This is a genomic window from Streptomyces sp. NPDC093600, from assembly GCF_044764755.1.
GTDB lineage: Bacteria > Actinomycetota > Actinomycetes > Streptomycetales > Streptomycetaceae > Streptomyces.
The window spans coordinates 112,602-170,272 of the sequence record NZ_JBIWIU010000013.1; the positions used below are offsets into that span (position 1 = coordinate 112,602).

General features: G+C 70.9%; 42 protein-coding genes (1 of these 42 only partly in view). 18 read left to right on the forward strand and 24 right to left on the reverse strand.

Annotated features, from left to right (window positions below):
- A protein-coding gene (hemQ, locus tag ACIRB4_RS27220; protein ID WP_403294826.1) for a hydrogen peroxide-dependent heme synthase crosses the window boundary here: on the reverse strand, nucleotides 1-566 show its 5' portion. 148 nt of this gene lie to the left of the window's left edge; the window shows 566 of its 714 coding nt (coding positions 1-566); it begins with the start codon at nucleotides 564-566; the stop codon falls past the left edge of the window.
- Nucleotides 567-583: 17 nt separating this feature from the next.
- On the reverse strand, nucleotides 584-2,167 hold the full coding sequence (hemG, locus tag ACIRB4_RS27225; protein ID WP_403294827.1) for a protoporphyrinogen oxidase: 1,584 nt from the start codon (nucleotides 2,165-2,167) through the stop codon (nucleotides 584-586).
- A gap of 138 nt (nucleotides 2,168-2,305) precedes the next feature.
- On the opposite strand from hemG, the gene ACIRB4_RS27230 reads away from it, so the two are divergent.
- From ACIRB4_RS27230 to ACIRB4_RS27240, 3 genes are all read left to right on the forward strand, one after another.
- Nucleotides 2,306-3,310: a DUF4349 domain-containing protein gene (locus ACIRB4_RS27230; RefSeq protein ID WP_403294828.1), complete on the forward strand. Its 1,005-nt coding sequence runs from the start codon at nucleotides 2,306-2,308 to the stop codon at nucleotides 3,308-3,310.
- Between the two features lie 27 nt (nucleotides 3,311-3,337).
- Nucleotides 3,338-4,711, forward strand: a complete 1,374-nt coding sequence (locus tag ACIRB4_RS27235) for an FAD-dependent oxidoreductase (RefSeq protein WP_403294829.1) — start codon at nucleotides 3,338-3,340, stop codon at nucleotides 4,709-4,711.
- 120 nt (nucleotides 4,712-4,831) lie between these two features.
- Complete coding sequence (locus tag ACIRB4_RS27240) at nucleotides 4,832-5,371, forward strand: hypothetical protein (RefSeq protein WP_403294830.1); 540 nt, start codon at nucleotides 4,832-4,834, stop codon at nucleotides 5,369-5,371.
- 62 nt (nucleotides 5,372-5,433) lie between these two features.
- Here ACIRB4_RS27240 and hemE read toward each other — a convergent pair whose 3' ends face one another.
- The gene (gene hemE / locus ACIRB4_RS27245; protein ID WP_403294831.1) at nucleotides 5,434-6,510 is read right to left on the reverse strand and encodes a uroporphyrinogen decarboxylase; all 1,077 of its coding nucleotides are present in this window, start codon (nucleotides 6,508-6,510) and stop codon (nucleotides 5,434-5,436) included.
- Nucleotides 6,511-6,601: 91 nt separating this feature from the next.
- Here hemE and ACIRB4_RS27250 point away from each other — a divergent pair, with 91 nt between their 5' ends.
- The 7 genes from ACIRB4_RS27250 (at nucleotide 6,602) to ACIRB4_RS27280 (ending at nucleotide 14,729) form a co-directional block, all read left to right on the forward strand.
- Entirely contained in the window at nucleotides 6,602-7,306 is a 705-nt protein-coding gene (locus tag ACIRB4_RS27250; protein WP_403294832.1) for a DUF3000 domain-containing protein, read from the forward strand.
- 249 nt (nucleotides 7,307-7,555) lie between these two features.
- On the forward strand, nucleotides 7,556-8,221 hold the full coding sequence (locus ACIRB4_RS27255; protein WP_015037008.1) for a response regulator transcription factor: 666 nt from the start codon (nucleotides 7,556-7,558) through the stop codon (nucleotides 8,219-8,221).
- Between the two features lie 97 nt (nucleotides 8,222-8,318).
- Nucleotides 8,319-9,602 carry a ribonuclease D gene (locus ACIRB4_RS27260; RefSeq protein WP_403294833.1) on the forward strand — a complete coding sequence of 428 codons (1,284 nt, stop codon included), beginning with the start codon at nucleotides 8,319-8,321 and terminating at the stop codon, nucleotides 9,600-9,602.
- A gap of 199 nt (nucleotides 9,603-9,801) precedes the next feature.
- Complete coding sequence (locus ACIRB4_RS27265) at nucleotides 9,802-11,028, forward strand: thiolase family protein (RefSeq protein ID WP_403294834.1); 1,227 nt, start codon at nucleotides 9,802-9,804, stop codon at nucleotides 11,026-11,028.
- Nucleotides 11,025-13,154: a 3-hydroxyacyl-CoA dehydrogenase NAD-binding domain-containing protein gene (locus ACIRB4_RS27270; protein ID WP_403294835.1), complete on the forward strand. Its 2,130-nt coding sequence runs from the start codon at nucleotides 11,025-11,027 to the stop codon at nucleotides 13,152-13,154. The genes ACIRB4_RS27265 and ACIRB4_RS27270 overlap by 4 nt, the downstream gene beginning before the upstream one ends.
- Nucleotides 13,155-13,283: 129 nt before the next feature.
- On the forward strand, nucleotides 13,284-14,354 hold the full coding sequence (locus ACIRB4_RS27275) for an LCP family protein (RefSeq protein WP_403294836.1): 1,071 nt from the start codon (nucleotides 13,284-13,286) through the stop codon (nucleotides 14,352-14,354).
- Between the two features lie 12 nt (nucleotides 14,355-14,366).
- The gene (locus ACIRB4_RS27280) at nucleotides 14,367-14,729 is read left to right on the forward strand and encodes an NTP pyrophosphohydrolase (RefSeq protein WP_403294837.1); all 363 of its coding nucleotides are present in this window, start codon (nucleotides 14,367-14,369) and stop codon (nucleotides 14,727-14,729) included.
- On the opposite strand, the gene ACIRB4_RS27285 is transcribed toward ACIRB4_RS27280, so the two are convergent.
- The 9 genes from ACIRB4_RS27285 to ngcE form a co-directional block, all read right to left on the reverse strand.
- The gene (locus ACIRB4_RS27285) at nucleotides 14,726-16,204 is read right to left on the reverse strand and encodes an amino acid permease (protein WP_403294869.1); all 1,479 of its coding nucleotides are present in this window, start codon (nucleotides 16,202-16,204) and stop codon (nucleotides 14,726-14,728) included. The genes ACIRB4_RS27280 and ACIRB4_RS27285 overlap by 4 nt on opposite strands.
- Before the next feature lie 188 nt (nucleotides 16,205-16,392).
- Complete coding sequence (dxs, locus tag ACIRB4_RS27290; protein WP_403294838.1) at nucleotides 16,393-18,312, reverse strand: 1-deoxy-D-xylulose-5-phosphate synthase; 1,920 nt, start codon at nucleotides 18,310-18,312, stop codon at nucleotides 16,393-16,395.
- Nucleotides 18,313-18,517: 205 nt separating this feature from the next.
- Nucleotides 18,518-19,825 carry a sugar ABC transporter permease gene (locus ACIRB4_RS27295; RefSeq protein WP_403294839.1) on the reverse strand — a complete coding sequence of 436 codons (1,308 nt, stop codon included), beginning with the start codon at nucleotides 19,823-19,825 and terminating at the stop codon, nucleotides 18,518-18,520.
- Entirely contained in the window at nucleotides 19,822-20,628 is an 807-nt protein-coding gene (locus ACIRB4_RS27300; protein ID WP_403294840.1) for an ATP-binding cassette domain-containing protein, read from the reverse strand. The genes ACIRB4_RS27295 and ACIRB4_RS27300 overlap by 4 nt, the downstream gene beginning before the upstream one ends.
- A 176-nt stretch (nucleotides 20,629-20,804) precedes the next feature.
- On the reverse strand, nucleotides 20,805-21,917 hold the full coding sequence (locus ACIRB4_RS27305; protein WP_403294841.1) for a substrate-binding domain-containing protein: 1,113 nt from the start codon (nucleotides 21,915-21,917) through the stop codon (nucleotides 20,805-20,807).
- Between the two features lie 122 nt (nucleotides 21,918-22,039).
- Nucleotides 22,040-23,251, reverse strand: a complete 1,212-nt coding sequence (locus tag ACIRB4_RS27310) for an ROK family protein (RefSeq protein ID WP_403294843.1) — start codon at nucleotides 23,249-23,251, stop codon at nucleotides 22,040-22,042.
- 224 nt (nucleotides 23,252-23,475) lie between these two features.
- Nucleotides 23,476-24,426 (reverse strand): carbohydrate ABC transporter permease, encoded by a 951-nt coding sequence (locus tag ACIRB4_RS27315; RefSeq protein WP_403294844.1) that lies wholly within the window; start codon nucleotides 24,424-24,426, stop codon nucleotides 23,476-23,478.
- Nucleotides 24,426-25,355, reverse strand: coding sequence for a carbohydrate ABC transporter permease (locus ACIRB4_RS27320; protein ID WP_403294845.1), 930 nt, complete (start codon nucleotides 25,353-25,355; stop codon nucleotides 24,426-24,428). Before ACIRB4_RS27320 ends, ACIRB4_RS27315 begins: the two co-directional genes overlap by 1 nt.
- Nucleotides 25,356-25,471: 116 nt before the next feature.
- Nucleotides 25,472-26,917: an N-acetylglucosamine/diacetylchitobiose ABC transporter substrate-binding protein gene (gene ngcE, locus ACIRB4_RS27325; RefSeq protein ID WP_403294846.1), complete on the reverse strand. Its 1,446-nt coding sequence runs from the start codon at nucleotides 26,915-26,917 to the stop codon at nucleotides 25,472-25,474.
- Between the two features lie 337 nt (nucleotides 26,918-27,254).
- On the opposite strand from ngcE, the gene ACIRB4_RS27330 reads away from it, so the two are divergent.
- On the forward strand, nucleotides 27,255-31,100 hold the full coding sequence (locus tag ACIRB4_RS27330) for a GH92 family glycosyl hydrolase (RefSeq protein WP_403294847.1): 3,846 nt from the start codon (nucleotides 27,255-27,257) through the stop codon (nucleotides 31,098-31,100).
- Here the strand turns inward: ACIRB4_RS27330 and ACIRB4_RS27335 are convergent.
- Nucleotides 31,097-31,414, reverse strand: a complete 318-nt coding sequence (locus ACIRB4_RS27335) for a hypothetical protein (RefSeq protein ID WP_403294848.1) — start codon at nucleotides 31,412-31,414, stop codon at nucleotides 31,097-31,099. The genes ACIRB4_RS27330 and ACIRB4_RS27335 overlap by 4 nt on opposite strands.
- A gap of 98 nt (nucleotides 31,415-31,512) precedes the next feature.
- Nucleotides 31,513-34,230 carry an aconitate hydratase AcnA gene (gene acnA, locus ACIRB4_RS27340; RefSeq protein WP_403294849.1) on the reverse strand — a complete coding sequence of 906 codons (2,718 nt, stop codon included), beginning with the start codon at nucleotides 34,228-34,230 and terminating at the stop codon, nucleotides 31,513-31,515.
- A 387-nt stretch (nucleotides 34,231-34,617) separates the two neighbouring features.
- Between acnA and ACIRB4_RS27345 the strand changes: the two genes are divergently transcribed.
- The 3 genes from ACIRB4_RS27345 to ACIRB4_RS27355 all read left to right on the forward strand — a co-directional run bounded on the left by ACIRB4_RS27345 (nucleotide 34,618) and on the right by ACIRB4_RS27355 (nucleotide 38,040).
- Complete coding sequence (locus ACIRB4_RS27345; RefSeq protein WP_403294850.1) at nucleotides 34,618-34,974, forward strand: VOC family protein; 357 nt, start codon at nucleotides 34,618-34,620, stop codon at nucleotides 34,972-34,974.
- A gap of 50 nt (nucleotides 34,975-35,024) precedes the next feature.
- Nucleotides 35,025-36,554, forward strand: a complete 1,530-nt coding sequence (locus ACIRB4_RS27350; protein ID WP_403294851.1) for a helix-turn-helix domain-containing protein — start codon at nucleotides 35,025-35,027, stop codon at nucleotides 36,552-36,554.
- 589 nt (nucleotides 36,555-37,143) lie between these two features.
- Nucleotides 37,144-38,040: a LysR family transcriptional regulator gene (locus ACIRB4_RS27355; protein ID WP_403294870.1), complete on the forward strand. Its 897-nt coding sequence runs from the start codon at nucleotides 37,144-37,146 to the stop codon at nucleotides 38,038-38,040.
- Nucleotides 38,041-38,471: 431 nt separating this feature from the next.
- Here ACIRB4_RS27355 and ACIRB4_RS27360 read toward each other — a convergent pair whose 3' ends face one another.
- The 4 genes from ACIRB4_RS27360 to ACIRB4_RS27375 form a co-directional block, all read right to left on the reverse strand.
- Nucleotides 38,472-39,518 carry a PucR family transcriptional regulator gene (locus tag ACIRB4_RS27360; RefSeq protein WP_403294871.1) on the reverse strand — a complete coding sequence of 349 codons (1,047 nt, stop codon included), beginning with the start codon at nucleotides 39,516-39,518 and terminating at the stop codon, nucleotides 38,472-38,474.
- Nucleotides 39,519-39,661: 143 nt separating this feature from the next.
- Nucleotides 39,662-41,215, reverse strand: coding sequence for an MFS transporter (locus tag ACIRB4_RS27365; protein WP_403294852.1), 1,554 nt, complete (start codon nucleotides 41,213-41,215; stop codon nucleotides 39,662-39,664).
- A 230-nt stretch (nucleotides 41,216-41,445) separates the two neighbouring features.
- A complete protein-coding gene (locus ACIRB4_RS27370) occupies nucleotides 41,446-41,847 on the reverse strand; it encodes a RidA family protein (RefSeq protein WP_403294853.1) in 402 nt (133 codons plus the stop codon).
- 37 nt (nucleotides 41,848-41,884) lie between these two features.
- Nucleotides 41,885-42,997 carry an acyl-CoA dehydrogenase family protein gene (locus ACIRB4_RS27375; RefSeq protein WP_403294854.1) on the reverse strand — a complete coding sequence of 371 codons (1,113 nt, stop codon included), beginning with the start codon at nucleotides 42,995-42,997 and terminating at the stop codon, nucleotides 41,885-41,887.
- 272 nt (nucleotides 42,998-43,269) lie between these two features.
- Between ACIRB4_RS27375 and ACIRB4_RS27380 the strand changes: the two genes are divergently transcribed.
- Both ACIRB4_RS27380 and ACIRB4_RS27385 read left to right on the forward strand, forming a co-directional pair.
- A complete protein-coding gene (locus ACIRB4_RS27380; protein WP_403294855.1) occupies nucleotides 43,270-44,955 on the forward strand; it encodes an AMP-binding protein in 1,686 nt (561 codons plus the stop codon).
- Between the two features lie 9 nt (nucleotides 44,956-44,964).
- Nucleotides 44,965-45,861, forward strand: coding sequence for a PaaX family transcriptional regulator C-terminal domain-containing protein (locus ACIRB4_RS27385; RefSeq protein ID WP_403294856.1), 897 nt, complete (start codon nucleotides 44,965-44,967; stop codon nucleotides 45,859-45,861).
- Here the strand turns inward: ACIRB4_RS27385 and ACIRB4_RS27390 are convergent.
- Both ACIRB4_RS27390 and ACIRB4_RS27395 read right to left on the reverse strand, forming a co-directional pair.
- Nucleotides 45,839-48,427, reverse strand: a complete 2,589-nt coding sequence (locus ACIRB4_RS27390) for an oxidoreductase (protein WP_403294857.1) — start codon at nucleotides 48,425-48,427, stop codon at nucleotides 45,839-45,841. The two genes, ACIRB4_RS27385 and ACIRB4_RS27390, sit on opposite strands and share 23 nt — an antisense overlap.
- Nucleotides 48,428-48,429: 2 nt before the next feature.
- Nucleotides 48,430-49,257: an enoyl-CoA hydratase family protein gene (locus ACIRB4_RS27395; protein ID WP_403294858.1), complete on the reverse strand. Its 828-nt coding sequence runs from the start codon at nucleotides 49,255-49,257 to the stop codon at nucleotides 48,430-48,432.
- Nucleotides 49,258-49,493: 236 nt separating this feature from the next.
- Between ACIRB4_RS27395 and ACIRB4_RS27400 the strand changes: the two genes are divergently transcribed.
- Nucleotides 49,494-49,955 (forward strand): ATP-binding protein, encoded by a 462-nt coding sequence (locus ACIRB4_RS27400; protein WP_403294859.1) that lies wholly within the window; start codon nucleotides 49,494-49,496, stop codon nucleotides 49,953-49,955.
- Nucleotides 49,956-50,028: 73 nt separating this feature from the next.
- On the opposite strand, the gene argF is transcribed toward ACIRB4_RS27400, so the two are convergent.
- The 4 genes from argF to ACIRB4_RS27420 form a co-directional block, all read right to left on the reverse strand.
- Nucleotides 50,029-51,039: an ornithine carbamoyltransferase gene (gene argF, locus ACIRB4_RS27405; protein WP_403294860.1), complete on the reverse strand. Its 1,011-nt coding sequence runs from the start codon at nucleotides 51,037-51,039 to the stop codon at nucleotides 50,029-50,031.
- Between the two features lie 132 nt (nucleotides 51,040-51,171).
- Nucleotides 51,172-52,404 (reverse strand): arginine deiminase, encoded by a 1,233-nt coding sequence (locus tag ACIRB4_RS27410; protein ID WP_403294861.1) that lies wholly within the window; start codon nucleotides 52,402-52,404, stop codon nucleotides 51,172-51,174.
- Nucleotides 52,405-52,558: 154 nt separating this feature from the next.
- Entirely contained in the window at nucleotides 52,559-55,099 is a 2,541-nt protein-coding gene (locus ACIRB4_RS27415; RefSeq protein ID WP_403294862.1) for a polynucleotide kinase-phosphatase, read from the reverse strand.
- The gene (locus tag ACIRB4_RS27420; RefSeq protein ID WP_403294863.1) at nucleotides 55,096-56,562 is read right to left on the reverse strand and encodes a 3' terminal RNA ribose 2'-O-methyltransferase Hen1; all 1,467 of its coding nucleotides are present in this window, start codon (nucleotides 56,560-56,562) and stop codon (nucleotides 55,096-55,098) included. The genes ACIRB4_RS27415 and ACIRB4_RS27420 overlap by 4 nt, the downstream gene beginning before the upstream one ends.
- A gap of 249 nt (nucleotides 56,563-56,811) precedes the next feature.
- On the opposite strand from ACIRB4_RS27420, the gene ACIRB4_RS27425 reads away from it, so the two are divergent.
- The gene (locus ACIRB4_RS27425; RefSeq protein ID WP_403294864.1) at nucleotides 56,812-57,555 is read left to right on the forward strand and encodes a class I SAM-dependent methyltransferase; all 744 of its coding nucleotides are present in this window, start codon (nucleotides 56,812-56,814) and stop codon (nucleotides 57,553-57,555) included.
- The last annotated feature ends 116 nt before the right edge of the window (nucleotides 57,556-57,671 follow it).

The following is a 57,671-nucleotide window of genomic DNA, read 5'->3' on the forward strand; positions in this document are numbered from 1 at the left end:
AGCAGCCATTCGTAGTCGCCGAGCGAGAACGAGGCGACCGTGTTGGCGCGGACGTCGGGGAAGCCGCGGGCCATCTTGCCGTGGTCCGCGAGCATCCGGCGGCGGTCCTCGTCCGGCAGCAGGTACCAGTCGTAGGAGCGGACGAAGGGGTAGACGCTCACGTAGTCGCGGGGCGTCTCGTCGGCCAGGAAGGCCGGGATGTGCGACTTGTTGAACTCGGCGGGGCGGTGCAGCGCCATGTTCGACCAGACCGGCTCCAGGGCGCGGCCCAGCTTGGTGCGGCGGAAGAGGTTGTACGCCTCCTGGAGCTCGTCGCTCGTCTCGGCGTGCCACCAGATCATGACGTCGGCGTCGGCGCGCAGACCGGAGAGGTCGTACGTGCCGCGGACGGTGATGTCCTTGGCGGCGAGCTGGTCGAAGAGCTCCTGGACCTCGTCCGCGTAACCGGCGCGGTTCTCGGGCAGGACGTCGCGCAGCTTGAACACGGACCACAGGGTGTAGCGGATGACCTCGTTGAGGTCCTTCGCCTTCTTACCGGCGTTCGGGATCTTTTCGGGCGCACTCATACGCCTATTCTCGCCCGTCACGGGCAGTGCCCCGCACCAGGGTCCGCCGTTTCCGACGTGGCGATGATCTCGTCGGCGGCGCGGTGGGCGGAGGCGATGCAGGCGGGGACGCCGACGCCGTCGTAAGCGGCTCCGGCCAGGCGCAGTCCGGGCAGGCCGGTGACGGCCTCGCGGACGCGGGCGACGCGGGCGAGATGACCGACGGGGTACTGGGGCAGGCCGCCGATCCAGCGGGTGACGGTGGTGGCGACGGGCCGGGCGGCGAGGCCGGTGGCGGTGGCGAGGTCCTTCGTCGACGCCGCGACGAGGTCGGTGTCGTCGCGGTGGACCTGCTCCTCCTCGCCGTAGCGGCCGACGGAGGTGCGCAGCAGGAAGAGGTCGGGCGCGGCGTCGGTGACCCACTGCCACTTCTGGCTGGAGAAGGTGGACGCCTTGATGGTGTGTCCGTCGACGGGCGGCACGAGGAATCCGGAGCCGGGCAGATCCTGGACGTCGGAACGCCGGAAGGCGAGGGTGACCAGGGCCATCGAGGCGTACTCGACGGCGTCGAGCTCCGCGGCGGCGGCCGGTGCCTCCTCGGCGAGCAGTGCGGCGGTGGTCCGGGCTGGGGTGGCGAGGACGACGCCGTCGGCGAAGAGGACGCGGCCGCCCGCGACGATCCGCCACCGGGTGCCCCGGGCGTCGGTGGCGGCGGCCAGCCGCGCGGTGGCGGAGGCGGAGGCCACGGCGGCGCCGGCCACGGTGGCGGCGGCCAGGCCCGCGGCGGTGGAGGCGTCGTACGCTCCGCCCTCCCCCGCCGGGACGCGGCGCAGCTCCGTCACCGGGGCGTGGGTCAGGATCTCGCCGCCCGCGGCGCGGATCGCGTCGGCCACCGCCCCGGGCAGGGTGCCGATGCCGCCCCGGATGCCCATGAACGCGGAACCGCCCAGGCCCGTACCGGCGCCGGCCGCGTCGGAGGGGGTGGCGGCGCCCGCCCGCTGCACGGCCCGGACGGCGGCGGTGAGGGTCGGGTGGACGCGGGCGGCGTCGAAGAGCTTGGGGACGGCGGCCCGCATCGAGATGCGGTAGGCGTCACCGGCGTAGACGCCGCCGAGGAGCGGCTCGACCAGCCGGTCGACGACCTCGTGGCCCATCCGTTCGGCGACGTACGCGCCGATGGCGATGTCGTCGCCGATCTCGGTCGCGGGCAGGTCGCGGTCCTGTCCGACCCGCCGCACGCCCTCCTCGGAGAGCAGTCCGCAGACCGACGCGCCGTCCGCCGGAACGCCCATCACATGGCCCTTGGGCATGGGGACGAGGCGGCCGCGGGACCAGACGGAGGCGGTGGTGGTGGCCGGCGCCTGGAGCCGGTCGCCGAGGCCGACGGCCCGCGCGAGGGCGACCGCCTCGGGTCGGCGCGCGAGCAGCGACTCGGCGCCGAGGTCGACGGGGGCACCGGCGATCTCCCCGGCGAGCAGCTTGCCGCCGAGCCGGTCGCCGCCTTCGAGGAGGGTGACCCGCAGGCCGGCCGTGACCAGCCGGTGGGCGGCGGCGAGTCCGGCGATACCGCCCCCCACGACGACGACGTGCCCCAGCGACCTGCCCGTGGTGTCCGCGTTCATGGGTCCACTCTCTCAAACCGGCCGCGTGCCCCGTTCCGAGGCCGGAACGTGACCGCTTCGCTATCGCGCGAGGGCAACCCGCGCCCCGTCCGGTACGTCGAACCGGCAACACTCGTCACCACCTCCGGGGGGACCCACATGCGTGGAGCACGAAGAGCGGCCGTGGCGCTGCTGACGGCTTCTCTGGCACTGGCCGGCTGCGGGGCGTCGGACGACGCCGGCGCCGAGAGGAGCCTGAGCGACGCCAAGGCGGCGCCCGAGGCCGAGGATGCCGCCGGCCGGGGCCCCGCGTCCGGCCAGGCGCGGGACCAGGACCACGCCCAGGGCCAGGGGTCGGCGGCCGAGAAGCCCGCCGCGGTGCCCCGGCAGCACATCGTCCGCACCGCCGAGCTGTCCGTGGAGGTCGGGGACGCGGAAGAGGCGCTGGCGACGGCCCGGCGGGTCACCGAGGCCGCGGGCGGCCACGTCTCCAACGAGTCGACCGAGCGGGTCGACGACACGCACGTGGCCTCACGGGTGGTCCTGCGGGTGCCGCAGGAGCGGTACGAGGCGGTCCTGCGCGACCTGGCGGGCACCGGAAGGCTGCTCTCGCGCACGGCGGACGCGAAGGACGTCACCGAGCAGGTGGTCGACGTCGAGAGCCGGATCGCCACCCAGCGGGCCAGTGTGGAGCGGGTGCGCAAGCTGATGGAGCGGGCGACCGGGCTGGGCGATGTGGTCAGCCTGGAAGGGGAGCTGAGCCGCCGTCAGGCCGATCTGGAGTCGCTGCTCGCCCAGCAGGCCTCGCTGAAGGACCGTACGACACTGGCGACGATCACCCTCGAACTCACCGAGAAGGAGACGGAACGAGCGGAGCGGGCCGACGACCGTCCGGGCTTCCTCGACGCGCTCGCCGGTGGCTGGAGCGCGTTGGTGACGGCGCTGGCCTGGGTCGGCATCGTCCTTGCGGCGCTGGCGCCGTGGCTGGCGCTGGCGGTGGCCCTGTACGCGGTGTGGCGGTGGCTGGTCAGGCCGCGGCTGCCCCGCCGTCGCCCCCGGGAGCCGTGGCAGCCGTCCCGGCAGGATCCGCCGGCCGGGGCGACGTCGGCTCGGGCGCCGGGAGCTGACGCGCCCTCGGCCTCCTCGGCGCAGCGGGAGGACTGAACGACCGCCCCGACGTAGCGTGTTCGTATGAGCGAACGACTGGTGGTCATCGGTGGAGACGCGGCGGGCATGTCCGCCGCGTCGCAGGCACGCAGGCTGCGGGGGCCCGGGGAGCTGGAGATCGTCGCCTTCGAGCGCGGCCGTTTCGCCTCCTTCTCGGCCTGCGGTATCCCGTACTGGGTCGGCGGTGACGTCGACGAGCGCGACGACCTGATCGCGCGCACGCCCGAGGAGCACCGGGCACGGGACATCGATCTGCGGATGCGGACCGAGGTGACGGAACTGGACGTGGACGGGCAGCGCGTGCGGACCCGGGACCTGGAGTCGGGCGCCGAGGCGTGGACGGGCTTCGACAAGCTGGTGATCGCGACGGGTGCCCGTCCCGTGCGGCCGCCCCTGCCGGGTATCGACGCCCAGGGCGTGCACGGGGTGCAGACCCTGGACGACGGGCAGGCCCTGCTGGACTCGCTGGAGCGCGCGAAGGGCCGGCGGGCGGTGGTCGTGGGGGCGGGCTACATCGGCGTGGAGATGGCCGAGGCGCTGCTGAAGAGGGGCTACGAGGTGACGGTCCTGAACCGGGCCGAGCAGCCGATGTCGACCCTGGATCCGGACATGGGCCGGCTGGTGCACAAGGCCATGGACGGCATGGGCATCACGACGGTCGGCTCGTCGGCCGTCACCGGGATCCTCACGGGTGGGGACGGCCGGGTCCGCGCGGTGGCGACGGAGGACGCCGAGTATCCGGCGGACGTGGTGGTCCTGGGCATGGGCGTGGAGCCGGAGACGGATCTCGCCCGGGCGGCCGGGCTGCCGCTGGGCTCGTACGGTGGGCTGCGCACCGATCTCGCGATGCGGGTGCGGGGCCACGAGAACATCTGGGCGGGCGGCGACTGCGTCGAGGTACTCGACCTGGTGTCGGGGCGCGAGCGCCACATCGCCCTGGGGACGCACGCCAACAAGCACGGTCAGGTCATCGGCTCGAACGTGGGCGGCGACTACGCCACGTTCCCGGGCGTGGTCGGCACGGCGGTGTCGAAGGTGTGCGAGCTTGAGATCGCGCGGACGGGTCTGCGGGAGAAGGACGCCCGCGAGGTCGGGCTGACGTACGTCACGGTGACGGTCGAGTCGACCAGCCGGGCGGGGTACTACCCGGGCGCGGCCCCGATGACGGTGAAGATGCTCGCCGAGCGCCGTACGGGCCGGCTGCTCGGGGTGCAGATCGTGGGCCGGGAGGGCGCCGGCAAGCGGGTGGACATCGCGGCCGTGGCGCTGACGGCCGGGATGACGGTGGAGCGGATGACGGCCCTGGACCTCGGCTACGCCCCGCCGTTCTCGCCGGTGTGGGACCCGGTCCTGGTCGCGGCGCGGAAAGCGCTGGCCGCCGTTCGAGCGGCGGGCTAGGCCGGGTCGCCCGGCGCTCACCCGCGTGGTGGAGCGGTACGAGCAGCGGGTGGCCCGAGCGGCGCAGTGACCCATGGTGACGAGTTGCGGCGCTGCTATCACCGTGGGTAACTCGATCACATGATCAGACACACCGTGCGCGCACTGTGCGCCGCCTCCCTCGTCATCGCCCCGCTCGCCCTGAGCACGCCCGCCCACGCCGCGACCGTGTGCACGGTCAACGGCCTCTCGAGCCCCGACGGAAACGTGACCGGGACGGCCGGCAACGACTACATCGAGTGCGCCTCGGTGGACTCCGGTGACACGGTCAACGGCCTCGGCGGCGCCGACATGATCGTCCTGACCGGCCCCGTCGGCGGCACGGTCTCCGCCGGCGACGGCCGGGACTATGTGCACGTCACCGAGGACGGCACGGTCAGCGGCACCGTCGGCGCCGGCGCCGACGGTGACTACGTCGAGGTGGAGGGCAGCATCGCGCCCGGCGCGAAGGTCTACGGCGACGCGGGCAACGACTATCTGCGCATCCTCGCGAACTTCGGCGTCGTCCAGGCCGGCACCGACAGTTCGCGCGTCCTCGCGAAGGGAGGCGTCGTGGACGCCGGCACCGGTTTCGACCTCTGCCGGGTCGTCGGCGACACGCCGTCCAACTGCGAGCTCTGAACCGACGCGCCGCCGCCCCCGCCCGGTGACCGGGTGGGGGCGGCGGCGCGTCGGTTCCCGGATCAGCGGGCGGTGCGCGTGTGGACGTACTCCACGAGACGCGTCAGCGCGTCCGGGTCGGTCGTCGGCAGCACGCCGTGGCCCAGGTTGAAGACGTGCCCCTCCAGGCCCTTCGCGGCGGCCAGGACCTCGTCCGTCTTGGCCTCCACCGCCTCCCGCGAGGAGAACAGCACGGCGGGGTCGAGGTTGCCCTGGAGGGCCTTGCCCGGGCCGACCCGGCGGGCGGCCTCGTCCAGCGGGACGCGCCAGTCGACGCCGACGACGTCCGCGCCCGCCTCCCCCATGAGACCGAGGAGCTCGCCCGTCCCCACACCGAAGTGGATGCGCGGCACACCGTAGGACGCCACGGAGTCGAAGACCTTGGTGGAGGCCGGCATCACCGAACGGCGGTAGTCGGCCGGGGCGAGCGCGCCCACCCAGGAGTCGAAGAGCTGGACCGCGGACGCGCCCGCCTCGATCTGGACCTTGAGGAAGGCCGAGGTGATGTCGGCGAGACGGTCGAGCAGCTCGGCCCAGAGCTCGGGATCGCCGTACATCAGCGCCTTGGTGTGCTCGTGGTTGCGGGACGGACCGCCCTCGACGAGGTAGCTCGCGAGGGTGAAAGGCGCGCCCGCGAAGCCGATGAGCGGGGTGGAGCCCAGTTCGGCGGTGAGCATGCCGATGGCCTCGGTGACGTACGAGACGTCCTCGGGCGTCAGGTCGCGCAGCCGGGCCAGGTCGGCGCGGGTGCGGATCGGTTCGGCGACGACCGGGCCGACGCCGGGCTTGATGTCGAGGTCGACGCCGATGGCCTTGAGCGGGACGACGATGTCGCTGAAGAAGATCGCCGCGTCCACCTTGTGGCGGCGCACGGGCTGCAGCGTGATCTCGGTGACCAGCTCGGGCCGCATGCAGGACTCGAGCATCGGGATGCCCTCGCGGACCTTCAGGTACTCGGGCAGCGAGCGCCCGGCCTGCCGCATGAACCAGACGGGCGTGTGGGGCACGGGCTCGCGCCGGCACGCCTTCAGGAACGGGGAGTCGTACGTCTGCGGCTGCTGCTTCGTCGGGTGGCCCGAGGGGGCGTCGTTGGCACTCACGCCCAGAATCTTCGCATGTGCGCGGAAGCCGCTCGCCCGGGCCGGGTGTCCCTCCCTGCGCGAGGGCCCCGTTCCGCCTACTCTTCCCCGCATGGCTGCGGCTCAGGGACATTTTTCCGATCATTCCGACGGCGACGAAGGGGCGGGCGAGACGGCGGGCACCGCCTCGAACGGCACGGAGGCGAACCCGGTGCCGCCCGCGTTCCGGCGGGCGGTCGAGGCACTGCGTTCGGCCCGGCCGCGGCCGGAGATCGAGATCGATCCGACCCGGCCGCCGCAGCGGCTCGCCCCGTACGCGTACGCGCTTGAGGCGGCCGTCGTCGAGGGCGAGGAGGACCTGGCCGACGGCAGACTCGTCCTGCTGCACGACCCGGCCGGGCACGACGCCTGGAAGGGCGAATTCCGGCTGGTGACGCTGGTACGGGCGGAACTGGAGCCGGAGATGGCCGCGGACCCCCTGCTTCCGGAGGTCTGCTGGTCCTGGCTGACCGGCGCCCTGGAGGCGCGCGGCCTGCCGTACGGGGAGGCGAGCGGCACCGTCACCATGGCGGGCTCCCACTACTTCGGCGGGCTCGCGGACCGTCGTCCGGCGACCCAGATCGAGATCCGGGCGTCATGGACGCCGAGAGAGGGGCTCGCCGGGGCCCCGGACACCGGGGGGCATCTGGCGGCGTGGTGCGATCTGCTCTGCCAGATCGCCGGGCTGCCCCCGGCGTCCCTCGATCCGGGAGCGGGCACCACGTCGGGCGCGGGGGTCGTCTCACTGCCCCAGCGCCGGGGGCCGCAGCAGCCCTAGGTTCCGTGCGCCCCGACCCGCCGGGCGGGCGCCTAGAACGGGTTTGCCGCGGGTCACCCGCACGGAGGCTCATTCGTAGGATGATCGATCACTCGTCTGAATTGCCCGAATTGTTACTCAGCAAATCGTGATCTTTCCCTAAAGGCGGGCGCCTCAGCTGCCGAAGAGGTCAATGACCCCTTCACCGCACGGGTCGCCCCCGGCTTCTTCCCCGAGCCGGCTCCGTCCCGCATCTCCCCAGGAGGCCGTGTGTCCGTTCTCCTCGAGCAGCCCGCAAGCCTGGTCGCCTACCGACCCAACAAGCCGACCGCCATGGTCGTCGTGGCCGACCCGCGCGTCCGCTCCACCGTCACCCGCCACCTGTGGGCCCTTGGAGTACGAGACGTCATCGAGGCGTCGTCCATCGCGGAGGCCCGCCCCCGCGTGGGCAACCCCCGCGACATCTGCGTGGCCGACGTCCACCTCCCCGACGGCAGCGGCCTCACGCTGCTGTCCGAGACCCGCGCCGCGGGCTGGCCCAACGGCCTCGCCCTCTCCGCGGCCGACGACATCGGTGCCGTACGCAACGCCCTGGCCGGTGGTGTCAAGGGCTATGTCGTCACCGGTACGCGTACGAACATCGGGCATCCCACCCGCCCCGGCGCCGCCCCGATCGGCGCCGCGGCCGCCCGCCTCGGCCACCGCCGCCCCCCGGGTGCCCCGAGCCACCCGGGTGGCTACCGCGAGCTCTCCGGCCGCGAGGTCGAGGTGCTTCGGCTGGTCGCCGAGGGCCAGTCGAACAAGGCCATCGGCGTCTCGATGGGCCTGTCCGCGCTGACCGTGAAGAGCCACCTCGCCCGGATCGCCCGCAAGCTGGGCACCGGCGACCGCGCCGGCATGGTCGCGGTGGCCCTGCGCACCGGCATCATTCACTGAACCGGGACCGCTCCCCCGAGCGGTCGAGGCAAGATCGGCGCCTGCCGACGGAACGTTCCGTCGGCAGGCGCTTGCCGTTCGCAGATACCCTTGACAGGTGACCGACGCCCAAGAGACCGCAGCAGACACAGCACTGCGAACCACCGGGGGCGCCCCTCCGGACGACGACGTCCCTGCGAACGGGCTGCCGATCCCCTTGCTGGAGCCCCGCGAGGGCATCCCGCCCGTGGTGGCGACCGACGAGGCCCTGGCCGACGTGATCGCCGCCTTCGCCGCCGGCCGCGGCCCGGTCGCCGTGGACGCCGAGCGCGCCTCCGGCTACCGCTACGGCCAGCGCGCCTACCTCGTCCAGCTGCGCCGCGAGGGCGCGGGCAGCGCGCTCATCGACCCGGTGGGCTGCCCCGACCTCTCCGGCCTCGGCGAGGCGCTCGCCGGGACCGAGTGGATCCTGCACGCCGCCACCCAGGACCTGCCCTGCCTGCGTGACATAGGCATGGTGCCCACGCGTCTCTTCGACACCGAGCTGGCCGGACGGCTCGCGGGCTTCCCCCGCGTCGGCCTCGGGGCGATGGTCGAGTCCGTCCTCGGCTACGCCCTGGAGAAGGGCCACTCCGCGGTGGACTGGTCCACCCGCCCGCTGCCCGAGCCCTGGCTTCGGTACGCCGCGCTGGACGTCGAGCTGCTCGTCGACCTGCGTGACGCGCTGGAGAAGGAGCTCGACCGGCAGGGCAAGCTGGACTGGGCCCGGCAGGAGTTCGACGCGATCGCCTCGGCCCCGCCCGCCCCGCCGCGCGTCGACCCGTGGCGGCGCACGTCCGGCATGCACAAGGTGCGACGCCGTCGCCAGATGGCGGTGGTGCGCGAGCTGTGGACGGCCCGGGACCGGATCGCCCAGCGCCGGGACGTCTCCCCCGGCAAGGTGCTGAGCGACGCGGCGATCGTGGAGGCCGCCCTGGCAGTGCCGCCGAACGTCGCGGCCCTCACGGCGCTGCCGGGCTTCGGCCACCGCATGGGCCGCCGCCAGCTGGAGCAGTGGCAGGCCGCCGTGGAGCGGGCGAAGGCTCTGCCGGACCATGAGCTTCCGCAGCCCGGCCAGCAGGTCGCCGGCCCGCCGCCGCCGCGCGCCTGGGCGGACAAGGACCCGGCTGCCGCCGCCCGGCTTTCGGCGGCGCGCGCGTCGGTCTCGGCCCTGGCGGAGGAGCTGAACCTGCCGCAGGAGAACCTGATCACCCCGGACACGGTCCGCCGCCTGTGCTGGGAACCGCCGGCGCCGGCCACCCCCGACACGGTCGCCGCCGCCCTCACCGGCTACGGCGCCCGCCACTGGCAGGTGGAGCTGGTGACCCCGCTCCTGCTGACGGCGCTGTCGGCGACCGCGTAACCGTGTTCCGCCCCGACGAGAAGCCCCTGGCGCCCCGCGCCGGGGGCTTTCGCGTACCCCCGTTCCGGTGTGACCTTCGCCGCTCCACCCCCAGGGGCTGGGCAGCATGGTTACCCGCAAGTAGCATGGGGGAGCAAGCGCGCGCTTAGGCGTGCGCGGCAGCAGTGCAGTGCCATCCCGCACCTGGAGGAGAGCCATCGTGCCTCGTACCGTCAGGGACGTCGTCTTCGTCGACGGCGTCCGCACCCCGTTCGGCAAGGCGGGCCCGAAGGGCATCTACCACGAGACCCGCGCCGACGACCTCGTCGTGAAGGCCATCCGGGAGCTGCTGCGCCGCAACCCCGGCCTCGACCCCGCGAAGATCGACGAGGTCGCGATCGCGGCGACCACGCAGATCGGTGACCAGGGTCTGACCCTCGGCCGCACCGCCGGCATCCTCGCCGGGCTGCCGCAGTCCGTCCCGGGCTACTCCATCGACCGCATGTGCGCCGGCGCGCTGACCGCCGTGACCAGCGTCGCCGGTTCGATCGCCTTCGGCGCGTACGACGCCGTCATCGCCGGTGGTGTCGAGCACATGGGCCGTCACCCCATGGGCGAGGGCGTCGACCCGAACCCGCGCTTCGTGAGCGAGAAGCTGGTCGACGAGTCCGCCCTGTTCATGGGCATGACCGCCGAGAACCTGCACGACCGCTACCCGAGCATCACCAAGCGGCGCGCCGACGAGTACGCCGTGCGCTCGCAGGAGAAGGCCGCCAAGGCGTACGCCGACGGCAAGATCCAGCAGGACCTCGTGCCCGTCTCGGTGCGCCGCACCAGCCCGGAGGCCGGCGAGACCGGCTGGGGCCTGGTCACCGCCGACGAGCCGATGCGCCCGGGCACGACCCTGGAGTCGCTGGCGAACCTGAAGACGCCGTTCCGCGTCCACGGCAACGTCACCGCCGGTAACGCGGCCGGTCTCAACGACGGCGCCACCGCCTCGATCATCGCCTCCGAGGACTTCGCCCGCGAGAACGGCCTCCCGGTCAAGATGCGCCTCGTCTCGTACGCCTTCGCCGGCGTCGAGCCGGAGGTCATGGGCTACGGCCCGATCCCCGCGACCGAGAAGGCCCTCGCCAAGGCCGGCCTCTCGATCGAGGACATCGACCTCTTCGAGATCAACGAGGCGTTCGCGGTCCAGGTCCTGGCCTTCCTGGAGCACTACGGCATCGCCGACGACGACGCCCGCGTCAACCAGTACGGCGGCGCGATCGCCTACGGTCACCCGCTGGCCTCCTCGGGTGTGCGTCTGATGACTCAGCTGGCCCGCCAGTTCGAGGAGCAGCCGGAGGTCCGCTACGGCCTCACCACGATGTGCGTCGGCTTCGGCATGGGCGCCACCGTGATCTGGGAGAACCCGAACCACAAGGACGCCGGAGGCAGCAAGTGAGCACCACCGCAGAGCTTTTGAAGGGTGCGGCCGAGCTGTTCCCGGACGAGGTCGTCACCAGTGCCCACGTACGGCACTTCGAACTGCCCGCCGGAGCGGGCCGGTTCGCGCTGATCACGCTGGACAACGGCTTCGACCACACCAAGCCGACCACCTTCGGCCCGCAGTCGCTGGCGAACCTCAACACCGCCATCGACCAGGTCGAGGCCGAGGCCGCGAACGGTGAGATCGTCGGCGTCGGCCTCACCGGCAAGCCGTTCATCTTCGCCGTCGGCGCCGACCTCAAGGGTGTCGAGCTGCTGAAGCGGCACGAGGACGCGCTCGCCATCGGCAAGGGCGGCCACGACGTCTTCAAGCGTCTGTCGTCGCTCGCCGTGCCGACCTTCGCGTACTACAACGGCGCTGCGATGGGCGGCGGTGTCGAGGTCGGTCTGCACTGCACCTACCGCACCGTCTCCAAGGCCCTGCCGGCCTTCTCGCTGCCCGAGGTCTTCCTCGGTCTGGTCCCGGGCTGGGGCGGCTGCGCGATCCTGCCGAACCTGATCGGTGCCGACAAGGCCGTCTCGGTCATCATCGAGAACTCACTGAACCAGAACCGCCAGCTCAAGGGCGCGCAGGTCTTCGAACTCGGCATCGCCGACGCCATCTTCGAGGGCGCCGACTTCCTGGAGCAGTCGCTGATCTGGACGGCCTCCGTCCTCAACGGGACCGTCACGGTCGAGCGTCCCGAGGTCGACCGCGGTGAGGGCTGGGACGCGGCCGTCGCCAAGGGCCGGTTCATCGCCGACTCCAAGGTGCACGGTGCGGCCCCGGCCGCGTACCGCGCCCTGGACATCATCGCGGCGGCCAAGGACGGCGACCTGCAGAAGGGCTTCGACGCCGAGGACCAGGCCCTCGCGGACCTGATCATGGGCGGCGAGCTGCGCTCGGGCATCTACGCCTTCAACCTGGTGCAGAAGCGGGCCAAGCGCCCGGCCGGTGCCCCGGACAAGTCCCTGGCCCGCCCGGTCACCAAGGTCGGCGTCGTCGGCGCCGGTCTGATGGCCTCGCAGCTGGCCCTGCTCTTCCTGCGCCGCCTGGAGGTGCCGGTCGTGCTGACCGACATCGACCAGGAGCGCGTCGACAAGGGTGTGGGCTACGTCCACGCCGAGATCGAGAAGCTGCTCGGCAAGGGCCGGATCAACCAGGACAAGGCCAACCGTCTCAAGGGCCTGGTCTCCGGTGTCCTGGACAAGGCCGAGGGCTTCGCGGACGCGGACTTCATCATCGAGGCCGTGTTCGAGGAGATGAGCGTCAAGCAGAAGGTGTTCGCGGAGGTCGAGGCGGTCGCCCCGGCGCACGCGATCCTCGCCACCAACACCTCCTCGCTCTCCGTCTCGGAGATGGCCTCCAAGCTCCAGCACCCGGAGCGCGTGGTCGGCTTCCACTTCTTCAACCCGGTCGCGATCCTCCCGCTCCTGGAGATCGTGCGCGGCGAGAAGACGGACGACGCCTCGCTCGCCACCGCCTTCGGCGTGGCGAAGAAGCTGAAGAAGACCGCGGTCCTCACCAAGGACGCCCCGGCGTTCGTCGTGAACCGCATCCTGACCCGCTTCATGGGCGAGATCCAGAACGTCATCGACGAGGGCACCCCGGTCGAGACGGCCGAGAAGGCCATCGAGCCGCTCGGCCTGCCGATGTCGCCGCTGGTCCTCCTGGAGCTCGTCGGCCCGGCCATCGGTCTGCACGTCTCCGAGACGCTCAACAAGGCGTTCCCGGACCGCTTCAAGGTCTCCCCGAACCTTGCCGCCGTCGTCAAGGCCGGCAAGCGCGGCTTCTACGTCTACGACTCCGGCAAGCCGGAGCTGGACCCCGAGGTCGCCGCGCTCCTGAAGCAGGGCGACGTCGTCCTGACGGAGGAGCAGGTCCGCGACCGCGTCCTGGACGCGGTGGCGCAGGAGATCGGCCTGATGCTGGAGGAGGGTGTCGTCGCCGAGGCGCAGGACGTCGACCTCTGCCTGATCACGGGCGCGGGCTGGCCCTTCCACCTGGGCGGCATCACGCCGTACCTGGACCGTGAGGGCGTCTCCGAGCGGGTGAACGGCAAGCGCTTCCTCGCCCTGGGCGTGGCGAGCGTCCCGGCGTAACCCCGGCACGGCACGCGGATCCGGCGGCCCCGGCACCTCTTCCCGGTGCCGGGGCCGCCGTCCGTCCGAGGGCGGCCCGAAGTCCCGTACCGCCGACGGGAGTCGAAAGCCTGTCTATAGTGCGAACCCATGACGGAGATACCGACCTCGTCCCGTGGGCGCGCCTCCCGGCGCGGACCCCGCACGCGCGGGCAGCGCGTCCGACGCGCTCTGCTGTGGACCCTGCTGATCGCCGTGGTGGGCGTGGGCTCCAGCGGGTACTGGAGCTACTCCCGCATCGACGGCAACATCAAGGGCGTCGATCTCGACAAGGCGCTCGGCGACGACCGTCCGCCGCGGCGGCCGACCACCGGGCAGAACCTGCTGGTGCTCGGCTCGGACTCGCGGGCGGGCGCCAACGGGGCGCTGGACGGCGGCACGGTGGCCGGGGCCCGCTCGGACACCGCGCTGGTGGTGCACATACCCGAGGGCCGGACCCGGGCCACCGCGATCAGCATCCCGCGCGACACGCTCGTCACCCGGCCGGTGTGCCGGAAGCCCGACGGCGGTACGGCCCCGTCCGCCCAGCGGGTGATGTTCAACTCGGTGTACGCGCAGTACGGTCCGGCGTGTGTCGTGAAGACGGTCGAGACGATGTCGGGTGTCCGGCTCGACCACTACATGGAGATCGACTTCGCCGGCTTCAAGGACCTGGTCGACGCGATCGGCGGGGTCACCGTCCACCTCGACGAGCCCATCGAGAACGGCCCGGGCGGGCTGGACCTCGCGGCCGGTCCGCAGCGGCTGAACGGCACGCAGTCCCTCGCGTACGTACGGACCCGGTACGGCGTCAAGGACGGCAGCGACCTCGGCCGCATCGGGAACCAGCAGAAGTTCCTGATGGCCCTGCTCACCGAGGTGAAGAAGCAGGACCTGCTCGGCAGCCCGGCCAAGACCTACAAGATCGCCGACTCGGCCACCAAGGCGCTCACCACCGACTCCGACCTGGCTTCGCTGACCGCGCTGAGCGAGTTCGCCCGCTCCATGAACGGTGTCGACCCGGCCGCCATGGAGACGATCATGCTGCCGGTGGCGTACGACAAGCAGGACCCGAACCGGGTCGTCGCCGCCGAGCCGAACGCCTCCCGGCTGTGGCAGGCGATCCGCGCGGACCTGCCCATCCCGGAGTCGGCGAAGAGGTCCCCGGCCACCGGAGGCTGACATCCTGGACGGATGGATCTGCCTCTTCTGATCGTCGACGGCGCCAATGTCGTCGGCTCCGTGCCCGACCAGTGGTGGCGCGACCGGCGCGGCGCCGCCGAGCGGCTGCGCGACCGGCTCGCGGACCGGGGCGGGCCGGAAGGCGGCCCCTTCGAGATCGTCCTCGTCGTCGAGGGACAGGCCCGGGGCGTCGCGTCGGTGCCGGGGGTACGGGTGGAGGACGCGTCCGGCAGCGGTGACGACCGGATCGTCGAACTGGCCCGGGACGCGGCCGGCCGGCCGTGCCTGGTGGTCACGGCCGACCGTGAACTGCGGCGGCGGGTGGGCGAGCACGGGGCCCGGTGCGTGGGCCCCCGCGCTCTCCCGGAGCGTTAGTACTTCGCGTTCGGGCCGGCCTTGCCGAGGCGGCTGTGGCCGCGTCCGTACAGGAAGTAGACGACGATGCCGATCGCCATCCAGACGGCGAAGCGGAACCAGGTCTCGCCGGGCAGGTTGAGCATCAGCCAGAGCGACGCGGCGATGGAGGCGATCGGGAGCACCGGCACCCACGGGGCGCGGAACGCGCGGGGCAGGTCGGGGCGGTTGCGGCGCAGCACGATCACACCGGCGGCCACGATCACGAAGGCGAAGAGCGTGCCGATGTTCACCAGGGTCGCCAGCTCGTCGATGCTGGTGAAGCCCGCGACGATCGCGATGATCACGCCGAGCAGGATGGTGGGGCGGTACGGGGTCCTGAAGCGGGGGTGCGTGACGGAGAAGAAGCGCGGCAGCAGTCCGTCACGGCTCATCGCGAAGAACACGCGCGTCTGGCCGAGCAGCAGGATGAGGCAGACGGTGGTGAGACCGACGGCCGCACCGAAGCTGATCACACCGGCGTAGAAGGGATGCCCGGTGGCCTTGAAGGCGTCCGCGAGCGGGGCGCTCACCGACAGCCGGCTGTAGTGCTGCATACCGGTCACGACCAGCGCGACGGCGACGTACAGCACGGTGCAGATGAACAGCGAGCCGAGGATGCCGCGGGGCATGTCGCGCTGCGGGAGCTTGGTCTCCTCGGCGGCGGTGGCGACCACGTCGAAGCCGATGAAGGCGAAGAAGACGACGGAGGCGGCGGTGAAGATGCCCATCACGCCGAAGTTGGTGGGCTCGTAGCCGAAGATCAGCTCGACCAGCGGGGAGTCCCAGCCGGACGCGCCGTCGGTCGGGGTCACGGCCGGGGGGATGAACGGGTCGTAGTTGTCGCCCACGATGAAGAAGAGACCCGCGATGATCACGATCATGACGACGGTGACCTTGATGGCCACGACGAGCGCGGTGATCCGGGCGGAGAGCTTCATCCCGAGGACCAGGATCACGGTCAGCACGAGGACCAGCAGGAAGGCCAGGATGTCGAAGGTGCCGTCGGGCACGTCCGGCCCTTCGAGGGCCGCGGGTAGATGCCAGCCGATGTTGTCCATCAGCGAGCGGACGTATCCGGACCAGCCGACCGCGACCACCGCCGTGCCGAGCGCGAACTCCAGGACGAGGTCCCAGCCGATGATCCAGGCGGGCAGTTCGCCCATGGAGGCGTACGCGAAGGTGTACGCCGATCCGGCGACGGGGACCGTCGAGGCGAACTCGGCGTAGCACAGGGCAGCGAGCGCGCAGACGATGCCGGCGGCGACGAAGGCGAGCGCGGTGGCGGGGCCCGCGTTCTCCTTGGCCACCTTGCCGGTGAGCACGAAGATGCCGGTGCCGATGATGACTCCGACGCCGAAGACGGTCAGGTCCCAGGCGGAGAGTGATTTCTTGAGCGCGTGCTCGGGCTCTTCCGTGTCTCGGATCGACTGCTCGACCGTCTTGGTCCGGAACATGCCGGAGCGCGCCTGTGGCGGCTGCTGGTCCGTGCTCACCGTCGTACCTCCGTGCCGTCGGTCACAGCCCCATGATCGAGAGGTGGGGGTGGCGGCGCGCGTCCAGGAGAGCGGCTTTCACACGAAAGGACCGGTCGGCCACCCCTGAGGTGGTCCGACCGGCCCAATGGCGATGCTGCGTGGCGGGGTCAGTCGCGGGCGGGCTCCACTGCCTTCGCGCTGTCCTCGTACCGGCCGTCGAGGCGCGAGACGAGTCCCGTGACCTGGCGGGCGATGTCCGGGGCGGTGAGCCCGATCTCTGCCATGACCTCCTTGCGGGAGGCGTGGTCGAGGAAGCGCGGCGGAATGCCGAAGTCGCGCAGCGGTACGTCCACGCCCGCGTCGCGCAGCGCCTGCGCAACGGCGGAGCCGACACCGCCGACCCTGCTGTTGTCCTCGACCGTGACGACGACCCGGTGCTGCTCGGCGAGCGGGGCCATCGCCTCGTCGACCGGCTTGACCCAGCGCGGGTCGACGACGGTGGTGGAGATGCCCTGCGCGTCGAGCAGGCCCGCGATCTCCAGGCACATCGGCGCCAGGGCGCCGACGGACACGAGGAGGACGTCCGGACGGTCGCTGCCGGGCTCGCGGAGCACGTCCATGCCGCCGATGCGGCGCAGGGCCGGTACGGCGGGGCCGACGGCGCCCTTGGAGAAGCGGACGACGGTCGGGGCGTCGGTGACCTCGACGGCCTCGCGCAGCTGGGCGCGGACCTGGTCGGCGTCGCGCGGGGCGGCGAGCCGCAGGCCGGGGACGACCTGGAGGATCGACATGTCCCACATGCCGTTGTGGGAGGCGCCGTCGGTGCCGGTGACACCGGCGCGGTCCAGGACGAAGGTGACGCCGCACTTGTGCAGGGCCACGTCCATCAGGACCTGGTCGAAGGCGCGATTGAGGAAGGTCGCGTAGACGGCGAAGACCGGGTGGAGCCCGCCGGTGGCGAGGCCGGCGGCGGAGACGGCGGCGTGCTGCTCGGCGATGCCGACGTCGTACACCCGCTCCGGGAAGGCCTTGGCGAACTTGTCCAGGCCGACGGGCTGGAGCATGGCCGCGGTGATCGCGACGATGTCCTCGCGCTCCTTGCCGAGCTTGACCATCTCCTCGCCGAAGACCGAGGTCCAGTCGGCGCCGGAGGAGGCGATCGGCAGCCCGGTGTCGGGGTGGATCTTGCCGACGGCGTGGAAGCGGTCGGCCTCGTCCGCCAGGGCGGGCTGGTAGCCGCGGCCCTTCTCGGTGAGGCAGTGGACGATCACGGGGCCGCCGAAGCGCTTGGCGCGCGTGAGGGCGGACTCCAGGGCCTCGATGTCGTGGCCGTCGATGGGACCGACGTACTTCAGGCCGAGGTCCTCGAACATGCCCTGCGGGGCGATGAAGTCCTTCAGGCCCTTCTTGGCGCCGTGCAGCGTCTCGTAGAGCGGCCTCCCGACGACCGGGGTGCGCTCCAGGATGTCCTTGCCGCGGGCGAGGAAGCGCTCGTAGCCGTCGGTCGTCCGGAGGGTGGCCAGGTGGTTGGCGAGCCCGCCGATGGTCGGCGCGTAGGACCGTTCGTTGTCGTTGACGACGATGACGAGCGGGCGGTCCTTGGCGGCGGCGATGTTGTTCAGCGCCTCCCAGGCCATGCCGCCCGTGAGGGCCCCGTCGCCGATGACGGCGACGACGTGGTCGTCCTTCTTGAGGACCTCGTTGGCCTTGGCCAGGCCGTCGGCCCAGCCGAGGACGGTGGAGGCGTGCGAGTTCTCGATGATGTCGTGCTCGGACTCGGCCTGCGAGGGGTAGCCGGACAGGCCGCCCTTCATCTTGAGCCGGGAGAAGTCCTGGCGGCCCGTGAGCAGCTTGTGGACGTAGCTCTGGTGGCCGGTGTCGAAGAGGACCTTGTCCTTGGGGGAGTCGAAGACGCGGTGCAGGGCGATGGTCAGCTCGACCACGCCGAGGTTGGGCCCCAGGTGACCGCCGGTCTTGGAGACGGCGTCCACGAGAAACGTCCGGATCTCCTCCGCCAGCTGCTCCAGCTGCTCCGGGGAGAGCCGGTCCAGATCGCGCGGTCCCCTGATACGGGTCAGCAATGCCACCCGTGCCTCCTTGCCATTGAGCTGGTCGAGCTTGCCGATTTGTCGAGTCTAATGTTCCGCCGGTGGCCGTCGTCATCGGGCGGCGGGTTCCGCGTCACTCGTGCGGCGGACACACCGGTGGGCGTACGGGCGGTACACAGGGCCAGACGCAGCAGTGCCCGGCGCCGGTTCTGCGGCGCCGGACACTGTGGCGAGGGTTACGCGGCTACGCGCGGCCCGCGGTCTTCTGCGTACGGCGGGAGACCGAGTCGATCACGACGGCGGCGAGGAGCACCGCGCCGGTGATCATGTACTGGATCTCGTTGGCCATGCCGATCATGTTCAGGCCCTGCTGGATCGACTGGATGACGATCATGCCCAGGAGCGCCGACCAGACCTTGCCGCGGCCGCCGAAGAGGCTGGTGCCGCCGATGACGGCGGCCGCGATGACCAGCATCAGCGTGTTGCCGCTGCCGAGGCTCTTGGTGGCGCCGCCGGAGAGGCTGGCCACGAAGAGGCCGCCGAAGGCGGCGAGCATGCCGGAGACGCCGAAGACGACGATCCGGATCCGGTCGACGTTGATACCGGCGCGGCGGGCGGCCTCGGCGTTGCCGCCGACCGCGAAGACCTTGCGGCCGAACAGGGTGCGGCGGGCGACGAAGTCGGCGATCACCAGGACGGCCAGGAAGAGGACGAGGGCCAGCGGCAGGCCGCGGGCGCCCTGGGGCTCGTTCAGGACGTAGGCGACGACGAAGCAGAGGACTGCGACGACGGCCGTGCGCAGCACGATCTCGCTGACGGGCCGGGACGGCAGGGCGGCGGCCCTGCGGCGCTTGGCGTCCAGGAGCAGCGAGCCGGCGTAGGCGAGGACCGCCACGAGGGCGAGGCCGTACGCGGCGGCCTTGTCCTCGAAGTAGTACGCGGTGAGGCTCTCCACGATGGAGCCGGAGGGGGCGTTGATCGAGCCCTCCTGGCCCATCAGCCAGATCTGCAGACCGCTCCAGCCGAGGAAGCCGGCGAGGGTGACCACGAAGGCCGGGACGCCGATCTTGGCGAAGAAGAAGCCGTGCAGCAGGCCGATGAGGAGACCGGAGGCCACGGCGAGGACGACCGACAGCAGGTCGTTCACGCCGTTGGTGACGCTGAGCACGGCCCAGACGGCCGCGCCGACGCCGGCGACGGAGCCCATCGACAGGTCGATCTCGCCCAGGATGAGGACGAAGACGATGCCGACGGCCATGATGCCGAGGCCGGAGGAGTACACCGCGATGTTGGCGACGGAGCTCGCGGAGAGGAAGTTGCCGTTCTGGACCTGGAAGACGATCGCGATGACGATCAGGCCCAGGACGACGGGCAGGGAGCCGAGTTCGCCGCCGCGGATCTTGCGGTTGAACTCGGTCCAGTAGCCCTTGAGGCCCTCCTCGCGGACCAGCAGGCGCGGGTCGACGGCGGGGACGGGGGCGGCGGAGGCGGCCGGGGCCGGAGTGGCGTCCGGAGCCGTCGTGGGCTCGGGGGTCTTGGCGAGGTCGCTCACTTCGCGTCCTCCTTCGTGGCCGTGGCCGTGGCCGTACGGGCCTGCCGACGGGTCACGGCGTTGTCCGTGGCACCGGTGATGGCGGCGATGATCGTCTCGTGGCTGGTGTCGGCGACCTTGAAGTCGCCGTTGTTGCGGCCCAGGCGCAGGACCGCGACCCGGTCCGCGACGGCGCGCACATCGGCCATGTTGTGGCTGATGAGGATGACGCCGTGGCCACGCTCGCGCAGCCGCTCCACCAGGTCGAGCACCTGTGCGGTCTGCTCGACGCCGAGGGCGGCGGTCGGCTCGTCCAGGATCACGATCTTGGGGTCGCCGATCAGGGCGCGGGCGATGGCGACGACCTGGCGCTGACCGCCGGAGAGCGCCGCGACGGGGATGCGGACGGAGGGGATGCGGATGGACAGGGTGTCCAGCAGCTCCTTGGCGCGCTTCTCCATCGCGATCTCGTCGAGGACGGACGCGGAGCCCAGCTCGTTGCCGAGGAAGAGGTTGGCGACGACGTCGAGGTTGTCGCAGAGCGCCAGGTCCTGGTAGACGGTGGCGACACCGAGGGCCTGGGCGTCGTTCGGCTTGGTGATCTGGACGGGCCGGCCGTCCCACTCGATGGTGCCCTCGTCGATCGGGTGGACACCCGAGATCGTCTTGACGAGGGTCGACTTGCCGGCGCCGTTGTCGCCCACGAGGGCGACGACCTCTCCGGCATGGATCTCCAGTTCGACATCGGTGAGCACCTGGACGGCGCCGAACCGCTTGGAGACCCCGCGCAACGCCAGCACGGGCGTAGCGGACACGTGAATCATCTCCTTCGCCGCCTGACCGGCGGGGATGGTGGTGCAGGGGAGCACATGAGGGGTGCGAGAAAGTCCGGCGCCCCGCCCCCGCTTGCGGGGCGTTGAACGGGGCGGGGTGCGCCGGACCGGACCGGGTCCCTCCGGAGGCGCTGTGCGGGCCTCCGGAGGGCGTGCCGGCGGCGGGGTTACTTGATGCCCGCCGCCTCGCAGGCGGCCTTGTACTCACCGACGCAGAGGGCCCCGGCCTCGTAGACGCCGTCGGCGATGATCGTGGACCCGATGTTCTCCTTGGTCACGACCTGCGCGTCGTACAGCTTCGCCGGGATGTCCTTGAACTCACCGGTCAGGCTGGTGACCTTGGTGGGAACCAGGTCGTCGATCTTCTCGCCCTTGAGCAGGCGGACGGCGATCTCGGCGGTGGTCTCGGCCTCCGGCTTGATCTGCTTGTAGATCGTGAAGGCCTGGTCACCCTTGAGGATGCGCTGCAGACCGGCGAGCTCGGCGTCCTGGCCGCCGACCGGGACCTTGATGCCCTGCTTGGACAGGGCGGTGATGATGCCGCCGGCCATGCCGTCGTTGGCGGAGTAGACGCCCTGGAAGCCGTTCTTGCCCAGGGAGTCGATGGCGGCGCCCATCTTCTTGTTGGCCTCGTCCGGGGACCAGTCGGGGATGTCCTGCTCGTAGACGACCTTCTTCACGCCGGTGTCGAGGACGCTGTGGGCGCCCTTCTTGAACAGCGGGGCGTTCGGGTCGGTCGGCGAGCCGTTGATCATGACGACGTTGGCTTCCTTGGCCTTGTCGCCGAGCGCCTTGACCAGGGCCTCGCCCTGCAGGCGGCCGATCTTCTCGTTGTCGTACGAGACGTAGGCGGAGATCGGGCCCTCGGCCAGGCGGTCGTACGCGACGACGGAGACGCCCTGCTCCTTGGCGTGCTGGACCCAGGACTTCGTGGCCTTGTAGTCGACCGAGTCCAGGATGATGACCTTCACGCCCTGCGTGACGAGCGCGTCGAACTGCTTCTTCTGCGTCTCGGTGTCCTGCGCGGCGTTGTTGTACTTGACCTCGCAGTCCGAGCAGAGGGCCTTGATCTTCGCCTCGATGATCGGGCGGTCGAAGGTCTCGTAACGCGTGGTCTTGTTCTCCGGGAGCAGCAGACCGATGGTCTTGCCGTCTCCGCCGTTCCCGCTCGTGCCGCCCGAACCCGAGCCGGAGTCGCCCGCCTTGCCACAGGCGGCGACGGAGAGGGCCATGGATACCGCGGCCGTGCCTATGACGACGCGACGCATCATTGCGTTCATGTGGGGTTGCCTCCCTGACGAGGCCGCGACGTTGCGGCCGAGGTGGCTGGAAGTCAACTCGGCCGCAACGTCGACGTCAAGGAGTAAATCCTTAACGAGATGACAACGGTGCCATCCGTTTTCTAAGTGAAGGCAGGGGTGGAGGCCGGAGCGGCGGCGGGAAGGGCGCTCTCCAACAGGGTCGAATCGCCCATTTCGCTCAGTACGAGAGCGAGCGCGCCGAGCACTTCGGCGCGGCCGCCGAGGGCTCCGGGGGCGAGGGAGAGCTGGCGGGCGGCGCTGGGGATGGCGTACCGCGAGACCGAGTCGCGGATCGGGCCGATCACCAGCTCGCCGGCCTCCGCGAGGTCGCCGCCGAGGACCACCCGGCTGGGGTTGAGCAGGTTGCAGAGGTTGGCGATGCCGCTGCCGATGTGGCGGCCGACGTCTGCGACCACCCGGCGGCAGCCGGGGTCCCCCTCCCGGGCCAGCTGGACGACCCGCTCCATGGTCAGATCGGGCCCGTGGCCGGGCTGGAGCAGCGGCAGGACGTAGCGGGCGGCGGTGAAGGTCTCCAGGCAGCCGCGGTTGCCGCAGCGGCAGACGGGGCCCGACTCGTCGAGCGTGATGTGCCCGATCTCGCCGGCCGTGCCGCCGGGGCCGCGGTACACGCGCCCGTCGATCACCAGGCCGGCGCCGACACCGCTCGCGACCTTGATGTACGCCAGGTCCTTGACCCCCCGGCCGCTGCCCCAGACGAGCTCGCCGAGCGCGCCGAGGTTGGCGTCGTTGTCGACGTACACGGGCACGCCGAGGCGGCCGGAGAGCTCGTCGGCGGGGTTGATGCCGGACCAGCCCGGGAGGATCGAGGTGGAGCCGAGGGTGCCCGAGGAGACGTCGATCGGACCGGGCACGCCGAGGCCGACGCCGACGACCTTGTCCTGGCCGATGCCGGTGGCCGCGATCAGGCGCTTGACCAGCGTCTCCGCCCGGTCGAAGCCCTCCGCGGAGGAGGCGTCCACGTCGAGCGGCTCGGCCTCCTCGGCGAGGACCTGGTGGGCGAGGTTGCCGACGGCGACCCGGAGGTGGGTGTGGCCGAAGTCGACGCCGATGACGATCCCCGCGTCACCGGAGAGCGAGACGCTGCGGGCCCGCCGGCCGCCCGCGGAGGTGGGGGTGACCTCGACGGTTCCGCCGTCCTTCAACTCCCGCACGATGTTGGACACCGTGGCGGCCGACAGGCCGGTCGCACGGGCGATCTCCGCCTGGGTGAGCGAGCCGGCCATGCGCACCGCGCGCACGACCCGTTCGAGGTTGGCCCTGTGCAGAGACGTCTGCGACCCCGGAGTCTCCATCGACTCATCCACTCCCGCCTGCTGGGGCCGCGCCAATGAGACCCCGGCTCCTTCTCCAACTTGTGAACTCTAAGATGAGCTGTTCGGGGTGTGCCCCGTCAAGACCTTGAGCGGGGCGGGGCTCGGATGAGCCGGGTGGCCGGTGCCTGCCGGGTACATGCGCGAGGCCCCGGCGGGAGCGCCCGCCGGGGCCTGGATCGAGCGGTTCCTGGATCGAGCGGTTCCTACTTGACCGCGCCGGCTGTGAGACCGGCCACCACCTGTCGCTGGAAGATGATGTAAGCGGCGAGCACCGGGAGCATGGCCATGACCAGTCCGGCGAAGAGCCCCGACCAGTCGCCCTTGTAGCCCTGGCTGACGGCGAGCTGCACCAGGCCCTGGGAGAGCACCTTCTTCTCGGGATCGGTGTTGAGCACGGTGGGCAGCAGGTACTGGTTCCACTGCCCCAGGAAGTTGAAGATGCCGACGCTGATCAGGCCGGGCTTGGCCATCGGCAGCATCACCTGGAAGAAGGTCCGGGTGTGCGAGGCGCCGTCCATGAAGGCCGCCTCCGCGACCGAGGTCGGCAGGGTGCGGAAGAAGGCCGTCAGGAAGAAGACGGTGAACGGCAGCGAGTACGCGATGTAGACCAGGATCAGGCCGTGCAGCGTGTTGAGCAGGGCCATGTTCTGCAGCACGTAGAAGAGCGGCACCAGGGCGAGGATGATCGGGAAGCTCATCCCGCCGATGAAGAGGAAGTAGATGAAGCGGTTGCCGGGGAACTCGAAGCGGGCGAGCACATAGGCGGCCATCGATCCGAAGAGCAGCGTGCCGGCGAGCGAACCTCCCACCACCAGGATGGTGTTGAGGAAGTAGTCGCTCATGTGCGCCTCGGTCCAGGCTCGCGCCCAGTTCTCGAAGTGCAGCCTGTCCGGCAGGGCCCACGGGGAGGTGAAGATCGCCCGGTCGGTCTTGAAGGAGGTCATGACCGCCCACAGCAGCGGCATGACCACCATGATCGCCCAGAGGATCAGGATGCCGTGGGAGAAGACGTTGAGGGTCGCGCCCTCGCCCTTGTTCTCCTTGCGGGGCCCGGGGCTCGCCGGGACCGCGGTCTTCCGCGGCGACGTGTCGGCGGCCTCGCGCGGTCCGGGGAGGTCGCCGGTGCCGGTGGGCGGGGTGTCGGTGGTCTTCATCAGTACTCCAACCGCTCGCGCCGGCCGAACCGCATCACGACCGCCGCGAAGGCCAGCGTGACGACGAGCAGCGCGACACCGATCGTGGTGGCGTAGGCGGCCTGACCGTCTCGGAAGGCCTTCTGGTAGACGTACAGCGGCAGGACGATGGTGGAGTAGTCGGGGCCACCGCCGTTGGGGCCCACCGTCATGATCTGCACGACCGCGAAGGACTCCGCGCCGAGCGCCAGGATGCCCATGTAGATCCAGCCGGACTGCACGGTGTCCCAGAGCAGCGGCAGGGTGATCTTGAAGAAGGTGGTGATCCGGTTCGCGCCGTCGAGCAGCGCCGCCTCGTAGAAGTCCTTGGGGATGGAGGCCATGCCCGCCGAGAAGAGGACCACGAAGAAGCCGACGGTGGACCAGACCAGGACGACCATCACGCAGATGAGGGCGAGGTCGGGGTCGCCCAGCCAGTCCGGTTGGACGCTGCCGAGCCCGACTCCCTTGAGTACGGAGTTGATGGCGCCGCTGTTGGGGTTGTAGGCGAACTGGAAGAGCAGCGCGACGATCGCGATGGACAGCACCTGCGGGAAGAAATAGACGATCTTGTAGAAGGAGGAGCCGCGCACACCGGCGACGGCCGCTCCTTTGCGACGCCGACCGCCGACATTCAGCATGAACGCGAAGAAGAGCGCCAGGCCGACCGTCACCAGCGGCAGCACGACCGCGAAGGTCAGACTGTGCTGCAGCGATTTCCAGAAGATGTCGTCGTCCAGCATTCTGCTGTAGTTGCCGAACCCGACCATCTGGAAATCGGGGCTGAGGCCGCTCCAGTCCGTGAACGAGTAATAGATGGACTGGACGAAGGGCCATATGACGAACAGTGCGTACATGGCCAGGGGGGCCGCCAGGAACCCCACGATGAAACGGTACTTGCCGTGTTGCATTCCTACCGACCCCGATCTTCCCGCGGAGAAAGCCGCTGGTGCCGTGCGCGGCCCGAGTGCCGTACGCAAGGAGCCGGGGCCCGCTCCCGGTCGGCGGGAAGGGGCCCCGGCACAGCTCACTGGTGCTTGTAGTGCTTGATGGAGGTGTCCTTGGCGGCCTCGTCGGCGTACTTCTGGATCTTCTTGATCGTCTCGGCCGGGGTCGCGCGGCCGGCCATCATCTCGCCGAGGCCGGCGACGCCGATCTTCTCCTTCTGCAGCGCCACGTACCAGTCCTGCAGGCGCGGGTTGACGACGTTCTGACCGGCCTTCTCGAGCGCCGCGACACCCGACTTGAGGCCCGGGGTCAGCTCGATGCCGTCGGTGCCGCCGTTGTACGCGGTGAGCGACTTCACGGTCTTGGTGAAGTTCCTCGAGGAGGCTTCGCTGAGCATGATGCGCAGCTGCTCCATGCCGCCCTCGACGTTCTTCGCCTTGGCCGGGACGACGAACGGCTCACCGCCGGAGGCCCACATCGTGCCGAACGGCATCTTGTCGGAGGCGTCGATGCCCGTCGGCGCGGAGACGGCGAGATCGAAGTCCGCGGGCATGGTCTTCGCGGCCTCGTTCTCCACCCATGAACCGTTGGGGATGAAGAGCGCCTTGCCCTCGGTCCAGGCGGTCTGCGACTGGATGTGGTCGAGACCGGGGGTGCCCTGGAGGATGTAGCCCTTCTTGTAGAGCTCGTAGTACGCCTCGAAGCACGTCTTGACGGCGGGGTGCTCCCAGGCCTTGGGCTCCAGGTTGTCGATCGCGTCCAGTACCTCGCGGCCGCCGACCTTGCCGATCATCGGGTAGAGCGAGAATGGGATGTAGTACGGGTGCTTGCCCGCGTAAGTCCAGCCCGCGATGCCCTTCTTCTTGGCCTTCTCGCAGACGGCGAGCATCTCGTCCCAGGTCTCGGGGTACTTCGCGTCGAGCGAGTCGAGCAGCTTCTGCGAGTACCAGACGCCGTAGACGGTGTACGCGTAGTAGAGGACCCAGACCGGGTCGCCGTCGAACTGGCCCATCTCCACGATGCCCGGACGCAGGGTGTCGCGGACCTTCTTGTTCGGGTCGTCGAGGGAGGGGGCGTCGAGCAGCGGGGTGAGGTCGGCCAGCTGCTTCTTGCCGACGAGCACGCCCATGTCCATCTGCTCGGCACCCGAGTTGTCGATCAGGTCCGGCGGGTTGCCCCCGTTGAAGCGCGGCTGGAGCTCGGTGGTGATCTTCTGGGTGGCGGTGAACTTGACCTTCGCCTTGGGGTAGTTGGTCTCGTAGACCTTCACCGCGTCCTTGGCGTACTGCTGGCCGAATCCGCCGTCGAAGAGCACGAAGTCCAGGGGAGCCGACTCGTTCACGCCGAGCGGGTTCTTCGCCGACGTGGTGCCCTTCTCGACCTTGTCGTTGCTGCCGCCGCCACCGGAGGCGCAGGCCGACAGGAAACTCATCGTCGGTACCGAGATCAGACCGAGAGCGGCGGAGCGCTTGATCAGGTCGCGGCGGCCGAGGCCCTCGTTGTTGTGCGCGGAGGTGGATCCCATGCTCAAGTCCTCGCTTTCATCCAGGACTCAGGCGGTGTACCGGTCGCCCGTACTCTCGCCGCAGGCGAAGGGCCCCGCCACCGCATTCGAATGCAGCTTGGGTCGTGCGCCGACAGGTATAGTCCACTTCCCTTCCGCTGAGCAAGATCGAAAGCCGGTTTGAGCGGCAGTCTTTCCCGAGTTGAGACCTCGGGGATAGCCGCGCCGCATCTGCACCGATTTCTCCCGCGCGTTTCGGTCAACACCCTTGACACATGCCACCACTTGGTCCCCTACTGGAGCCTGCGCGTTTCAATTGACAACGTTGTCTAACGAGCGGCGGGAGTGACGACACCGAATGCAGGCCCGACTTCGCCCCGGACCGAGACCTCGACCCACGCACAGCGGCAGGCACACCTGTCCGCATACCCGGGCGGCCGCCCTCCTCGCGGCCGCCGCGCTGATCGTGACGGCGGCGCCCTCCGCCTCCTTCGCCCTCCCGGCCCGGCCCGAAGCGCCGGCGCGGGAGTTCACGACCTCCTTCGAGCCGGACGAGACCCAGCCGACCTGGCGCGACACCGTCGACGTCGGCCCTGACGGCGTGAAGCGGACCTCGGGGGTGGACGGCGGCTTCGCCAGCGGCATCCCCGGCAATGTCACCGACAAGGTGGTGGAGCTCCGCGCCAGCGGCGAGCACGCGAGCGCGGGCGAGACCAAAGAGAACCTGGTCGACCTCCAGCCGGGAACCAAGTGGCTGGTCTTCGAGCCGACCGCCTGGATCGAGTTCGACCTGGCCGAGCCGGTCAAGGTCGTCACCTACGCCATGACGTCGGCCAACGACGCCGCCGAGCGCGACCCGCGCGACTGGACCCTGAAGGGCTCGGCGGACGGCAAGGAGTGGAAGGTCCTCGACACCCGGGCCGGCCAGAGCTTCGCCAAGCGCTTCGAGACGAAGACGTACGACTTCACGGGTGACACGCCCTACGCCCACTACCGCCTGGAGATCACCAAGAACGCCGGCGCCGCTCTCACCCAGCTCGCCGACGTTCAGTTCTCGAACGGGGACACCTCCACCCCCGTCCCGCCGGAGATGCGCAGCCATGTCGACCGCGGCCCCGGCGGCTCCCCCACCGCCAAGGCCAACGCCGGTTTCACCGGCAAGCGGGCGCTGCGCTACGCCGGTACGCACAAGGCGGACGGCCGGGCGTACTCGTACAACAAGGTCTTCGACGTGAACACGGCCGTCGTCCGGAACACCGAGCTGTCCTACCGGGTCTTCCCCTCCCTCCCGGAGACGGATCTGAACTATCCGGCCACGCACGTGTCGGTGGACCTGGCCTTCACCGACGGCACCTATCTGAGTGAGCTGCGGGCCACCGACTCCCACGGCGGGCTGCTCACCCCGCGGGGCCAGGGCGCGGCCAAGCGGCTCTACGTCAACCAGTGGAACCACGTCAGCGCGCGGATCGGCGCGGTCGCGGCCGGCAAGACCGTGGACCGGATCCTGGTGGCGTACGACTCCCCCGAGGGGCCCGCGAAGTTCCAGGGCTGGATCGACGACGTCCGACTGCGGCCGAAGGCCCCGGAGCAGCGGCTCGACCGGCTCTCCGACTACGCCTCCACGACCCGTGGCACCAACTCCAGCGGCTCCTTCTCGCGCGGCAACACCTTCCCCGCCACCGCTGTCCCCCATGGCTTCAACTTCTGGACGCCGGTGACCAATTCCGCGTCCAAGAGCTGGCTGTACGAGTACGCGCGCGGCAACAACGCCGACAATCTGCCCACGGTGCAGGCGTTCGCCGCGAGCCATGAGCCGAGCCCCTGGATGGGCGACCGCCAGACCTTCCAGGTGATGCCGTCCGCCGCCGCGGGCGCGCCGCCGACCGGCCGGGTCGAGCGGGCTCTGGCCTTCCGCCACGAGAAGGAGACGGCCAGGCCGCACTATTACGGCGTCACCTTCGAGAACGGCCTGAAGGCCGAGATGGCCCCGACCGACCACGCGGCGATGATGCGCTTCACCTATCCGGGCGAGGACGCGAGCGTCGTCTTCGACAACGTCACCGAGGAGGGCGGTCTGACGCTCGACGCGGCGACCGGCTCCTTCACCGGGTACTCCGACGTGAAGAGCGGCCTGTCGACCGGCGCGACCCGGATGTTCGTGTACGGCGTCTTCGACGCGCCGGTCACCGCCTCCGCCGCGCAGGGCGTGAAGGGCCATCTCCGGTTCGACGCGGGCGCGGACCGCACCGTGACCCTGCGCCTCGCCACCTCGCTGATCTCCGTCGAGCAGGCGAAGGCGAACCTCGCGGACGAGATCCCGGCCGGCACCGGCTTCGCGACGGTGAAGGAGCGGGCGCAGGACGCCTGGGACGCGATCCTCGGCCGGGTGGAGGTCGAGGGGGCCACCCAAGACCAGCTCGTCACGCTCTACTCCAGCCTGTACCGGCTCTACCTCTACCCCAACTCCGGTTTCGAGAAGGTCGGTTCGAAGCACCAGTACGCCAGCCCCTTCTCCCCCATGGCCGGCCCCGACACCCCGACCCGTACCGGCGCGAAGATCGTCGACGGGAAGGTGTACGTCAACAACGGCTTCTGGGACACCTACCGCACGACCTGGCCCGCCTACGCGTTCCTCACCCCCAAGAAGGCCGGCGAGCTGGTCGACGGCTTCGTGCAGCAGTACAAGGACGGCGGCTGGATCTCCCGCTGGTCCTCCCCCGGCTACGCCGACCTGATGACCGGCACCTCCTCCGACGTGGCGTTCGCCGACGCCTACGTCAAGGGCGTGGACTTCGACGCCGAGGCGGCGTACGAGGCCGCGCTGAAGAACGCGACGGTCGTCCCGCCGAGCCGGGGTGTGGGCCGCAAGGGCATGGAGACCTCGCCCTTCCTCGGATACGCCTCGACCGAGACCCACGAGGGGCTGTCCTGGTCCCTGGAGGGCTATCTCAACGACTACGGCATCGCGAAGATGGCCGAGGCGCTGCACAAGAAGACCGGCGAGAAGCGGTACCAGGAGGAGGCCGCGTACTTCCTCTCCCGGGCCCAGAAGTACGTCTCCCTCTTCGACGCGAAGGCCGGCTTCTTCCAGGGCCGCGACCTCAAGGGCGCCTGGCGGGTGCCCTCCGACCGGTACGACCCGAGGATCTGGGGCCACGACTACACCGAGACCAACGGCTGGGGTTACGCCTTCACCGCCCCGCAGGACTCGCGCGGCCTGGCGAACCTCTACGGCGGCCGCCCCGGCCTCGGCGGGAAGCTGGACGCGTACTTCTCCACCCCGGAGACGGCGAGCCCGGAGTTCGTCGGCTCCTACGGCAGCGTCATCCACGAGATGACCGAGGCACGAGACGTCCGGATGGGCATGTACGGCCACTCCAACCAGGTCGCCCACCATGTGCCGTACATGTACAACGCGGCCGGGCAGCCCTGGAAGACGCAGGAGAAGGTCCGCGAGGTGCTCTCCCGGCTCTACACCGGCAGTGAGATCGGCCAGGGCTACCACGGCGACGAGGACAACGGCGAGCAGTCCGCCTGGTACCTCTTCTCCGCGCTCGGCTTCTATCCGCTGGTGATGGGCAGCGGGGAGTACGCGATCGGCTCGCCGCTGTTCAAGAAGGTGACCCTGCGCCTGGACAACGGACGCACGCTGGTCGTCGAGGCGCCCCGGAACAGCGCCCGGAACATCTACGTCCAGGGGGTGAAGGTCAACGGTCAGCGGTGGAACTCCACCGCGCTGCCGCACAGCCTCCTCGCCCGGGGCGGCACCCTAAAGTTCGAGATGGGCCCGAGGCCGTCGGCCTGGGGCACGGGGCCCGGCGCGGGACCGGTCTCGATCACACGGGACGACAAGGTGCCCGCGCCGCGCACGGACGCGATCAGCGGGACCGGGGCGCTGTTCGACGACACCTCGGCCACGGCGGCCCCCGTCACCACCGTGGAGCTGCCGGTGGCGCAGCCGGTCCGCGCGGTCCAGTACACGCTGACCTCGTCCGTACGGGACAAGGCGCCGGCGGGCTGGGTCCTCCAGGGCTCGGCGGACGGCGCCGACTGGACGGACCTGGACCGGCGGACGGGCGAGTCCTTCACCTGGGACCGTCAGACGCGGGCCTTCACGGTCGCCGCGCCTGGCACGTACGCGAAGTACCGCCTGGTGGCGGCCGGCGCGGGCGCGACGCTGGCGGAGGTGGAGCTGCTGTCCTAGGGAACGTCCGGATCATCCGGGCTCGCGGGGCCTTCGTACTCCCGGTCGTGCGTGGGCGCGGCCGGGAGTTCGCGGTCCAGGGCCTCGCGGTAGCGGACGCAGCCGCGCAGGAAGCGGGGCCAGGGCGGAACGGCCACGTCCGGCTCGACGCGTTCGGGCAGCAGTCCCCACAGCCGCGGATGGTGCCAGCACAGGTCGTGGCCGGAGCTGTCCCGGTGGGCGCGGATACCGGCCCGCAGCCGCCGCACCTCGGCGACGAGCGCGTCGCGGTCGAGTCGGTCCAGGTCGCTGTCGAGGCTGTCGTCACCGTCCATGGCGCGCAGGATAGGGCGCGGGAACGACGCGGACCGGCCGCCACCCCGAGCGGGGTGGCGGCCGGTCCGTGTGCCGGGTGACCGGGTGACCTCGTGGGTCAGCCGCGGATCAGGTTGCGCAGCACGTACTGCATGATGCCGCCGTTGCGGTAGTAGTCCGCCTCACCGGGGGTGTCGATGCGGACGACCGCGTCGAACTCGACACCGGTGTCGGTGGTGACCTTGACCGTGCGCGGGGTGCGGCCCTCGTTCAGCTCGGTGACGCCGGTGAAGGAGAAGGTCTCCTCGCCGGTCAGGCCGAGGGAGGCCGCCGAGGCGCCCTCCGGGAACTGGAGCGGCAGGACGCCCATGCCGATGAGGTTCGAGCGGTGGATGCGCTCGTACGACTCGGCGATGACGGCCTTGACGCCGAGGAGCGCGGTGCCCTTGGCGGCCCAGTCGCGGGACGAGCCGGAGCCGTACTCCTTGCCGGCGAGCACGACGAGCGGGATGCCCTGCTCGATGTAGTTGCGCGAGGCGTCGTAGATGAACGACACCGGGGCGCCGTCCTTCGTGAAGTCGCGGGTGTAGCCGCCCTCGGTGCCCGGCGCGATCTGGTTGCGCAGGCGGATGTTGGCGAACGTGCCGCGGATCATGACCTCGTGGTTGCCTCGGCGCGAGCCGTAGGAGTTGAAGTCACGACGCTCCACACCGTGCTCGGTGAGGTACTTGCCGGCCGGGGTGTCGGCCTTGATGGCACCGGCCGGGGAGATGTGGTCGGTGGTGACCGAGTCGCCCAGCTTGGCCAGGACGCGCGCGCCGACGATGTCGGTGACCGGGGTGGTCTCCATCGTCATGCCCTCGAAGTAAGGGGGCTTGCGGACGTAGGTGGACTGCGGGTCCCACTCGAAGGTGTTGCCGGTCGGGATCGGCAGCGCCTGCCACTGGGCGTCGCCCGCGAAGACGTCCTGGTAGGACTTGTTGAACATGTCCTCGCCGATGGCGTTGGCGACGACGTCGTTGACCTCGGCCTCCGACGGCCAGATGTCGGCCAGGTAGACCGGCTTGCCCTCGGTGTCGATGCCGAGCGCGTCCTTGGTGATGTCCACCTTCATGGAGCCCGCGAGGGCGTACGCGACGACCAGCGGCGGGGAGGCCAGGTAGTTCATCTTGACGTCGGGGTTGATCCGGCCCTCGAAGTTGCGGTTGCCGGACAGCACCGAGGTTACCGCGAGGTCGTGCTCGTTGACCGCCTTGGAGACCTCCTCCGGCAGCGGGCCGGAGTTGCCGATGCAGGTGGTGCAGCCGTAGCCGACGAGGTTGAAGCCGACCTTGTCGAGGTACGGGGTCAGGCCCGCCTTGTCGAAGTAGTCGGTGACGACCTTGGAGCCCGGGGCGAGGGTGGTCTTGACCCACGGCTTGCGGGTCAGGCCCTTCTCCACGGCCTTCTTCGCGACGAGCGCGGCGGCGACCATGACGTACGGGTTCGAGGTGTTGGTGCACGAGGTGATCGCGGCGACGGTGACGGCGCCGTGGTCGATCTCGTACGTCGAACCGTCGGGGGCGGTCACGGTGACCGGCTTCGACGGGGCGCCGTTGGGGGTGTTCGCCGGGGCGTCGGAGGCCGGGAAGGACTCCTTGCCGGCCTCGTCCACGTCGTCGACGTAGTTGCGGACGTCCTGGGCGAACTGCTCGGCAGCCTTGGCCAGGACGATGCGGTCCTGCGGGCGCTTGGGGCCGGCGATGGAGGGGACGACCGTGGAGAGGTCGAGCTCCAGCTTCTCGGAGAAGTCGGGCTCGGCGGACGGGTCCAGCCAGAGGCCCTGCTCCTTGGCGTACGCCTCGACGAGCGCGACCTGCTGCTCGGAGCGGCCGGTGAGCTTGAGGTAGTTCAGGGTCTCGCCGTCGATCGGGAAGATCGCGGCGGTGGAGCCGAACTCGGGCGACATGTTGCCGATGGTGGCGCGGTTGGCGAGGCTCGTCGCCGCCACACCCTCGCCGTAGAACTCGACGAACTTGCCGACGACGCCGTGCTTGCGCAGCATCTCGGTGATCGTGAGCACGAGGTCGGTGGCGGTGGTGCCGGCCGGGAGCTCGCCGGTCAGCTTGAAGCCGACGACGCGCGGGATGAGCATGGAGACCGGCTGGCCGAGCATGGCGGCCTCGGCCTCGATGCCGCCGACGCCCCAGCCGAGCACACCGAGGCCGTTGACCATGGTGGTGTGGGAGTCGGTGCCGACGAGGGTGTCGGGGTACGCCTGGCCGTTGCGGACCATGACCGTACGGGCCAGGTGCTCGATGTTGACCTGGTGGACGATGCCGGTGCCGGGCGGGACCACCTTGAACTCGTCGAAGGCGGTCTGGCCCCAGCGCAGGAACTGGTAGCGCTCCTTGTTGCGGCCGTACTCCAGCTCGACGTTCTGGCCGAAGGCCTCCGCCGTGCCGAACTTGTCGGCGATGACGGAGTGGTCGATGACCAGCTCGGCCGGGGCGAGCGGGTTGATCTTCGCCGGGTCGCCGCCGAGCTCCTTGACGGCCTCGCGCATGGTGGCGAGGTCGACGACGCAGGGCACACCGGTGAAGTCCTGCATGATCACGCGGGCCGGCGTGAACTGGATCTCCTGGCTGGGCTGCGCCTGCGAGTCCCAGTTGCCGAGCGCACGGATGTGGTCGGCGGTGATGTTCGCGCCGTCCTCGGTGCGGAGCAGGTTCTCCAGGAGCACCTTCAGGCTGTAGGGGAGGCGCGCGGAGCCCTCGACCTTGTCCAGCTTGAAGATCTCGTACGACTCGTCGCCCACGCGCAGCGTGCTGCGGGCGTCGAAGCTGTTCGCCGACACGACAGTCTCCTTCATCAATGTGCGCGTTCTGACCGCATCCTGCCGCGATGGCTCCTCGCCGGTCCGCTAAGGTAAGACTTAGTTAGGTAACCCTTACCGGCTGGCGCGGCTGCGGTGCGTCTTTCGGCAGATATCTCGATGTCGAGATAACTCTAGTACATGACCGCCGCCGGGTCATGCCCGGCGTGCCCTCGGGTGCGCAAAGCATGGGGGGAGCCATCCGGCACGGGCCGGGGTGGCGGGGGGCGGGGCGCGGCGAGCCGCGCGGTCCGAGGTGCGGCGGGGCTTGGGCCGGCGGGGCGCGGGGCGCGGCGGGGCCGGACGATGGACCCCCTGTATGGCCGCGGAGCGATTGCCGGGCTCGGAGCCGGGGGCGAGGATCGGTCCATGTTCAGCGGCGCGCATGTGATCCTCTACACCTCCGACGCGGACGCGGATCGCGCGTTCCTCCGGGACGTGCTCGAGTTCGACCACGTCGACGCGGGCGAGGGGTGGCTCATCTTCAGGCTTCCGCCGGCCGAGGTCGCCGTCCACCCCTCCCCGGCCGAGCCGAAGCACGAGTTCTATCTGATGTGCGACGACATCACCGGCACGCTGACCACGCTCGAAGACCGCGGGACCGAGATCTCACGACCCATCACCGACCAGGGCTGGGGCCTGCTCGCCGCCATCCGGCTGCCGAGCGGCGCCGAACTGCCGCTCTATGAACCGCGTCACCCCATCGCGCACAGCCCGTCACCCTGATGGTCCACCCCCTCGCCAGTCTCATCTCATATCTGAGATAACGTGACGCCATGGCAGACGACTACCTCGTACGCATCGGCAAGCTCATCCGTGACGCCCGCCAGCACCGCGGCTGGACGCAGACACAGCTCGCCGAAGCCCTGGCCACCAGCCAGAGCGCCGTCAACCGCATCGAACGCGGCAACCAGAACATCAGCCTTGAGATGATCGCCCGCATCGGCGAAGCGCTCGACAGCGAGATCGTGTCCCTGGGTTACGCCGGCCCCATGCATCTGCGGGTCGTCGGCCGCCGCCGGCTCTCCGGCGCCATCGACGTCAAGACGAGCAAGAACGCGTGTGTCGCGCTGCTCTGCGCCTCTCTCCTCAACAAGGGCCGTACGGTCCTGCGCCGCGTCGCCCGGATCGAGGAGGTCTTCCGGCTCCTGGAGGTCCTCAACTCCATCGGCGTACGCACCCGTTGGATCAACGAGGGCGTCGACCTTGAGATCGTCCCGCCGGCCGAGCTGGACATGGAGGCGATCGACGCCGAGGCCGCGATCCGCACCCGCTCGATCATCATGTTCCTCGGCCCGCTGCTGCACCGCCTCGACCGCTTCAAGCTGCCGTACGCGGGCGGCTGCGACCTCGGTACGCGCACCATCGAGCCGCACATGATCGCGCTGCGCCGCTTCGGCCTGGACATCACCGCGACGGAGGGGCTCTACCACGCCCAGGTCGAGCCGTCGGTGGTCCCGGACCGCCCGATCGTGCTGACCGAGCGCGGCGACACGGTGACGGAGAACGCGCTCCTCGCCGCCGCCCGCCACGACGGCGTCACCGTCATCCGCAACGCCTCGTCCAACTACATGGTCCAGGACCTGTGCTTCTTCCTCGAAGCCCTGGGCGTACGGGTGGAGGGCATCGGCACGACCACGCTGACCGTGCACGGCGTGCCCCAGATCGACGTGGACGTCGACTACTCCCCCTCTGAGGACCCGGTCGAGGCGATGAGCCTGCTGGCCGCGGCGGTCGTCACCGAGTCGGAGCTGACGATCCGCCGGGTGCCGATCGAGTTCATGGAGATCGAGCTCGCGGTCCTGGAGGAGATGGGCCTCGACCACGACCGCTCGGCGGAGTACCCCGCCGACAACGGCCGCACCCGCCTGGTCGACCTGACGGTCCGGCCCTCCAAGCTGGAGGCCCCGATCGACAAGATCCACCCCATGCCGTTCCCCGGCCTGAACATCGACAACGTCCCGTTCTTCGCGGCCATCGCGGCGACCGCGCAGGGCAAGACCCTGATCCACGACTGGGTCTACGACAACCGCGCGATCTACCTCACCGACCTCAACCGCCTCGGCGGCCGCCTCCAACTCCTCGACCCCCACCGCGTTCTCGTCGAGGGCCCGACCCGCTGGCGCGCCGCGGAGATGATGTGCCCACCGGCCCTGCGCCCGGCGGTGGTGGTCCTGCTGGCGATGATGGCGGCGGAGGGGACGTCGGTCCTGCGGAACGTGTACGTGATCAACCGGGGGTACGAGGACTTGGCGGAGCGACTCAACTCGGTGGGGGCGCAGATCGAGATCTTCCGGGACATCTGACAGGACACCACCGCCGCGCCCCTTCTGACCTGCGAAGTCGTGAGTCAGAAGGGGTGCGGCGGCGTCTGTGGTCACTTATAGATGTTCAAGCAGGCGGCGCTGGTCGCGACGCCGTCCGCGTGGATCCAGGCGGAGCAGACAGAATCACCGTCGGGCAGGTTCCAATTGCCGTTCCAGTCAAGGTGAGAGGACTCACCCGAGCGCAGAGTGACTCGCGGCCCATTGAAGCTGATGTGACCCACTTGCTCCACACACGAACGTGCCCCGTGACGGGGTTCGAAGTGCCGAGAAACGCGACCTGGAACCTTCCGCTGACCCGGTAGACGTTGAGGCCGGAACCACAGACCCAAACCGTGTTCTTGCCGCCTCCGGTGTTGGTGCTGCCGTTCTTGCAGTCGCTTTCGGCGACCGCATGGGTAGCACGGCTCGCCGTCTCCGCGTACGCATGCGAGACGGGTGAAAGTAGCGGTAAGCGCCGTGGTGGCGAGAACGGCCGCTGCCGCACGGAAAAGATTCACAGACTCTGACTGCACGTGGTGAGACCGGAGATGTCACCGGGGCAGGCGTCGCTTCCTTAGCGGAACCAAGCATTCACCAGTTGCGCTTGTTCATCACCCTCGGAGAAACGCTACATTTCGGGCGGGCTGCCGCATCCCTGTTCATCACTCAGTCCGCGCTCAGTCAGCAAGTCCGCGGTCTGGAGAAGCGTCTGGGCGTGCAATTATTCGAGCGGACCAACCGGGTGGTCGAACTGACGGAAGCCGGGCGGATGTTACTTCCCGAAGCCCGGGCTGCGGTCGAGGCCATGGTTCAGCTGCGACGCACGGCCGGCTCACAAGTACGTCGGCTCTCGAGCCGACTCATCGTGGGAACCATCGGGGCAGAGGCCGCCATGCCCCATACCCGCGCCGTGCTGCGGGCCCTGCAAGATGAGGGCCACCCGCATGTGACGGTTGAGATGATCACCCTGCGCGTGTACCAGTTCGCTGCTGCCCTCATGCAGAAGGAAGTCGACGTAGTGTTTCTGCGTCCTCCCGTGCCGGAGGGGATAGAACTGCACCACCTGGTCACCGAGCCCCGGGTGGCGTGCCTCCCAGCGGACGAACCCTTGGCCGGGCTTCCGGAAATCACCCTCGCCCAGCTCGCCGGCTTCCCCGTGGTCGACTGGCCTGCGCCGGTACCCCGGGTCTGGTGGGACTTCTGGGCCGTCGACCCGCGGCCCGACGGCAGCCCCGTGCGGTACGGACCCGTCGTCACCGACATGGAGACTCTGCTGCACGCTGTGGCCCACGGAGAAGCCATGTGCTTCCTACCCGCAGCCGCCCGCGACTTGTTCCCCCGCCCAGGCATCCGTTACGTCGACGTCACCGACCTGCCGTCCTCCACCTCAGCCCTCGCCTGGCTCGCCGACCGCCGTGACGAACCCGCCATCACCGCGATCCGACATGCCGCCCAAGCCGCCGCGCGCAGACCCGGCGGCCAGTGAGCAGGCGGTCTCGGTGACGGTCAGATCGAAACACTTCACCCGGCGCCTCATGAGTCGATGTGGGCGAGCAGCGACGCGGTGCCGTCCTCTGCGGCGATGGGGTGGGCGAGTGCGGCCGCGCGGTCGCGGTAGGCCGGCCCGGGACCTCCAGCGAACACCACCACGTCGGCGTGCGGCTCAGAGCCGCGTCCATCCGCGTGCTCGCCGGGCTGTGGTTCCTCGCGCCCTTTCTCGGCGACCCGCCGAAGAAGACGGAGGCCGACGCGAAGCCCGCGGCCCGTCCGACGGTCACTCGGAAGGCCGCGGTCGCGTCGGGCACCGCTGTCCGGCTCGACCTGGGGCAGTGGTCGGCCGCCGATCTCGTACGAAGTGCCCGGGCGCGAAGGGCACCGCATACAAGATCCCGGCGAACGACAAGTGGCCGCGAGCCGTCAGAGGCCCTGGTCCGGCCAGCCCAGGAGGCGGGCACCGATCGTTGCCGTCTGGAGGGTGTAGCGGTGGACCGGGTCGGCCGGGTTCGCGCCCGTCAGGCGGTGGATGCGGTCCAGGCGGTACGTCATCGCCCGGACGCTCAGACGCAGGCGACGGGCCGCCTCGGCGGCGACGCAGCCGGTGTCGAAGTAGGCGGTGAGCGTGTCGAGGAGCGGCTGGGCGCCGCCGCGGGCCTGTCGGAGCGGGCCGAGGATGCTGAGGACGAGATCGGCCATGGCCTGGCGGTCACGGGTGAGAACGGGGTAGACGAGGAGGTCGGCGGCGTACAGGACCGGGCCGGGCAGGTCGATGCGGGTGGCCAGGTCGAGGGCGTTGAGGGCCTCCTCGTAGGAGTGGACGACTCCTCCGGGGCCCGCGTGCGGGCGGCCGACGGCGACCTGGCCGCCGTCCGTCGCCGCGTACGCCTGCTTCGCGAAGAAGGTGAGCACCTCGGGTTCGTCCGCCGGTGCCACGCAGATCAGCCGGCCGTCCTTCGTCGTGAGCAGGATGCGGCGGTGCCCGAAGCGCGCCACGAGGGCGGACTCGACACCGCGGGTGACCGCGTAGCCGTCGCCGTACGGCTCCGGGCCCTGCGCCACGGCCACCGCGTGCGCGTGGGAGAGCAGCAGACCGAAGCGTTCGGCGCGCTCGGCGAGACGGCCCAGGTCGCTGCGGCCGTACAGCAGGTCGTCGATGAACTCCCGTCTCGCCGCCTCCTCCTGACGGACCGCAAGGCGTTGGGCGCGCTCGTGCCCTTCCGCGAACGCGTCGACGGCCTGGGTGACGGTGGCGAGCAGCCGGTCGGCGGCGGAGCGCGGCAGCTCGCGCTGAAGCTCCTGGGCGGCGGAGAGGTGCGCCCGCACCAGCGCGCGCAGGCCGAAGCCGTCCTCGGCGGCCCGTTCGCCCCGGCTCCGCAGCGCGTCGAGCTCGTCCCGCGTCAGTCTTCTGCCCGTGGCGCAGGCGCCCGTCAGGATCTCCGCGTACCCCTCCAGATACCCCTCGGACATGTCCCGCTCCGTCACGGCCCCTCCCCCGTCCCGCCCGTTCCCGGCGCCGCGGTGTCGTTCCGCGACGTGCCGGGGTCAAGGCTGACACATCGCCGCAGGCCGGCGTGGTGCGGCGACGCCCGCGGGCAGTGACGTACGGCCGGTCAGCCCGCGCCCGGGGGTCCCACCCCGCCCTTGAGGCGTTCGATGTCCGAGGGACGTACCTGGATGGCGAAGAGGGCGATCAGGGCCGCGAGGACGGTGAAGGCCGCTGCGAGGATGAAGGCGAGGGAGACGCCCGAGGCCAGCACCTCGTCTCCCCAGGGCGGTGGAAGTTGGCCCGTGCGGGCGAACTCGGCCTTCTCCAGGGGGGTCGCCCGGGAGAGGAAGGCGGGCACCTGCTTCTCCGCCTCGTCGCGGCTGGCCGTGCCGAAGGCGGTGACGAGGATCGACAGACCGAGCGAGCCTCCCACCTGCTGGGTGACGTTGAGCAGGCCGGACGCGGCGCCCGTCTCCGCCGCCTCCACGTTGGAGAGCGCCATCAGGGTCAGCGAGATGAACATCATGCCCATGCCGAGGCTGAAGACCAGCATCGGTCCGAGGATGCTGCCCAGATAGGTGGAATGGACATCGGTGAGGGTCAGCCAGGACAGGCCGGCCGCGGCGAGCAGCGACCCCAGGACCATGAAGGGTTTGGGGCCGAACCTCGGCAGAAGCTGCGAGGCGAGCCCCGCACCGACCGCGATCACCGCGCTGACCGGCAGGAAGGCAAGCCCGGCCTCCAGGGGGCTGAAGTCCAGGACGTTCTGCACGAAGAGGGTCAGGAAGAAGAACATGCCGAACATGGCGGCGGCCAGGCAGAGCATGATGGCGTACGTGCCGGCCCGGTTGCGGTCCGCGAACATGTGCAGCGGCGTGATCGGCTGCCGGGAACGCCGTTCCACCAGGATGAACACGCCGAGCAGCACGATCGCGGCGCCGAAGGAGGCGAGGGTGAGCGGGTCCCGCCAGCCCTCCTGGGCGGCGCGGATGAACCCGTACACCAGCGCCACCATGCCGAGGGTGGCGGTGAGTGCTCCGGCGATGTCGAAGTGGCCGGCGTGCCGCTCGGACTCCTTGATGTAGCGGGGTGCGGCGAGCGCGATGAGCAGGGCGATCGGGACGTTGACGAAGAGGACCCACCGCCAGTCGAGCCATTCGACCAGCACACCGCCCGCGAGCAGACCGATCGCGCCACCGCCGGCCGAGACGGCCGCGAACACGCCGAACGCCCGGTTGCGTGCCGGGCCTTCGGTGAAGGTCGTGGAGATCAGGGCGAGCGAGGTCGGGGAGGCGATGGCGCCGCCGACTCCCTGCAGGGCGCGGGCGGCCAGGAGCTGCCACGAGTTCTGGGCCAGGCCGCCGAGCAGGGACGCGAGTCCGAAGAGCAGCACGCCGAAGACGAAGACACGGCGGCGGCCCAGGAGGTCACCGGCCCGGCCGCCGAGCAGCAGCAGACCGCCGAAGGTGAGCGTGTAGGCGTTGACGACCCAGGACAGCGTGGTCGTGGAGAACTCCAGGGAGCGCTGGATCTCCGGCAGCGCGATGTTCACGATCGTGATGTCGAGGACGACCATCAGCTGACAGGAGGCGATGACGAGGAGAGCGATCCCGTTGCCGTCGCCCCGGCGCTTGGGGGCGGCGGTTGGTGCTGGCGTCGTCGGCTTGGGGGTACTCATGGCGCATCGCGCCCTCGCGTGGTGAGGGAGCCGTGGGCCGGTCAGTCCACCTTTCGACCGTAAGCCCGCCCTGGGCGGGAGACCAATTGATCAAGCGGTGCCGGGAGTACCGGCGTCCGGCGGGCCGGCGACACCGAACTTCCGTGCGCCCTCGGCCGCTTGGTGACGTCCGTCGCGTTCGCGCGACGAGGTCGTTCCGTCCCGGTCTCGTCATTCATCCATTCATTCATTCATTCCAGTACGGCGAAGCCGTCCAGCTCCACCCGCGCCTGTTCGTCCCACAGCCGTACGACGCCGATCACGGCCATCGCCGGATAGTCCCGGCCGGCCAGCCGCCGCCAGATCCGCCCCAGTTCATGGGCGTGCCGGCGGTAGTCGGCGACGTCGGTGGCGTACACGGTGACGCGCGCCAGGTCGGCGGGTGAGCCGCCGGCGTGGCGGAGGGCGGCGAGGAGGTTGGTGAGCGCGGTCTCGAACTGCTCGGGCAGCGTCTCGCCGACCACCTTGCCGTCGCGGTCGAGGCTGGTCTGACCGGCGAGGAAGACGAGACGGGTGCCGGTGGCGGTGACGGCGTGGGAGAAGCCGGTGGGTGGGGAGAGTTCGGCCGGGTTGTGCCGGTGCAGAGGCGTCATCCGTACAGCTCCTTCGTCACTCCGTACAGCTCCTGCGTCATCCGTACAGCTCCTTCGCGATGATCGTGCGCTGGACCTCCGTGGCCCCTTCGTAGATGCGCGGCGCACGCACCTCGCGGTACAGGTGTTCGAGCAGATGGCCGCGTTGCAGCGCCCGCGCGCCGTGGAGCTGGACGGCGGCGTCGACGACGTACTGCGCGGTCTCGGTGGCGAGCAGTTTCGCCATGGCCGCGCGTTTGGGCACGTCCGCCGCCCCCGAGTCGTACGCAGCCGCCGCCGCGTAGACGAGCAGCCGGGCTGCCTCGGTACGGGTGGCCATCTCGGCGACCTGGTGGGCGACGGACTGGAGGTCGCGCAGGACGCCGCCGAAGGCGGGGCGGGCGGCGGTGTGCGCCAGGGTGGCGTCCAGGGCGGCCTGGGCCATGCCGACGGCGAAGGCGCCGACGCTGGGGCGGAAGAGGTTGAGGGTGTTCATGGCGACCCGGAAGCCGCGGTCGACCTCGCCGAGGACATCGGCCCGGCCGACGGGGACCCCGTCGAAGACGAGGGTGCCGATGGCGTGCGGGGAGAGCATGTCCAGGGGGCTTCCGGTGAGACCGGGCCGGTCGGCGGGGACGAGGAAGGCGGTGACGCCGCGGGCGCCCGCGTCCGGGGTGGTGCGGGCGAAGACGGTCGCGAAGTCGGCCTCGGGGGCGTTGGAGATCCAGCGTTTCTCGCCGTGCAGCAACCAGCCTCCGGAGCCGTCGGGGCGGGCTTCGAGGGCGAGGGCGGCGGCGTCCGATCCGGCGTCCGGCTCGCTCAGCGCGAAGGCGGCGACGGCTCGTCCGGCCGTGACCTCCGGGAGCCAGCGTTCGCGCTGCTCGGGGGTGCCGGCGGCGGCGACGGGGTGGGCGCCGAGCCCTTGGAGGGCGAGCGCGGTCTCGGCCTCGGTGCAGGAGTGGGCGAGGGATTCGCGCATCAGGCAGAGGTCGAGGGCTCCCGCCCGGAAGAGCCGGGCGAGGAGGCCGAGTTCGCCGAGCGCCGCGACGAGGGGGCGGTTGACCCGGCCGGGTTCGCCCTTGTCGGCGAGGGGCCGCAGGTGTTCGGCCGCGAGGGCGCGGAGCTCCGCACACCGGGCGGTCTGCGCGGGATCGAGCGAGAATGCGGACATTCGGACTCCCTGCCTCCGTCGTCGCCGTTTCGTGGCCGTTCGCCGTTCGTGGCCGTTCGCGGTTCGTGGGCTTCGCCGTTCGTGTGCCGTCGTGGCCGTCGTCGTCGTTCTGGCCGTTCGTCGTTCGTCGTTCGTGGCCATCGTGGCCTCCGTCGTACGCGGCCGGATGCCGCGCCACGTGACCGCCGAACCGGCCTATCGCGCACCGTTGACTGTCGTCACCATCACGATACGCTCGTTGGGCGACCCCACCACGACAAGGGGACGAACTCATGGAGCTGACCCCCTCGGCCCACCACGACACGTTCGCGCGCGACCATCTGCCGCCCGCCGACCAGTGGCCGCACTTGCTCTTCGATCTGCCCGGCCTGCGCTACCCGGAGCGGCTCAACTGCGGGGCAGAACTGCTCGACCGTACGGTGGAACGATTCGGCGTGGGACGGCCGGCGTTCCGGGACGGCGAGGGTCATGTCTGGACATATGGACAACTTCACGAGCGGGTAAACCGTATCGCGCATGTCCTGACATCCGACATGGGAGTACGGCCCGGCCACCGGGTCCTCCTGCGCGGCCCCACGACCCCCTGGCTGGCCGCCTGCTGGCTCGCGGTGATGAAGGCGGGCGCGATCGCCGTCACCGTTCTGGCCCAACAACGCGCCCAGGAACTCGCCGTGATGTGCGAGCTGGCCAGGTGCACACACGCCCTCTGCGACATCCGGTCGGTCGACGACCTGATCAAGGCGGAGGTCCCCGGCCTGCGGATCACCGCGTACGGCGGGGACTCCCCCGACGACCTGCTCTCGCTCGCCCTCGGCAAGCCGGCCGTCTACGAGGCCGTGGACACGGCCGCCGACGACGTGGCCCTGATCGCCTTCACGTCCGGCACCACCGGACGCCCCAAGGGGTGCATGCACTTCCACCGGGACGTGCTGGCCGTCGCCGACACCTTCTCCGCCCACGTCCTGCGCCCGGAACCGGACGACGTCTTCGCCGGCTCCCCGCCGCTCGGCTTCACCTTCGGCCTCGGCGGCCTCGTCGTCTTCCCGCTGCGGGCCGGGGCGAGCGCCCTCCTCCTGGAACAGGCCGGCCCCGCCCAGCTTCTCGCGGCCGTCGCGGAACACCGGGTGTCGGTGCTGTTCACGGCACCGACCGCGTACCGGCTGATGCTCGACGAGCTGGACGGGCTGGACGGGCAGGCCCGCGAGGCCACCGCCTCGCTGCGCCGGTGCGTGTCCGCCGGCGAGAACCTGCCGGCCGCCACCTGGGAGGCCTGGCACGCGCGCACCGGCCTGAAGCTGATCAACGGCATCGGCGCGACCGAACTGCTCCACATCTTCATCTCCGCGGCGGACGGCGACATCCGGCCGGGCACGACCGGACGGCCCGTGCCGGGCTGGCAGGCGCGCGTGGTGGACCGCACGGGCGCCGAGGTGCCGGACGGCGAGGAGGGCCTGCTCGCGGTGCGCGGCCCGGTGGGCTGCCGGTATCTGGCCGATCCGCGCCAGAGCGAGTACGTCCTCGACGGGTGGAACGTCACCGGTGACACCTACGTGCGCGACGCGGACGGCTACTTCCGGTACGTGGCCCGCGCCGACGACATGATCATCTCGGCGGGCTTCAACATCGCCGGCCCCCAGGTCGAGGAGGCGCTCCTCGCCCACCCGGACGTCGTGGAGGCGGCGGTGGTCGGCCATCCGGACGAGCTGCGCGGCCAGATCGTGGTCGCGTACACGGTGGTACGCGGCGGTGTACCGCGCGACGCCGAGACGGCGGACGCGCTGCGCGCCTTCGTCCGGGCCCGTCTCGTGCCGTACAAATGCCCCCGGAAGATCGTCTTCCTGGACGCCCTGCCGAGGACGGCGACGGGGAAACTGCAGCGCTTCCGGCTGCGCGCCGAGGAGACGGCGACCGGGCCGGGCGCGGGCGCACGCGATCGGGACCCCACAGCCACCCCCTAGAGTGATCACGTGGTCGAGCAGCACACTCCCCGGTCCCTGATCGTCTCGCTGTACGGCGCGTACGGCCGCGGCCCCGCGCGCGACGGGGCGCCGATTCCGGTGGCCGAGCTCATCCGCCTCCTCGCGGTGCTGGGGGTGGACGCGCCGTCGGTGCGGTCGTCCGTGTCACGTCTGAAGCGGCGGGGACTGCTGCTGCCGCGGCGGACGGCGGACGGCGCGGCCGGATACGCCCTGTCGGACGACGCGCGCCAGCTCCTGGACGACGGTGACCGCCGGATCTACTCCCGTACCGAACCCGAGCTGTCCGAGGGCTGGGTCCTCGCCGTCTTCTCGGTCCCCGAGGCCGAGCGCCACAAGCGCCATCTGCTCCGCTCCCGGCTGGCCCGGCTGGGTTTCGGCACGGCGGCGCCGGGCGTCTGGATCGCTCCGGCCCGGCTGCACGAGGAGACCCGGCACACCCTGGAGCGGCTGGAGCTCTCGCCGTACGTGGACCTTTTCCGCGGCGAGCACCTGGGGTACGCGGCGACGGCGGAGGCGGTGGCCCGCTGGTGGGACCTGGCGTCGATCGCCCGGCTGCACGAGGAGTTCCTCGCCGCGCACGAGCCGGTCCTGCGGGCCTGGAGGGCCTCTCCCGGGACCCCGGAGGACGCCTACCGGGACTACCTCCTCGCCCTCGACTCCTGGCGCCGCCTCCCGTACGCCGACCCGGGCCTTCCGCCCGAGCTGCTGCCGGAGGACTGGCCGGGGGGCCGCTCGGCGGAGGTGTTCACGGCGCTGCACGAGCTGCTGCGGGATCTGGGGGCGGAGTTCGTGGCCAAGGGCGCGCCGGATGAGAGCGGCCGGATGGGGCAGGACGGCGGCCTGACCGAGGGCGACGTCGGCCTCAGGGGCGAGGGAGCAGGCTGAGCCGGGGTTTCGGCGCGTCGGTGCGGCCCGTCGGGGGTTTGCGGCTGCCCGCGCGGTACGGGTCCGGCCAGGGTGCCGCCGGGCCCTGGTAGTCCTGTTCGACGGCCGCGTGCAGGGTCCAGTGCGGGTCGTACAGGTGCGGGCGGGCGAGCGCGCACAGGTCGGCGCGGCCGGCCAGGAGCAGGGAGTTGACGTCGTCCCAGGAGGAGATGGCGCCGACGGCGATGACCGGGATCCCGACGGCGCCGCGGATCCGGTCGGCGTAGGGGGTCTGGTAGGAACGCCCGTACTCGGGCCGCTGGTCGGGGACGACCTGGCCGGTCGAGACGTCGATCGCGTCGGCTCCGTGGTCGGCGAAGGCCCGGGCGATGCCGACGGCGTCCTCGTCGGTCGTGCCGCCGTCCGCCCAGTCGGTGGCGGAGATCCGGACCGTCATCGGGCGCTCCTGCGGCCATACCTCCCGTACGGCGTCGAAGACTTCGAGGGGGAAGCGCAGCCGGTTCGCGAGCGGGCCTCCGTAGGCGTCGTCGCGGGTGTTGGTCAGCGGGGAGAGGAAGCCGGAGAGCAGATAGCCGTGGCCGCAGTGGAGTTCGAGCAGGTCGAAGTCGCAGCGCGCCGCCCGTCGGGCGGCCGCCGTGAACTCCTCCCGTACGGCTCTCATGCCGGCCCGGTCCAGCGCGTGCGGGATCTGGTTGACGCCGGGGCGGTACGGGAGCGGGGAGGCGGCCGTCAGGGGCCAGTTGCCCTCGGGGAGCGGCTGGTCGATGCCCTCCCACATCCGCCGGGTGGAGCCCTTGCGGCCGGAGTGGCCGAGCTGGACGCCGAGCGCCGTGCCGGGTGCCGCCGTGTGCACGAAGTCGGCGATCCGGCGCCAGGCGTCGGCCTGCTCGTCGGTCCAGAGGCCGGTGCAGGCGGGAGTGATGCGGCCCGGCGCGCTGACGCAGACCATCTCGGTCATGACGAGGCCGGCGCCGCCGAGGGCCCTGGCTCCGAGGTGGACGAGGTGGAAGTCGCCGGGGACGCCGTCCTCGGCGACGTACAGGTCCATGGGTGAGACGACGACGCGGTTGCGCAGGGTCAGGCCGCGCAGCCGGAACGGTGTGAACATCGGCGGGGTGCCGGGCGGGCAGCCGAACTCGCGCTCGACGGAGTCGGTGAATCCGGGGTCGCGCAGTCGCAGGTTGTCGTGGGTGACGCGGCGGCTGCGGGTGAGCAGGTTGAAGGCGAACTGGCGGGGCGGCTGGTCGAGGTACCGGTCGACCTCCTCGAACCAGCGCAGGCTGGCCGCGGCCGCGCGCTGGGTGGACTCGACGACCGGCCTGCGCTCGCTCTCGTACGCCGCGAGCGCCTCCGTCAGGGTGGGCTGTTCCTCGACGCAGGCGGCGAGCGCGAGGGCGTCCTCGACGGCGAGCTTGGTGCCGGAGCCGATGGAGAAGTGCGCGGTGTGGGCGGCGTCGCCGAGCAGAACGGTGTTGCCGTGGGACCAGCGCGCGTTGACGACGGTACGGAAGGCGGTCCACGAGGAGTTGTTGGAGCGCAGGGCCCGGCCGCCGAGCGTCTCGGCGAAGATCTTGGCGCAGCGGGCGACGGACTCCGCCTCGTCGAGCTCGTCGAACCCGGCGGCCCGCCAGACCTCCTCACGCATCTCGACGATCACGGTGGAGGCGCCGGAGGCCTGCTGGTGCCCGGGGGGCCTCGTCGCCGGGTGGTGGTCGGGCGTGCGGTGATCGTTCGGCGAGGGGCGGGAGTACGGGTAGCCGTGGAGCTGCATCACGCCGTACTCGGTTTCGGCGATCTCGAAGCGGAAGGCGTCGAAGGCGAAGTCGGCGGCGAGCCAGATGTAGCGGCAGCGGTGGGTGGTGAGCCGGGGCCGGAAGACGTTTGCGTGGGCGTCGCGGGTCGCGCTGTGGACGCCGTCGGCGGCGACGACCAGGTCGTGGTCGGCTGCCAGTTCGGCGGCGGGAGGAGCCTGGGTGCGGAATCGGAGGCGTACGCCGAGTTCGGCGCAGCGCGCGTGCAGGATCTCCAGGAGCCGGCGGCGGCCGAGCGCGGCGAAGCCGTGGCCGGAGGAGGTGAGGAGGTGCCCGCGGTGGGCGATGTCGATGTCGTCCCACCGGACGAACTCGGCCTGCAGGGCCCGGTAGACGGCGGGGTCGGCGTGTTCGATGCCGCCGAGGGTCTCGTCGGAGAGGACGACGCCGAAGCCGAACGTGTCGTCGGGGGCGTTCCGCTCCCAGACGGTGATCTCGCGGGCCGGGTCGAGCCGCTTGAGGAGCGCGGCGGCATAGAGCCCGCCGGGCCCGCCGCCGATGACGGCGATACGGAGCGGGCGGCCGCGGCCGCCCGGCGCGGCGTGGGGGGCGGGGGCGGTGCGGGGGGCCGGGGCCGCGGAGTCGGTGGCCTCGGGGGCGTGGCCCTGGGCCTGGGGCTGGGGTTCTGCCTGGCCCTGGCCCTCGGGCTGGGCCTGGCCCTCGGGCTGCGCCTGGCCCGATGGCGGCCGGCCCGCGTCCTGTTGTGCGGGGGCGGACATGGGCCGGGGGGCCGGTGGCGGGGTGGGGGCGGGCATGGTCAGCGTCCCTGCCACTTCGGCGGGCGCTTCTCGGTGAAGGCCGCGTGGAACTCGGCGTAGTCCTCGCCGTTCATGAGCAGCGCCTGGGTGGCCGCGTCGAGTTCGACGGAGGCGGCGAGGGGCATGTCCAGCTCGGCCGTGAGCAGGGCCTTCGTCTGGGCGTGGGCCAAGGCCGGCCCGTCGGCGAGGCGCCGGGCGAGTTCGGCGGCCCGGGCGTCGGCGCCGCCCTCCTCCGTGACCTCGCTGAGCAGGCCGATCCGTTCGGCCTCGGGCGCGCGGACGGGATCGCCGAGCATCAGCAGCCGGGTCGCGTGGCCGAGGCCGACGACGCGGGGCAGCAGATACGCCGCGCCCATGTCGCCGCCGGAGAGCCCGACGTGGGTGAAGAGGAAGGCGAAGCGGGCGCTCGGGTCGGCGATCCGGAAGTCGGCGGCGAGGGCGAGGACGGCGCCCGCACCCGCCGCGACGCCGTGCACGGCCGCGATCACCGGGAAGGGGCATTCGCGGATCGCGCGGACCACCTGGCCGGTCATCCGGTTGAAGTCGAGGAGCTGGGCCGTGTCCATGGAGAGCGTCGCGCCGATGATCTCGTCCACGTCGCCACCCGAGCAGAAACCCCGCCCTTCACCGCCGAGGACGAGAGCCCGTACGGCCCGCTCCCGGGAGAGTTCGGTGAGGAGATCACGCAGGTCGGCGTAGGCGCCGAAGGTGAGCGCGTTGAGTTTTTCGGGGCGGGCGAGGGTGACGGTGGCGACACCGTCGTCGACATCCAGTCTCAGATGCCGCCATTGCTCGGTGCGGGGCGCGGAGCCGGTAAAGGGGCTCATACGGGACGGGCCTCCCTCAGCGTGCGTGTACACGGCATCACCTGAGGGCAGGTTATCACCGATACGTGACCATCGTCACGAGGGCGCGATAAGCCTCTCGCCCCCACTTCTTCGGTTCGCCGTCATACGACTCCGTAAGGTTGAAAGTAGGACGTTGTAGGATCCATGCCCTATGCGGGTCCGCCCCGCCGCTTCCGCTCCGCCCTCGCCCCCAACCGAGCCCGAACGGACCTCCCGTGTTCGACGTCCCCGGCCCCGGCCCCAGCCACGGCCCCGCCTCCTGGCATGCCCGGCTGCCGCACACCACCGCGGCCGTGCCGATCGCCCGCGCGCTGATCCGTAACGCGCTGGCGGACCTCGACACGCCCGCCGACAGCGACACCGCGGAGCTCCTGACCGCTGAACTCGTCGCCAACGCCGTCGAGCACACCGACGGCGGCGATCCCATCGATCTGGTCGTGGAGATGGGTCCGGGCGGCTGCCAGGTCGAGGTGCACGACCGCCGTCCGCCGAGCCCCGGGGAGCTGGTCTGCCCCGGCCCTGGCGAGGAACCGGACCCCTGGCAGGAGCACGGCCGCGGGCTGCTCCTGATCCGCGCCCTCAGCAGCGCCTGCGGTCACCGCCCCACCGCGCGCGGCAAGGCGGTCTGGTTCACGCTTCCCGCGGTGCCGCGGCAGCGCCGCCCCCGCGAGGCGTAAAACCCCGCACGCCCCAGAACCCCGCACGCCCCCGAAACACCCGCCGCCCGGCAACACGCGCCACCAGAACCGCCTACGCGGCGGAACCCGCCATCGTGGCGACGAGAACGGCCTTGATGGTGTGCATCCGGTTCTCGGCCTCGTCGAAGACGACGGAGTGCGCGGACTCGAAGACCTCGTCGGAGACCTCCAGCTCGGTCAGACCGTGGCGGGCGTGGATGTCCCGCCCGACGGCCGTTCCCAGGTCGTGGAAGGCCGGCAGGCAGTGCAGGAACTTCACGTCCGGGTTGGCGGTGGCTCGCAGCACGTCCATGGTGACGGAGTACGGGGAGAGGGCGGCGATCCGCTCGTCCCAGACGTCCTTGGGCTCCCCCATGGAGACCCAGACGTCGGTGGCGACGAAGTCCGCGCCGCGGACGCCCTCGGTGACGTCCTCGGTGAGGGTGATCGTGGCGCCGCTCGTCTCGGCGAGTTCGCGGGCGCGGGCGACGATCTCCTTGGCCGGCCAGTAGGACTCGGGCGCCACGATCCGGACGTCCATCCCGAGCAGGGCGCCCGTGATCAGGTACGAGTTGCCCATGTTGAAGCGGGCGTCACCGAGGTAGGCGAAGGCCAGCTCCTCCAGGGGCTTGTCGGTGTGCTCGGTCATGGTGAGCACGTCGGCGAGCATCTGGGTCGGGTGCCATTCGTCCGTCAGGCCGTTGAAGACGGGGACCCCGGCGAAGGCGGCGAGCTCCTCGACGCTCGCCTGGCTGTCACCCCGGTACTCGATGCCGTCGAACATCCGGCCGAGCACGCGCGCGGTGTCCTTGACCGACTCCTTGTGCCCGATCTGCGAACCGGACGGGTCGAGGTAGGTGGTGGAGGCGCCCTGGTCGGCGGCGGCGACCTCGAAGGCGCAGCGGGTCCTCGTCGAGGTCTTCTCGAAGATGAGCGCGATGTTCTTGCCGCGCAGCCGCTGGACCTCGGTGCCGGCCTTCTTGGCCGCCTTGAGCTCGGCGGCCAGGGCGATCAGACCGCGGAACTCCTCGGCGGTGAAGTCCAGCTCCTTGAGGAAGTGGCGGCCGATGAGGTCAGTGGCCATGGGGCGCTCCTGTATTCGCGGGTGGGAGGACGACGGGCAACGAACAGATAACCATGGAAGTCTATACATAGATCAGTATTCCTATACGGTGATCCGGGCCACTGAAGCCCTCTGTGCCGCGTACGAGGGCCGTCAGACCGCGTCGCGCTCCACCGGGCAGCTCATGCAGCGTGGACCGCCCCTGCCCCGGCCCAGCTCGCTGCCCGGGATCTCGATCACCTCGATGCCCTGCTTGCGCAGATGCGTGTTGGTGGTGACATTGCGCTCGTACGCCACCACCACGCCCGGCTCCACCGCGAGGACGTTGCAGCCGTCGTCCCACTGCTCGCGCTCCGCCGCGTGGACGTCCTGGGTCGCCGTCAGGACGCGGACGTCCTGCAGCCCGAGCGCCGCCGCGATCGCGCTGTGCATGTGCTCCGGCGGATGGTCGGTCACCCGGAGCGACTGGCCGGCGTCGCCCGGCTCGATCGTGTACGAACGGAGCATGCCGAGCCCCGCGTACTGCGTGAAGGTGTCGTGGTCGACCATCGTCATCACCGTGTCGAGGTGCATGAACGCACGCCGCTTCGGCATGTCGAGCGCGATGATCGTCCGCGCCGAGCCGGCCGAGAAGAGGCCGCGTGCCAGCATCTCCACCGCCTGCGGGGTGGTCCGCTCGCTCATCCCGATCAGGACGGCGCCGTTGCCGATCACCAGCACGTCCCCGCCCTCGATCGTCGACGGATAGTCCGACTGCCCCTCCGACCAGTGGTGGAAGGGGCCGGCCTCCGGGCCCGTGAAGAGCGGGTGGTGCTTGTAGATCGCCTCGAAGTGGACCGTCTCGCGCTGGCGAGCGGGCCACCGCATGGCGTTGATGGAGACGCCGTCGTAGATCCAGGCGGAGGTGTCCCGGGTGAAGAGATGGTTCGGCAGCGGCCTGAGGACGAAGTCGTCCAGATCCATCACGTGGAACCGCACGGAGGTCGGCTCCCGGTGCGAGGCCAGGAACTCCCGCTTGGTCATCCCGCCGACCAGCGCCTCGGCGAGCGTGGCGGCGTCGAGGGAGTCGAAGGCGGCGCGCAGGTGGTCGGCGGCGAGCGGCCCGTACTCCTTCTCGTGGAAGACCCGGTCGAGGACCAGTGCGCGGGCGGCTGGCAGCTCCAGGGACTCGCGCAGCAGGTCGCCGAAGAGATGGACCGCGACGCCGCGATCCCGCAGCACGTCCGCGAAACCGTCGTGCTCCTGCCGCGCCCGGCGTACCCAGAGCACGTCGTCGAAGAGCAGAGCGTCCTTGTTGGTGGGTGTGAGCCGCTTCAGTTCCAGATCGGGCCGGTGAAGTATGACGCGGCGCAGCCGCCCGGTCTCGGAGTCGACATGGAATCCCATGCGCCCATCCTGACGGAGCGGAGCGCCGAACGCCGTCCTCCGCGACGAGATGACACCGCTCGCCGCGGGAGTGGGGCCGGGGATCCCGGCTGAAGCGGGGCCTGGGCGGAGGCGCCGGGCCCCCGCCCCCTCCCCCGCCAGGCCCCCGGCCTCCTCACAACCGTGGGTCCACCGGCTCCGATTCCAGGGCGAGCACGGCGAAGACCGCCTCGTGCACCCGCCACAACGGCTCCCCCTCCGCCAGCCGGTCCAGCGCCTCCAGGCCGAGGGCGTACTCCCGCAGGGCCAGTGAGCGCTTGTGGCCGAGGAAGCGGCCCCGCAGGCGCTCCAGGTTCTCCGGGCGCGTGTACTCCGGGCCGTAGATGATCCGCAGGTACTCGCGGCCCCGGACCTTCACGCCGGGCTGGACGAGCCGGCCGTCGGCGCCCTTGACGAGCGCCGCCAGCGGCTTGACGACCATGCCCTCGCCGCCGGCCGCCGTCAGTTCCAGCCACCAGTCGACGCCGGCCCGTACCGACGCCTCGTCGCCCGTGTCGACGACCAGTCGGCGGGTGACCTGAAGCAGCTTCGTCGGATCGTGGTCGACCAGCCGGTCCAGCCACGCGAGCTGCTCGTCGTGCGGCACGGCCGCCAGCGAACGGCCCCGGACGGCGAGGACCTGGAACGGCGCGAACCGCACGCCCTCCAGCCCCTCCGTAGGCCAGCAGTAGCGCCGGTAGGCCTCCGTGAACGCGGCAGCGTCCACCGCCCGTTCCCGCTGCCTGGCGAGGAGCGTGTCGACACCGCCGCCCACGCCCCGCGCCGCCGCCCGCTCCAGCGCGCCGAGCACGTCGGGGAAGACGGCCCCGGAGGCGGCGCCGACCGCCGCGTACTGCGAGCGCAGCAGCCCGGCCGACTTCAGCGACCACGGCATCAGCTCGCCGTCGAGCAGCACCCAGTCCGTGGCGAGCTCCTCCCACAGCCCGGCGGCCGTGATGGCCGTCCGCAGCCGCTCCAGTACTTGCTCGGTGACGGCGGGATCGTCGAAGAAGGGCCGTCCCGTACGGGTGTGCAGTGAGCCCGTCGCGCCCTCCACGCCGAACCGCTCCCGCGCCGCGTCCGCGTCACGGCAGACCAGGGCCACCGCCCGCGAGCCCATGTGCTTCTCCTCGCACACGACCCGCTCGACGCCGTCGGACGCGTACTGCGCGAACGCCTCGGCCGGGTGTTCCAGGTAGCCGTCCTCCTGCGAGGCCGCGGTCGGCGCCATCGTCGGCGGCAGGTAGGCGAGCAGCCGGGGGTCGATGGCGAACCGGCTCATCACCTCAAGCGCGGCGGCCGCGTTCTCCTCCCGTACGGAGACGTTGCCCATCCACCGGGTCTCCACGACCCGGCGTCCGTGCACGTCGGCGAGGTCCAGCGGCCGTCCCTGGTGCCCGCCGGGCGCTTCGGTCGCCAGCGGCCTGGCCGGCTCGTACCAGACCTTCTCCGCCGGTACGTCGACGAGTTCGCGCTCCGGCCAGCGCAGCGCGGTCATCTTCCCGCCGAAGACGGCACCGGTGTCCAGGCAGATGGTGTTGTTGATCCAGGAGGTGTTCGGTACCGGCGTGTGGCCGTAGACCACTGTCGCCCGGCCCCGGTACTCCTCCGCCCACGGATAGCGCACGGGCAGCCCGAACTCGTCGGTCTCGCCGGTGGTGTCGCCGTACAGCGCGTGCGAACGCACCCGGCCGGAGGTCCGGCCGTGGTACTTCTCCGGCAGACCGGCGTGGCAGACCACCAGCCTGCCCTCGTCGAGGACGTAGTGGCTGACGAGCCCGTCGATGAACCGGCTCACCTCCGCGCGGAACTCCTCGCTCTCGCGCCCCAGCTGCTCGATGGTCTCGGCAAGCCCGTGGGTCTCCTGGACCTTGCGGCCCTTGAGCCAGCGGCCGAGCTTGTTCTCGTGGTTCCCCGGCACGCACAGCGCGTCGCCGGCCGCGACCATGCCCATCACGCGGCGCAGGACGCCCGGGCTGTCGGGGCCCCGGTCGACGAGGTCGCCGACGAAGACCGCCGTACGGCCCTCGGGGTGGTGGCCGTCGACGTAGCCCAGCTTGGCGAGGAGCGTCTCCAGTTCGGAACGGCAGCCGTGGATGTCACCGATGATGTCGAAGGGTCCGGTGAGGTGCCGCAGGTCGTTGAACCGCTTCTCCAGGACGACCTCGGCCGCCTCCACCTCCTCGACGCTGCGCAGCACGTGCACCTTGCGGAAGCCCTCGCGCTCCAGGCCGCGCAGCGAGCGGCGCAGTTCGCGGCGGTGGCGCTGGACGACGTGCCGGGGCAGGTCCGCCCGGTCGGGGCGGGCGGCGTTGCGTTCCTGGCACACCTGCTCCGGCAGGTCGAGGACGATCGCGATGGGCAGGACGTCGTACTCGCGGGCGAGCCGGACCAGCTGGCGCCGGGCCTCCTGCTGCACGTTGGTGGCGTCGACGACGGTCAGCCGGCCCGCCTCCAGGCGCTTGCCGGCGATGTAGTGCAGCACGTCGAAGGCGTCCCGGCTGGCGCTCTGGTCGTTCTCGTCGTCGGCGACGAGCCCGCGGCAGAAGTCGGAGGAGATGACCTCGGTCGGCTTGAAGTGGCGGTGGGCGAAGGTGGACTTGCCGGAACCGCTCGCACCGATCAGGACGACGAGGGACAGGTCGGTGACGGGCAGCCTGCGGGCCGTGTCGGTCATGCCGTGCCCTCCTTCGCGGTCGGGGTGTGCTGGGTGAAGACGGCCATCTGGGTGGGCGGGCCGACCTCGGGGTCGTCGGGGCCGATCGGGGTGAACTCGACGCCGTATCCGTACTGTTCGGCGACGCGCACCGCCCACCCGCGGAACTCCTCGCGGGTCCACTCGAAGCGGTGGTCGCCGTGCCGGACGTGCCCGGCCGGGAGGGACTCCCAGCGGACGTTGTACTCGACGTTGGGCGTGGTGACGAGGACCGTGCGGGGGCGGGCCGAGCCGAAGACCGCGTACTCGAGCGCGGGCAGCCGCGGCAGATCGAGATGCTCGATGACCTCGCTGAGCACCGCCGCGTCGTAGCCGGTCAGCCGCTTGTCGGTGTACGTGAGGGAGCCCTGGATCAACTTCACCCGGCCGGCCTGCCGCTCACCGAGCCGCTCCAGCTTGAGCCGCCGCCCGGCGACGGTCAGCGCGCGTACGGACACGTCGACGCCGACGATGTCGGTGAAGCGCACGTCCTTGAGGAGCGCCTGCACCAACTGGCCCTGGCCGCAGCCGAGGTCGAGGACGCGGGTCGCGTCGGCGGCCCGCAGCGCGGCGAGGATCGCCTCGCGCCGCTGCTCGGCGAGCGGCACGGGCCGCTCCTCGGTGTCGGTGGTCTCGTCGACGGCGTTGTCGACGTCGTCGACGTCCAGGCCGTCGCTCTCGGCGAGCCGCACCAGCTCCAGGCGCTCCATGGCCTCCCGGGTCAGGCCCCAGCGGCGGGAGAGATAACGGCTGGTGATGAGCTTCTGCTCGGGATGGTCGGCGAGCCAGCCGTCACCGGCGCGCAGCAGCTTGTCGACCTCGTCGGGCGCGACCCAGTAGTGCTTGGCGTCGTCGAGCACCGGCAGCAGGACGTAGAGGTGATTGAGGGCGTCGGCGAGTCGCAGCTTCCCTTCGAGGACGAGCCGCACATAGCGCGAGTCGCCCCACTCGGGGAACGCGCTGTCGAGCGGGACCGGCTCGGCGTCCACCGTGTCCCAGCCGAGCGGCCCGAACAGTGCGCGGACCAGCTGTGCGCCGCCACGGGCGGGGAGCGCCGGAACCTCGATCCGCAGCGGCAGCGGCTCGGTGGCCCGCTCGGGCATCGCCTTGCACGCCCCGCGCAGCGCGCTCTTGAAGACCGTGGCGAGCGCGACGGCGAGCAGCGACGACGCGGCGTAGGGCCGGTCGTTCACATACTGCGCGAGCGCGGAGTCGGGGGCGCCGCCCCGACCCTTGCCCTTGCCGCGCCGCACCAGCGCCACGGGGTCCACCTCAAGGAGGAGCACGGCGGTGCACCGCTCGACGGACGCCTCGGGATAGAGGACGTGCGCCGTGCCGTGCGAGGTGGAGAACGTCTGCGCGTTGTCGGGATGCTTGTGCAGCAGGAAGCCCAGATCGGTCGCGGGACGTTCGGGGGTGCCGGTCGTGCTGATCGTCAGGAACACATGACCGAGTATTCTCCTCCCACCCCTCCACGACCAGGGATTTTCCGCCGACCGAGCGCTGCCGCCGAGTGCCCCGCTGGACCATCGACCAGGATCGCAACCGGCCAACCCTTGTAGGTAGCCACGAAGTTGGGGTCCGGGGCGGCGGATAATTTCGGGTCTTCCATCCCTTAGCCGACTCCACCCGTGGGCTGTGTACTCCTCGCACCGACCGCGATCAGCTGGATACCGGATAGGGGAGGAAAGCACGTGAGCGTGCAGCAGTACGACAAGATCGGTGAGGCGTTCGAGGGGTTCAAGTCCCTGCCGTTGATCCGTTACGGAGAGGTGCCGAGCTTCCTGGGAATGGTCGGGGACGTGAGCGGCAAGGACGTTCTCGACCTGGCGTGCGGCACCGGCTTCTACAGCAGGGAGTTCAAGCGGCGCGGCGCCGCCGACATCCTCGGTATCGACATCTCCGTCGAGATGATCGCCGCCGCGCGGGAGATCGAGAAGCGTGAGCCGCTGGGCGTGCGGTACGAGGTCGGTGACGTGGCCGAGCTGCGGCCTCTCGGTCGGCGCTTCGACATCGCCTTGGCGGTGCAGTGCCTCAACTACGCCGAGGACATCGCGACGATGAAGCGGATGTGCCGCAACATCCACCAGAGTCTGATCCCGGGCGGAGAGTTGTTCGTCTTCGCCCAGAAGCCCGACTACGCCTTCGACTGCCCGTCCCTGGACAAGTACGGGTTCCGCTGCGAGTCGACGGGCGAGGAGATCGAGACGGGCCCGCGCGTGCGGGTCACCGCTCTCCTCGACCCGGAGCCGATCAGCATCGTCGGCGGGGCCCCGCGCCGCGAGGTCTACGAGGAGTGCCTGCGGTCCACCGGGTTCAGTGAGCTGACCTGGGTGCCGCTGACGGTCTCCGACGACGGCATCCGCGAGTTCGGCGCGGACTTCTGGGCGGACCTCCTCGACCACCCCCCGCTGGAGATGCTGCGCTGCCGCGCCTGACGCCGTGCCGGGCCTGTCCGGCCCTGATCCGCCGGACAGGCCCTCGGTCCTAGGGTCTTTCGTTTGGATCAGGCCGGATCAGGGAGCGGGGCCTGGTGCATGGGGCCTCCCCAGGC

Bases quoted from the DNA above. Each gene is read 5' to 3' on its own strand.
- ACIRB4_RS27300 (WP_403294840.1), bottom strand. From the start codon at position 20,628: ATGATTCACGTGTCCGCTACGCCCGTGCTGGCGTTGCGCGGGGTCTCC.
- ACIRB4_RS27380 (WP_403294855.1), top strand. From the start codon at position 43,270: ATGGAGCTGACCCCCTCGGCCCACCACGACACGTTCGCGCGCGACCAT.
- ACIRB4_RS27335 (WP_403294848.1), bottom strand. From the start codon at position 31,414: ATGGACGGTGACGACAGCCTCGACAGCGACCTGGACCGACTCGACCGC.
- ACIRB4_RS27345 (WP_403294850.1), top strand. From the start codon at position 34,618: ATGTTCAGCGGCGCGCATGTGATCCTCTACACCTCCGACGCGGACGCG.
- ACIRB4_RS27285 (WP_403294869.1), bottom strand. From the start codon at position 16,204: ATGTTCCGGACCAAGACGGTCGAGCAGTCGATCCGAGACACGGAAGAG.
- ACIRB4_RS27310 (WP_403294843.1), bottom strand. From the start codon at position 23,251: ATGGAGACTCCGGGGTCGCAGACGTCTCTGCACAGGGCCAACCTCGAA.
- ACIRB4_RS27395 (WP_403294858.1), bottom strand. From the start codon at position 49,257: ATGAGCCCCTTTACCGGCTCCGCGCCCCGCACCGAGCAATGGCGGCAT.
- ACIRB4_RS27315 (WP_403294844.1), bottom strand. From the start codon at position 24,426: ATGAAGACCACCGACACCCCGCCCACCGGCACCGGCGACCTCCCCGGA.
- ACIRB4_RS27230 (WP_403294828.1), top strand. From the start codon at position 2,306: ATGCGTGGAGCACGAAGAGCGGCCGTGGCGCTGCTGACGGCTTCTCTG.
- ACIRB4_RS27330 (WP_403294847.1), top strand. From the start codon at position 27,255: ATGCAGGCCCGACTTCGCCCCGGACCGAGACCTCGACCCACGCACAGC.
- ngcE (WP_403294846.1), bottom strand. From the start codon at position 26,917: ATGGGATCCACCTCCGCGCACAACAACGAGGGCCTCGGCCGCCGCGAC.
- ACIRB4_RS27415 (WP_403294862.1), bottom strand. From the start codon at position 55,099: ATGACCGACACGGCCCGCAGGCTGCCCGTCACCGACCTGTCCCTCGTC.
- ACIRB4_RS27250 (WP_403294832.1), top strand. From the start codon at position 6,602: ATGGCTGCGGCTCAGGGACATTTTTCCGATCATTCCGACGGCGACGAA.
- argF (WP_403294860.1), bottom strand. From the start codon at position 51,039: ATGGCCACTGACCTCATCGGCCGCCACTTCCTCAAGGAGCTGGACTTC.
- ACIRB4_RS27235 (WP_403294829.1), top strand. From the start codon at position 3,338: ATGAGCGAACGACTGGTGGTCATCGGTGGAGACGCGGCGGGCATGTCC.
- ACIRB4_RS27320 (WP_403294845.1), bottom strand. From the start codon at position 25,355: ATGCAACACGGCAAGTACCGTTTCATCGTGGGGTTCCTGGCGGCCCCC.
- ACIRB4_RS27365 (WP_403294852.1), bottom strand. From the start codon at position 41,215: ATGAGTACCCCCAAGCCGACGACGCCAGCACCAACCGCCGCCCCCAAG.
- ACIRB4_RS27240 (WP_403294830.1), top strand. From the start codon at position 4,832: ATGATCAGACACACCGTGCGCGCACTGTGCGCCGCCTCCCTCGTCATC.
- ACIRB4_RS27410 (WP_403294861.1), bottom strand. From the start codon at position 52,404: ATGGGATTCCATGTCGACTCCGAGACCGGGCGGCTGCGCCGCGTCATA.
- ACIRB4_RS27370 (WP_403294853.1), bottom strand. From the start codon at position 41,847: ATGACGCCTCTGCACCGGCACAACCCGGCCGAACTCTCCCCACCCACC.
- ACIRB4_RS27305 (WP_403294841.1), bottom strand. From the start codon at position 21,917: ATGAACGCAATGATGCGTCGCGTCGTCATAGGCACGGCCGCGGTATCC.
- ACIRB4_RS27280 (WP_403294837.1), top strand. From the start codon at position 14,367: ATGGATCTGCCTCTTCTGATCGTCGACGGCGCCAATGTCGTCGGCTCC.
- ACIRB4_RS27390 (WP_403294857.1), bottom strand. From the start codon at position 48,427: ATGCCCGCCCCCACCCCGCCACCGGCCCCCCGGCCCATGTCCGCCCCC.
- ACIRB4_RS27350 (WP_403294851.1), top strand. From the start codon at position 35,025: ATGGCAGACGACTACCTCGTACGCATCGGCAAGCTCATCCGTGACGCC.
- ACIRB4_RS27375 (WP_403294854.1), bottom strand. From the start codon at position 42,997: ATGTCCGCATTCTCGCTCGATCCCGCGCAGACCGCCCGGTGTGCGGAG.
- hemG (WP_403294827.1), bottom strand. From the start codon at position 2,167: ATGAACGCGGACACCACGGGCAGGTCGCTGGGGCACGTCGTCGTCGTG.
- ACIRB4_RS27360 (WP_403294871.1), bottom strand. From the start codon at position 39,518: ATGTCCGAGGGGTATCTGGAGGGGTACGCGGAGATCCTGACGGGCGCC.
- ACIRB4_RS27275 (WP_403294836.1), top strand. From the start codon at position 13,284: ATGACGGAGATACCGACCTCGTCCCGTGGGCGCGCCTCCCGGCGCGGA.